Source organism: Pseudomonas sp. FSL L8-0168 (assembly GCF_037976155.1).
In the GTDB taxonomy this organism is placed as follows: domain Bacteria; phylum Pseudomonadota; class Gammaproteobacteria; order Pseudomonadales; family Pseudomonadaceae; genus Aquipseudomonas; species Aquipseudomonas paracarnis.
Window position 1 is genome coordinate 1,977,866 of sequence record NZ_CP150262.1, and the last position, 54,495, is coordinate 2,032,360.

The 54,495-nt window shown below is 59.4% G+C and carries 57 protein-coding genes, 1 tRNA gene and 1 pseudogene (2 of these 59 only partly in view); 24 read left to right on the plus strand and 35 right to left on the minus strand.

The features are described 5' to 3' along the window. Nucleotides 1-736: the 5' portion of a glutamine synthetase family protein gene (locus MHH62_RS08485; protein WP_014717479.1), read on the minus strand. 635 nt of this gene lie to the left of the window's left edge; 736 of the gene's 1,371 nt are visible here — the first part of the coding sequence; its start codon is at nucleotides 734-736; its stop codon lies beyond the left edge, outside the window. A gap of 364 nt (nucleotides 737-1,100) precedes the next feature. Between MHH62_RS08485 and MHH62_RS08490 the strand changes: the two genes are divergently transcribed. Further along, nucleotides 1,101-1,874 (plus strand): transporter substrate-binding domain-containing protein, encoded by a 774-nt coding sequence (locus tag MHH62_RS08490; protein WP_014717478.1) that lies wholly within the window; start codon nucleotides 1,101-1,103, stop codon nucleotides 1,872-1,874. 93 nt (nucleotides 1,875-1,967) lie between these two features. Here MHH62_RS08490 and cynR read toward each other — a convergent pair whose 3' ends face one another. Further along, entirely contained in the window at nucleotides 1,968-2,819 is an 852-nt protein-coding gene (gene cynR, locus MHH62_RS08495; protein WP_339232821.1) for a transcriptional regulator CynR, read from the minus strand. Between the two features lie 113 nt (nucleotides 2,820-2,932). Here cynR and MHH62_RS08500 point away from each other — a divergent pair, with 113 nt between their 5' ends. Genes MHH62_RS08500 through MHH62_RS08510 form a run of 3 tightly spaced genes read left to right on the plus strand, consistent with a single transcriptional unit; the run spans nucleotide 2,933 to nucleotide 4,968 of the window. After that, the gene (locus MHH62_RS08500) at nucleotides 2,933-3,574 is read left to right on the plus strand and encodes a carbonic anhydrase (protein ID WP_019818265.1); all 642 of its coding nucleotides are present in this window, start codon (nucleotides 2,933-2,935) and stop codon (nucleotides 3,572-3,574) included. 28 nt (nucleotides 3,575-3,602) lie between these two features. Further along, nucleotides 3,603-4,073: a cyanase gene (gene cynS / locus MHH62_RS08505; RefSeq protein ID WP_014717475.1), complete on the plus strand. Its 471-nt coding sequence runs from the start codon at nucleotides 3,603-3,605 to the stop codon at nucleotides 4,071-4,073. A gap of 55 nt (nucleotides 4,074-4,128) precedes the next feature. After that, entirely contained in the window at nucleotides 4,129-4,968 is an 840-nt protein-coding gene (locus MHH62_RS08510; RefSeq protein ID WP_014717474.1) for a cache domain-containing protein, read from the plus strand. 56 nt (nucleotides 4,969-5,024) lie between these two features. On the opposite strand, the gene MHH62_RS08515 is transcribed toward MHH62_RS08510, so the two are convergent. Together MHH62_RS08515 and pobA are read right to left on the minus strand one after the other, a co-directional pair. Continuing rightward, a complete protein-coding gene (locus tag MHH62_RS08515) occupies nucleotides 5,025-6,542 on the minus strand; it encodes an MDR family MFS transporter (RefSeq protein WP_032873421.1) in 1,518 nt (505 codons plus the stop codon). 66 nt (nucleotides 6,543-6,608) lie between these two features. Next, the gene (gene pobA / locus MHH62_RS08520) at nucleotides 6,609-7,802 is read right to left on the minus strand and encodes a 4-hydroxybenzoate 3-monooxygenase (protein ID WP_020301051.1); all 1,194 of its coding nucleotides are present in this window, start codon (nucleotides 7,800-7,802) and stop codon (nucleotides 6,609-6,611) included. Between the two features lie 180 nt (nucleotides 7,803-7,982). On the opposite strand from pobA, the gene MHH62_RS08525 reads away from it, so the two are divergent. Continuing rightward, nucleotides 7,983-8,858 (plus strand): helix-turn-helix domain-containing protein, encoded by an 876-nt coding sequence (locus MHH62_RS08525; RefSeq protein WP_014717471.1) that lies wholly within the window; start codon nucleotides 7,983-7,985, stop codon nucleotides 8,856-8,858. On the opposite strand, the gene MHH62_RS08530 is transcribed toward MHH62_RS08525, so the two are convergent. Further along, nucleotides 8,851-9,030 (minus strand): hypothetical protein, encoded by a 180-nt coding sequence (locus MHH62_RS08530; RefSeq protein WP_003189580.1) that lies wholly within the window; start codon nucleotides 9,028-9,030, stop codon nucleotides 8,851-8,853. The genes MHH62_RS08525 and MHH62_RS08530 overlap by 8 nt on opposite strands. Nucleotides 9,031-9,130: 100 nt before the next feature. After that, a complete protein-coding gene (locus tag MHH62_RS08535; protein WP_020301050.1) occupies nucleotides 9,131-10,036 on the minus strand; it encodes a LysR family transcriptional regulator in 906 nt (301 codons plus the stop codon). A gap of 105 nt (nucleotides 10,037-10,141) precedes the next feature. Between MHH62_RS08535 and MHH62_RS08540 the strand changes: the two genes are divergently transcribed. Beyond that, complete coding sequence (locus tag MHH62_RS08540) at nucleotides 10,142-11,008, plus strand: MBL fold metallo-hydrolase (RefSeq protein WP_275968316.1); 867 nt, start codon at nucleotides 10,142-10,144, stop codon at nucleotides 11,006-11,008. A 34-nt stretch (nucleotides 11,009-11,042) separates the two neighbouring features. Beyond that, nucleotides 11,043-11,657, plus strand: coding sequence for an NAD(P)-dependent oxidoreductase (locus MHH62_RS08545; protein ID WP_014717468.1), 615 nt, complete (start codon nucleotides 11,043-11,045; stop codon nucleotides 11,655-11,657). A 595-nt stretch (nucleotides 11,658-12,252) separates the two neighbouring features. On the opposite strand, the gene MHH62_RS08550 is transcribed toward MHH62_RS08545, so the two are convergent. Then, nucleotides 12,253-13,125: a LysR substrate-binding domain-containing protein gene (locus MHH62_RS08550; protein WP_020301049.1), complete on the minus strand. Its 873-nt coding sequence runs from the start codon at nucleotides 13,123-13,125 to the stop codon at nucleotides 12,253-12,255. Nucleotides 13,126-13,236: 111 nt separating this feature from the next. Here MHH62_RS08550 and MHH62_RS08555 point away from each other — a divergent pair, with 111 nt between their 5' ends. The 3 genes from MHH62_RS08555 to MHH62_RS08565 all read left to right on the plus strand — a co-directional run bounded on the left by MHH62_RS08555 (nucleotide 13,237) and on the right by MHH62_RS08565 (nucleotide 17,302). After that, on the plus strand, nucleotides 13,237-14,859 hold the full coding sequence (locus MHH62_RS08555; RefSeq protein ID WP_020301048.1) for a 5-guanidino-2-oxopentanoate decarboxylase: 1,623 nt from the start codon (nucleotides 13,237-13,239) through the stop codon (nucleotides 14,857-14,859). Between the two features lie 182 nt (nucleotides 14,860-15,041). Beyond that, nucleotides 15,042-16,229 carry a cyanate transporter gene (locus tag MHH62_RS08560; protein WP_339232823.1) on the plus strand — a complete coding sequence of 396 codons (1,188 nt, stop codon included), beginning with the start codon at nucleotides 15,042-15,044 and terminating at the stop codon, nucleotides 16,227-16,229. A 137-nt stretch (nucleotides 16,230-16,366) separates the two neighbouring features. Further along, nucleotides 16,367-17,302: a LysR family transcriptional regulator gene (locus tag MHH62_RS08565; RefSeq protein WP_339232824.1), complete on the plus strand. Its 936-nt coding sequence runs from the start codon at nucleotides 16,367-16,369 to the stop codon at nucleotides 17,300-17,302. 20 nt (nucleotides 17,303-17,322) lie between these two features. Here MHH62_RS08565 and MHH62_RS08570 read toward each other — a convergent pair whose 3' ends face one another. From MHH62_RS08570 to MHH62_RS08600, 7 genes are all read right to left on the minus strand, one after another. Next, complete coding sequence (locus MHH62_RS08570; RefSeq protein WP_014717463.1) at nucleotides 17,323-17,685, minus strand: 5-carboxymethyl-2-hydroxymuconate Delta-isomerase; 363 nt, start codon at nucleotides 17,683-17,685, stop codon at nucleotides 17,323-17,325. A 57-nt stretch (nucleotides 17,686-17,742) separates the two neighbouring features. Further along, nucleotides 17,743-18,666 carry a LysR substrate-binding domain-containing protein gene (locus tag MHH62_RS08575; RefSeq protein WP_014717462.1) on the minus strand — a complete coding sequence of 308 codons (924 nt, stop codon included), beginning with the start codon at nucleotides 18,664-18,666 and terminating at the stop codon, nucleotides 17,743-17,745. 260 nt (nucleotides 18,667-18,926) lie between these two features. Next, nucleotides 18,927-20,273 (minus strand): MFS transporter, encoded by a 1,347-nt coding sequence (locus MHH62_RS08580; protein WP_019818444.1) that lies wholly within the window; start codon nucleotides 20,271-20,273, stop codon nucleotides 18,927-18,929. 79 nt (nucleotides 20,274-20,352) lie between these two features. Further along, nucleotides 20,353-21,285, minus strand: a complete 933-nt coding sequence (locus MHH62_RS08585) for a 3-keto-5-aminohexanoate cleavage protein (RefSeq protein ID WP_019818448.1) — start codon at nucleotides 21,283-21,285, stop codon at nucleotides 20,353-20,355. A 67-nt stretch (nucleotides 21,286-21,352) separates the two neighbouring features. Continuing rightward, entirely contained in the window at nucleotides 21,353-22,141 is a 789-nt protein-coding gene (locus tag MHH62_RS08590) for an SDR family oxidoreductase (RefSeq protein ID WP_014717459.1), read from the minus strand. After that, nucleotides 22,138-22,860, minus strand: a complete 723-nt coding sequence (locus MHH62_RS08595; RefSeq protein WP_014717458.1) for a GntR family transcriptional regulator — start codon at nucleotides 22,858-22,860, stop codon at nucleotides 22,138-22,140. Before MHH62_RS08595 ends, MHH62_RS08590 begins: the two co-directional genes overlap by 4 nt. 210 nt (nucleotides 22,861-23,070) lie before the next feature. Further along, complete coding sequence (locus MHH62_RS08600; protein ID WP_014717457.1) at nucleotides 23,071-23,217, minus strand: hypothetical protein; 147 nt, start codon at nucleotides 23,215-23,217, stop codon at nucleotides 23,071-23,073. Between the two features lie 197 nt (nucleotides 23,218-23,414). Between MHH62_RS08600 and MHH62_RS08605 the strand changes: the two genes are divergently transcribed. Together MHH62_RS08605 and MHH62_RS08610 are read left to right on the plus strand one after the other, a co-directional pair. Beyond that, nucleotides 23,415-24,722, plus strand: coding sequence for an MFS transporter (locus MHH62_RS08605; protein WP_014717456.1), 1,308 nt, complete (start codon nucleotides 23,415-23,417; stop codon nucleotides 24,720-24,722). Continuing rightward, nucleotides 24,719-25,477 carry a substrate-binding domain-containing protein gene (locus MHH62_RS08610; protein ID WP_032903168.1) on the plus strand — a complete coding sequence of 253 codons (759 nt, stop codon included), beginning with the start codon at nucleotides 24,719-24,721 and terminating at the stop codon, nucleotides 25,475-25,477. Before MHH62_RS08605 ends, MHH62_RS08610 begins: the two co-directional genes overlap by 4 nt. Here MHH62_RS08610 and MHH62_RS08615 read toward each other — a convergent pair. Then, complete coding sequence (locus MHH62_RS08615; protein ID WP_020301045.1) at nucleotides 25,469-26,371, minus strand: LysR family transcriptional regulator; 903 nt, start codon at nucleotides 26,369-26,371, stop codon at nucleotides 25,469-25,471. The genes MHH62_RS08610 and MHH62_RS08615 overlap by 9 nt on opposite strands. Nucleotides 26,372-26,704: 333 nt before the next feature. On the opposite strand from MHH62_RS08615, the gene MHH62_RS08620 reads away from it, so the two are divergent. Both MHH62_RS08620 and MHH62_RS08625 read left to right on the plus strand, forming a co-directional pair. Beyond that, nucleotides 26,705-26,986 carry a type II toxin-antitoxin system ParD family antitoxin gene (locus MHH62_RS08620; RefSeq protein WP_032873569.1) on the plus strand — a complete coding sequence of 94 codons (282 nt, stop codon included), beginning with the start codon at nucleotides 26,705-26,707 and terminating at the stop codon, nucleotides 26,984-26,986. After that, nucleotides 26,983-27,336 (plus strand): type II toxin-antitoxin system RelE/ParE family toxin, encoded by a 354-nt coding sequence (locus MHH62_RS08625; protein WP_032903169.1) that lies wholly within the window; start codon nucleotides 26,983-26,985, stop codon nucleotides 27,334-27,336. The genes MHH62_RS08620 and MHH62_RS08625 overlap by 4 nt, the downstream gene beginning before the upstream one ends. A gap of 18 nt (nucleotides 27,337-27,354) precedes the next feature. Here MHH62_RS08625 and MHH62_RS08630 read toward each other — a convergent pair whose 3' ends face one another. The 3 genes from MHH62_RS08630 to MHH62_RS08640 all read right to left on the minus strand — a co-directional run bounded on the left by MHH62_RS08630 (nucleotide 27,355) and on the right by MHH62_RS08640 (nucleotide 31,102). Then, nucleotides 27,355-28,407, minus strand: coding sequence for a histone deacetylase family protein (locus tag MHH62_RS08630; protein ID WP_339232826.1), 1,053 nt, complete (start codon nucleotides 28,405-28,407; stop codon nucleotides 27,355-27,357). Between the two features lie 134 nt (nucleotides 28,408-28,541). Next, the gene (locus MHH62_RS08635; protein WP_020301041.1) at nucleotides 28,542-29,774 is read right to left on the minus strand and encodes a Zn-dependent hydrolase; all 1,233 of its coding nucleotides are present in this window, start codon (nucleotides 29,772-29,774) and stop codon (nucleotides 28,542-28,544) included. A gap of 11 nt (nucleotides 29,775-29,785) precedes the next feature. Then, nucleotides 29,786-31,102: an MFS transporter gene (locus MHH62_RS08640; protein ID WP_032903170.1), complete on the minus strand. Its 1,317-nt coding sequence runs from the start codon at nucleotides 31,100-31,102 to the stop codon at nucleotides 29,786-29,788. A 157-nt stretch (nucleotides 31,103-31,259) separates the two neighbouring features. Between MHH62_RS08640 and MHH62_RS08645 the strand changes: the two genes are divergently transcribed. The 4 genes from MHH62_RS08645 (at nucleotide 31,260) to MHH62_RS08660 (ending at nucleotide 34,383) form a co-directional block, all read left to right on the plus strand. Next, entirely contained in the window at nucleotides 31,260-32,201 is a 942-nt protein-coding gene (locus tag MHH62_RS08645) for a LysR family transcriptional regulator (RefSeq protein WP_014717448.1), read from the plus strand. A gap of 106 nt (nucleotides 32,202-32,307) precedes the next feature. Beyond that, a complete protein-coding gene (locus MHH62_RS08650) occupies nucleotides 32,308-32,622 on the plus strand; it encodes a type II toxin-antitoxin system RelE/ParE family toxin (RefSeq protein ID WP_032903171.1) in 315 nt (104 codons plus the stop codon). Between the two features lie 2 nt (nucleotides 32,623-32,624). Beyond that, nucleotides 32,625-32,912: a NadS family protein gene (gene nadS, locus MHH62_RS08655; protein ID WP_014717446.1), complete on the plus strand. Its 288-nt coding sequence runs from the start codon at nucleotides 32,625-32,627 to the stop codon at nucleotides 32,910-32,912. A 244-nt stretch (nucleotides 32,913-33,156) separates the two neighbouring features. Continuing rightward, on the plus strand, nucleotides 33,157-34,383 hold the full coding sequence (locus MHH62_RS08660; RefSeq protein WP_014717445.1) for an MFS transporter: 1,227 nt from the start codon (nucleotides 33,157-33,159) through the stop codon (nucleotides 34,381-34,383). A 72-nt stretch (nucleotides 34,384-34,455) separates the two neighbouring features. On the opposite strand, the gene MHH62_RS08665 is transcribed toward MHH62_RS08660, so the two are convergent. Continuing rightward, nucleotides 34,456-34,710, minus strand: a complete 255-nt coding sequence (locus MHH62_RS08665) for a hypothetical protein (RefSeq protein WP_032903173.1) — start codon at nucleotides 34,708-34,710, stop codon at nucleotides 34,456-34,458. 406 nt (nucleotides 34,711-35,116) lie between these two features. Here MHH62_RS08665 and MHH62_RS08670 point away from each other — a divergent pair, with 406 nt between their 5' ends. Together MHH62_RS08670 and MHH62_RS08675 are read left to right on the plus strand one after the other, a co-directional pair. After that, complete coding sequence (locus MHH62_RS08670) at nucleotides 35,117-35,356, plus strand: type II toxin-antitoxin system RelB/DinJ family antitoxin (protein ID WP_014717442.1); 240 nt, start codon at nucleotides 35,117-35,119, stop codon at nucleotides 35,354-35,356. Then, nucleotides 35,346-35,639: pseudogene (locus MHH62_RS08675) on the plus strand (type II toxin-antitoxin system RelE/ParE family toxin). The gene MHH62_RS08670 and the pseudogene MHH62_RS08675 overlap by 11 nt, the downstream one beginning before the upstream one ends. 95 nt (nucleotides 35,640-35,734) lie before the next feature. On the opposite strand, the gene MHH62_RS08680 reads toward MHH62_RS08675, so the two are convergent. From MHH62_RS08680 to dapA, 5 genes are all read right to left on the minus strand, one after another. After that, a tRNA-Ser gene (locus tag MHH62_RS08680) sits at nucleotides 35,735-35,824 on the minus strand. An 83-nt stretch (nucleotides 35,825-35,907) separates the two neighbouring features. After that, nucleotides 35,908-36,621: a phosphoribosylaminoimidazolesuccinocarboxamide synthase gene (gene purC, locus MHH62_RS08685; protein WP_005786030.1), complete on the minus strand. Its 714-nt coding sequence runs from the start codon at nucleotides 36,619-36,621 to the stop codon at nucleotides 35,908-35,910. A 27-nt stretch (nucleotides 36,622-36,648) separates the two neighbouring features. Then, nucleotides 36,649-37,407 carry an MBL fold metallo-hydrolase gene (locus MHH62_RS08690; protein ID WP_014717370.1) on the minus strand — a complete coding sequence of 253 codons (759 nt, stop codon included), beginning with the start codon at nucleotides 37,405-37,407 and terminating at the stop codon, nucleotides 36,649-36,651. A 4-nt stretch (nucleotides 37,408-37,411) separates the two neighbouring features. Beyond that, nucleotides 37,412-38,527, minus strand: coding sequence for an outer membrane protein assembly factor BamC (gene bamC / locus MHH62_RS08695; protein WP_014717369.1), 1,116 nt, complete (start codon nucleotides 38,525-38,527; stop codon nucleotides 37,412-37,414). 17 nt (nucleotides 38,528-38,544) lie between these two features. After that, entirely contained in the window at nucleotides 38,545-39,423 is an 879-nt protein-coding gene (gene dapA, locus MHH62_RS08700; RefSeq protein ID WP_014717368.1) for a 4-hydroxy-tetrahydrodipicolinate synthase, read from the minus strand. A gap of 262 nt (nucleotides 39,424-39,685) precedes the next feature. Here dapA and MHH62_RS08705 point away from each other — a divergent pair, with 262 nt between their 5' ends. Both MHH62_RS08705 and MHH62_RS08710 read left to right on the plus strand, forming a co-directional pair. Next, a complete protein-coding gene (locus MHH62_RS08705) occupies nucleotides 39,686-40,246 on the plus strand; it encodes a glycine cleavage system protein R (protein ID WP_003189463.1) in 561 nt (186 codons plus the stop codon). Nucleotides 40,247-40,260: 14 nt separating this feature from the next. Then, nucleotides 40,261-40,734: a peroxiredoxin gene (locus MHH62_RS08710; RefSeq protein ID WP_014717367.1), complete on the plus strand. Its 474-nt coding sequence runs from the start codon at nucleotides 40,261-40,263 to the stop codon at nucleotides 40,732-40,734. 19 nt (nucleotides 40,735-40,753) lie between these two features. On the opposite strand, the gene MHH62_RS08715 is transcribed toward MHH62_RS08710, so the two are convergent. Then, on the minus strand, nucleotides 40,754-40,993 hold the full coding sequence (locus MHH62_RS08715) for a sulfurtransferase TusA family protein (RefSeq protein WP_014717366.1): 240 nt from the start codon (nucleotides 40,991-40,993) through the stop codon (nucleotides 40,754-40,756). 95 nt (nucleotides 40,994-41,088) lie between these two features. Here MHH62_RS08715 and MHH62_RS08720 point away from each other — a divergent pair, with 95 nt between their 5' ends. After that, nucleotides 41,089-42,522: a M48 family metalloprotease gene (locus MHH62_RS08720; RefSeq protein ID WP_003189458.1), complete on the plus strand. Its 1,434-nt coding sequence runs from the start codon at nucleotides 41,089-41,091 to the stop codon at nucleotides 42,520-42,522. A gap of 68 nt (nucleotides 42,523-42,590) precedes the next feature. Here MHH62_RS08720 and MHH62_RS08725 read toward each other — a convergent pair whose 3' ends face one another. The 4 genes from MHH62_RS08725 to rpoE all read right to left on the minus strand — a co-directional run bounded on the left by MHH62_RS08725 (nucleotide 42,591) and on the right by rpoE (nucleotide 46,438). Next, nucleotides 42,591-44,027, minus strand: a complete 1,437-nt coding sequence (locus tag MHH62_RS08725) for a DegQ family serine endoprotease (protein ID WP_014717365.1) — start codon at nucleotides 44,025-44,027, stop codon at nucleotides 42,591-42,593. Between the two features lie 233 nt (nucleotides 44,028-44,260). After that, nucleotides 44,261-45,220 carry a MucB/RseB C-terminal domain-containing protein gene (locus MHH62_RS08730; protein WP_014717364.1) on the minus strand — a complete coding sequence of 320 codons (960 nt, stop codon included), beginning with the start codon at nucleotides 45,218-45,220 and terminating at the stop codon, nucleotides 44,261-44,263. 16 nt (nucleotides 45,221-45,236) lie between these two features. Continuing rightward, nucleotides 45,237-45,824 carry an RseA family anti-sigma factor gene (locus MHH62_RS08735; RefSeq protein ID WP_003189451.1) on the minus strand — a complete coding sequence of 196 codons (588 nt, stop codon included), beginning with the start codon at nucleotides 45,822-45,824 and terminating at the stop codon, nucleotides 45,237-45,239. A 32-nt stretch (nucleotides 45,825-45,856) separates the two neighbouring features. Further along, nucleotides 45,857-46,438: an RNA polymerase sigma factor RpoE gene (gene rpoE, locus MHH62_RS08740; RefSeq protein ID WP_003172477.1), complete on the minus strand. Its 582-nt coding sequence runs from the start codon at nucleotides 46,436-46,438 to the stop codon at nucleotides 45,857-45,859. A gap of 460 nt (nucleotides 46,439-46,898) precedes the next feature. On the opposite strand from rpoE, the gene nadB reads away from it, so the two are divergent. Then, nucleotides 46,899-48,506 carry an L-aspartate oxidase gene (gene nadB, locus MHH62_RS08745; RefSeq protein WP_339232830.1) on the plus strand — a complete coding sequence of 536 codons (1,608 nt, stop codon included), beginning with the start codon at nucleotides 46,899-46,901 and terminating at the stop codon, nucleotides 48,504-48,506. A 614-nt stretch (nucleotides 48,507-49,120) separates the two neighbouring features. On the opposite strand, the gene MHH62_RS08750 is transcribed toward nadB, so the two are convergent. The 6 genes from MHH62_RS08750 to MHH62_RS08775 form a co-directional block, all read right to left on the minus strand. Further along, complete coding sequence (locus tag MHH62_RS08750) at nucleotides 49,121-50,176, minus strand: hypothetical protein (RefSeq protein WP_339232831.1); 1,056 nt, start codon at nucleotides 50,174-50,176, stop codon at nucleotides 49,121-49,123. A gap of 105 nt (nucleotides 50,177-50,281) precedes the next feature. Further along, nucleotides 50,282-50,698: a hypothetical protein gene (locus MHH62_RS08755; protein ID WP_020301033.1), complete on the minus strand. Its 417-nt coding sequence runs from the start codon at nucleotides 50,696-50,698 to the stop codon at nucleotides 50,282-50,284. 187 nt (nucleotides 50,699-50,885) lie between these two features. Continuing rightward, the gene (locus MHH62_RS08760) at nucleotides 50,886-51,185 is read right to left on the minus strand and encodes a hypothetical protein (protein WP_020301032.1); all 300 of its coding nucleotides are present in this window, start codon (nucleotides 51,183-51,185) and stop codon (nucleotides 50,886-50,888) included. A gap of 2 nt (nucleotides 51,186-51,187) precedes the next feature. Then, nucleotides 51,188-51,931: a hypothetical protein gene (locus MHH62_RS08765; RefSeq protein WP_046784948.1), complete on the minus strand. Its 744-nt coding sequence runs from the start codon at nucleotides 51,929-51,931 to the stop codon at nucleotides 51,188-51,190. A 749-nt stretch (nucleotides 51,932-52,680) separates the two neighbouring features. Next, nucleotides 52,681-53,295 (minus strand): hypothetical protein, encoded by a 615-nt coding sequence (locus tag MHH62_RS08770; protein WP_046784947.1) that lies wholly within the window; start codon nucleotides 53,293-53,295, stop codon nucleotides 52,681-52,683. Between the two features lie 79 nt (nucleotides 53,296-53,374). Further along, a protein-coding gene (locus MHH62_RS08775; RefSeq protein WP_046784946.1) for a tyrosine-type recombinase/integrase crosses the window boundary here: on the minus strand, nucleotides 53,375-54,495 show its 3' portion. Its footprint extends 322 nt past the window's final position; the window shows 1,121 of its 1,443 coding nt (coding positions 323-1,443); its start codon lies beyond the right edge, outside the window; the stop codon is at nucleotides 53,375-53,377.

Consider the following 54,495-nt stretch of genomic DNA (forward strand, 5'->3'; position numbering starts at 1 on the left):
GTTTGTGCGCCACGCCCTTGACCAAGCGTTTGTAGCGCACGGCTTCGTCCATCGCCTGCAGCGCGTCGGTGCGGTGTTCGAGGGTGATTTCCACTTGGCCCGGCGCGTACTCGGAGATGGCCGTGCGCGCCGGAATCCCTTGCAGTTTGCAGGCGCTGTAGAGGTCGGCAAGAAACGGCTCGATCTGCTCCAGCTCGCGCAGGCCGTACACCTGGGTCGAGCGCGGACGCTTGCCATCCACATCCCGCGCCGGTTGTGGGCGGCCGTTGCTGTCGGGCTTCTGGTCGAGCAGATAGAACTCCAGCTCCGCCGCCATCACCGGGTAATAACCGTCGGCCTTGAGCGCCTCGATAACATTGGCCAGCAGGTGCCTGGGGTCGGCCACGGTGGCGGGCAGGCCTTCGGTGGGGTGCATGCTGACTTGCACCGCCGCGGTGGGGATCAAGCGCCATGGCATGCGCTGCAAGCTGCCGCTGATCGGATAGGCGCGGCAGTCGATATCCCCCACCTCCCAAACCAGCCCGGAGTTTTCTACGTCATCGCCATTGATAGTCAGGCCGAGGATGGTGCTGGGCAGGGGCCGGCCACTTTCGTACACCGCCAGCAGTTCGTCGCGGTGCAGCAGCTTGCCGCGCGGTACGCCGTTGTTATCGAGGATAAACAGCTCGAACATCTCAATGTCGGGGTTCTGTTCAAGGAAGGTCTGGGCTTCATGCAGGCGGGCAAAAACACTCATGGGAATTCTCATACGTTTGCGTCAGGCAAGCGCGCAGGCGCCGCCGGGCAGATGCGCACAGGTGCGCGTCATCCATGGGGTAGATCAACGTAGGAGAGAGGTATCTGGCGGGCGCGCGTGTCGGCAATGGAACAGAGCCCAGAACGCAAGCGCAGACGGCAATGTCGCGGTGTGAATGTCGGGGCAAGCGTGCATGCGCGCTTCACAGTGATAGAAAGACTTGAGCGTCACACGCGGGGATACGCGGGTAAATTCAGGCTTGACGGAGTTTGGTTGCAGTTTGGCTAAACATTCACCGCGCCTTGCCACCCTGCCCTGTGCTGGAAATAATGAGCCCCCGACCGTGCCCCAAGGATTCGACCCCATGAAAGCGCCTCTGGCCCTCTGTGTACTGGCAAGCCTGGCCACTGTCGCCCAGGCCGACACCGCTGCATCTCGCCTTGACGACGTGATTGCGCGCGGCACCCTCACCGTGTGTACCACCGGCGACTACAAGCCTTACACCTCGCTGCGCAGCGACGGCGGCTATGAAGGGATCGACATTGCCATGGCCGAGTCTCTCGCCAAGAGCCTGAACGCCAAAATCACCTGGGTGCCTACCACCTGGAAAACCCTGATGCCGGACTTTCTGGCCCAACGCTGCGACATCGCGGTGGGCGGTATTTCCGTGTCGTTGGAACGTCAGAAAAAAGCCTTCTTCAGCCAATCACTCGGAGTCGACGGCAAGATCCCGCTGGTACGCTGCGCCGACGTGCAGCGTTACCAGACGGTGGAACAGATCAACCAGCCCCAGGTGCGAGTGATCGAACCAGCGGGCGGCACCAACGAAGTGTTTGCCCGTGCGCACTTGGGCCAGACGCAGATTCGCCTGCATGACAACGTGACGATTTTTGATGAGCTGCTGGCGGGCAAAGCCGATGTGATGATTACCGACGCCAGCGAGGCGCGTTATCAGCAGAAGCTCAAGCCTGGGTTGTGCGCGGTCAACCCGGAGCAACCGATGCAGTACAGTGAAAAAGCGTTTTTGTTGCCGCGCGATGATGTGGCCTGGAAGAGTTACGTAGATCAGTGGTTGCATTTAAGTGTAGCGACGGGGGCGTATGCGGGGATTGTGGGGCAGTGGTTGGCTGCGCCTTGAATGCGGGGTGTCGGGTAGATGGGCGTTGATTGTCCGGCCGTCATCGCAGGCAAGCCAGCTCCCACATTTGGATCCTGGGGCGTCAGCCCGGCCCTACGCCTTGATCAACGCTACAAACGCCGCACACGCAGCGCTGCGATATGCGCCCTTGCGGCTCAGCAGTGCAGCGGTGCGCTGCGGCAACGGTGGGGCAATCGCCACGGCATGCAGGCCTGCCTGGGCCTCGGCCAGTGCGCGGGGCAGGACGGTTGCCAGGGGCGTGCTGCGCACGATTTCGATAATCGCGCTGATGGAATTGGCCTCCATGGCAATCTGCGGTTTAACCCCTTGCTGGTGGCAGTAGTCGTCGATGTAGCGGCGGGTGGCGAAGCCTGTGTTCAGTAGCACCAGAGGCTGTTCGAGCCAGGCCGGTTGTGTGCGTTCGGGGTGACTGGCACTGACGACCAGGCTCAGCTCTTCGACAAACAGCGCCTCACAGTCGATCTCCAGCCCATGCTCGCCGGTAAAGCCGATGCCGATATCCAGCAGGTCCTCGCCCAGCGCGGCTTCGATACGGTCTTGGTTCAGTTCCTCGATGCTCAGGGTGATGCCCGGATACAGCTGGTTGAAACGCGCCAGCAATGGCCCGATCAGGTAGGCGGTGAAAGTCGGCGTCATGGCCAGGCGCAAATGCCCTCGGCGCAGGTCCTGCACGTCATGTATGGCGCGGGTGCCGGCTTGTAGATCCTGCAAGGCCAGCCGCGCATAACGCACATAGGCCTGCCCCGCGTCGGTCAGGCTGACACTGCGCCCGGAGCGGTCCAGCAGTGGCGCGCCCAGGCTTTCTTCCAGTTGCTTGATCTGTTGCGACAAGGTCGGCTGCGACACGTGCAGCGCCTCTGCAGCCCGCGTGAAGTTGCGGTGCTCGGCAACGGCCAGCAAGTAACGGATATGACGCAACAGCATGGGCAGCGCTCCAACTATAGGCATGACTTATAGAAAGCATAATAAACCGGTCTTGGACCCTATAGCCAAAAACTCCCATCCTTGCCCCCATCAGCGACGCAAGGAGAACCACCATGCAGCATCTCATCGACGGCTTTCGCAAATTCCAACGTGAAGCCTTTACCCCTCGCAGTGACTTGTTCAAACACCTGGCGACCACGCAAAGCCCCGGCACCTTGTTCGTGTCCTGCTCTGACAGCCGCGTAGTCCCCGAGCTGTTGACCCAGCAGGAACCCGGCGACCTGTTCGTCATCCGTAACGCCGGCAACATAGTGCCGTCCTACGGCCCGGAGCCGGGAGGTGTGTCGGCCACAGTCGAATATGCCGTAGCGGTGCTGGGCGTCAGCGACATCGTGATTTGCGGGCACTCGGACTGCGGCGCGATGACTGCAATTTCTACCTGCAAATGCCTGGACCACCTGCCCGCCGTGGCCAACTGGTTGCGCCATGCCGAGTCGGCCAAGGTGATCAATGCCGCCCGTACGCATGCCTCGGACGCTGCACGCCTGGATTCATTGGTGCGCGAAAACGTGGTCGCCCAACTGGCCAACCTCAAGACTCACCCTTCGGTCGCCCTGGCGCTGGAACAAGGCCGGATGAACCTGCATGGCTGGGTGTACGACATCGAAACCGGCGGCATTGACGCTTTGGACGGGCACACCGGGCGCTTCGTCTCCCTGCTCGACCACCCCAGCACCCGCGCCCACGCCGCCTGAACCCTAATCAACCCAAGAGGACGTCACCATGTTGCAATCCCAATTCGCTCAAACCCCACGCCTGGCCCTGGCCGACACCGTTATCGACCTCAAGGCACGCAAAAACCTGTCGTGGCAGGACCTCACCGACGGCACCGGGCTGAGCCTGGCATTCGTCACCGCAGCCCTGCTCGGCCAGCACCCGCTGCCCAAGGAAGCGGCCGACATCGTGTGCGGCAAACTCGGCCTTGACGAGGACGCCAGCCGCCTGCTGCAAAGCGTCCCACTGCGCGGCAGCTTCCCGAGCGGTGTGCCGACCGACCCAACCATGTACCGTTTCTATGAAATGCTGCAAGTCTACGGCTCTACCTTGAAGGCCCTGGTGCATGAGCAATTCGGCGACGGCATCATCAGCGCCATCAACTTCAAACTGGACATCAAGAAAGTCGAAGACCCGGACGGCGGCTCCCGTGCGGTCATCACCCTGGACGGCAAATACCTGCCGACCAAACCCTTCTGATTCGCCGCCAACCGTCTACGCTCTTGGCACACCAACAAGAACGAGGGACGGGTAAATGAAGAGACTGCTCCGATTCACCTGGCTGCTGCTGTTGTGTTGCAGCCAGGTGCATGCCGCCACGGCACAGGAAGCGGATGCCCAAGCCGCCAAGGCCCTGCTGGAAAAGGCCTTGGCGTACTACCACAAGCAAGGTGACAAGGCGTTCGCCGCCTTCAGCCGTCAGGGCGAGTTCATCGACCAGGACCGTTATGTGTTTGTGGTCGATACAAAAGGCGTACTGCTGGCCAGTGGCGGGCCCTCCTCCGCGCTCATAGGTCGCGATGTGTCCGAGGTACTCGGACCGGATTTGCGCCAATCCTTCAAGGACGCGCTCAAGGTGCCCGAAAACCAGGGTATCCAGCAGGCTGACTACCGCTGGCAGAACTGGAATGACGGCAAGGTCGAACATAAACACGTGTTTTATCAGCGCGTGGGCGAACGCATCCTGGCGGTCGGTTATTACTTGCCGCGCGCCACACCGGAACAGGCACGGGCGCTGCGCAACAAGGCGGTGGAGGCGTTGGTCAAGGATGAAGCCGGCACGCTCAAGGCGATCAACTCCTTGCAAGGCGGCTTCCTGCAAGATGATCTCTACGTATTCGTGGTGGACCTGAACACGCGGCGCTACGTCGCCCATGGCACCAACCTGCGCCTGATCAACACCGATTTTGCCAAGATCAAGGACCCGGATGGCAAACCGGTGGGTGTGCCGATCCTCCAGATGATGGCTGAACAGGACCAGGGCGAATACAAATACCGCTGGAAAAACCCGGTGACCGGCAAGGTCGAGAACAAGCATGCCTATGTGCGCAAGAGCGGGCATTTCATGGTTGCGGTGGGGTATTACAGCCCCTGATCCTGATCATTCCCACGCTCTGCGTGGGAACGCCGCCTGGGACGCTCCGCGTCCGCTTATCTAACTTTGTCTTCACGGCCGCGCAGTACCCGATTCGGCATCGCTATCGCAGCGGCCAACCCCAGCAGCGACACCGCCGCACTCACCATCAGCAAATGCCGGAACGTCACCGCCAGCTCGCCGCGCAACGCATCTTGCGCCGGGCCGGGTGCGGCGTTGAGGCCGTCGAGCAGCACGTTGCCGGAACTACCTTCGGCCACCAGTGCGCCGCTTGCCAGATGGGCGAAACTGGAATCGTGTAACAGCGCCAGCAGCAACGCCGACATGCAGGCCACCCCCACTGCCCCGCCCAGGGAGCGAAACAGGTTGGTGGTGCTGGTGGCCACACCGATATCCCGCTGCTCCACCGAGTTCTGCGTCCCCACCAACGAGGTCGGGAACTGCATGCCCGCGGCGATACCGCACAACAACATGAAGACGCTGGTGAGCGCCACCGCCTGGGGCGCGCTGTAGGCCATGCCGAGAATCGCCAGCGGGCTCAACACTGCGCCGCTGAGGATCATCGGTTTATAGCGGCCCGTCACCGAGGTCATGCGCCCGGCAAAATACGCGCCCATCGGCAAGCCCATCGCCAAGGGCAGCAAGTGCAGGGCCGCGCTGTCGGCACCGGCGCCGGTTACGGTCTGGTAGCGCAGGGGCATCAGCACCGTCAGGGAAATCGCCTGGAAGCTGGTGATGAAAATCGTGCACCAGCACAACACCGCACTGCGGTTGGCAAACAAGTGCATCGGCAACAGCGGTTCCCGTGCGCGGCGTTCGTGCCACACAAACACGCTTAACGCCAGCAGTGCGCAGGCCAGCAACCCCAGCACTTGATCGTCACGCCACGAATGGCCCTGGCCGATTTCGGTGATGCCCAGCAACAAGGCGGTGAGGCCGACGATCATCAGCACCGTGCCGAGGTAATCGATGATCGGCTTGCGCTGCGGCACCGGCAGCCCCACCAGGGTGCGATGGGCCACGTACCAGGCGCCGACGCCCAGTGGCAGGTTGATCAAAAACACCCAGCGCCACGACAGGTACTCGGTCATATAACCGCCCAGCACCGGCCCGGCCACGCTGGCCACCGCGTACATGCTGCTGAAATACCCCTGATAACGTCCCCGTTCGCGGGGAGGAATAATGTCGCCAATGATCGCCTGGCTCACCGAGACCATCCCGCCAGCGCCGATACCCTGCAGCACCCGCGCCAGCACCAGTTGCTCCATGCTTTGCGCCAGGCCGCAAAACAACGACGCCAGGGTGAACAGGCCCATGCCAATGAGCATCATGGGCCGGCGCCCATACAGGTCACCGAGCTTGCCGTAGATCGGCACCGCCACGGTCATCGCCACCATGTAGCCGGAGATCACCCAGGCCAGCAGGTTGACGTCATGGAACTGTGCGGAAATGGCCGGCATGGACACGGCGACAATGGTCTGGTCCAGGGCACCCAGGAAGATCGCCATCATCAGCGCGACCAGGATACTGCGCACGGCGGGAACGGTTGGAGCGGGCTGATTGAGGTGAGTCACGGCAGAACCTTCGAGCAGGGCCCACAGGCAACGGTCACCGGTGGGAATGCTCGATACGATAGCAGGCTATTCGATAGGCTCGTAAGGAAGGCCGACGTAATTTTCTGCGATGGTTTTGCGCCCGGCCTGGGAGTGGATGAAATAGTCCAGCTCGCTCTCGGCAATGCGCTGGCTGAAGGCGTCCGCCTGGGGAAACTGATGCAGCATCGAGGTCATCCACCAGGAAAACCGCTCGGCTTTCCACACTCGGCGCAGACAGATTGCCGAGTATTTTTCCAGCAAGTCCAGGCGCCCTTCGTGGTACACCTTGAGCAAGATGCGAAACAAGGTGCTCACATCACTGGCCGCCAGGTTCAAGCCCTTGGCACCGGTGGGCGGCACAATGTGCGCGGCATCGCCGAGCAGGAACAGGCGCCCGTACTGCATGGGTTCCACCACAAAGCTGCGCAGCGGCGCGATGCTTTTCTCGATCGACGGGCCGGTCACCAATTGTTCGGCCAATGAGCCGGGCAGGCGGCTCTTGAGTTCATCCCAGAAACGTTCATCCGCCCAGTCTTCCAGCTTCTCTTCGACCGGCACTTGCAGGTAGTAACGGCTGCGGGTCGGCGACCGCATGCTGCACAGCGCAAAACCCCGCGCATGTTTGGCGTACACCAGTTCGGCATGTACCGGCGGCGTGTCGGCCAGCACGCCCAGCCAGCCGAAGGGGTAGACGCGTTCGAACACCTTCAGCGCTTGCGCCGGTATCGACTGGCGGGCCACACCATGGAAACCGTCGCAGCCGGCAATGTAGTCGCACTCCAGGCGAAAGGCTTGGCCTTCATGCTCGAAGGTCAGCCAGGGCTGTTCACTTTTCAGGTCATGGGGTTGAACATTGGAGACTTCGTACAGGGTGATGGCACCGGCGGCTGCGCGGGCGGCCATCAGGTCGCGGGTGACCTCGGTCTGGCCGTAGATCATCACCGACTGGCCGCCGGTCAAGGCCTTGAGGTCGATGGAAGTGAGTTGGCCATTGAGGGCAATGTCAAACCCGTCGTGCACCAGACCCTCGGCGTCCATGCGTTGGCTGACCCCGGCTTCGCGCAGCAGGTCGACCATGCCCTGTTCCAACACACCGGCGCGGATACGGCCTTGTACGTAATCGGCGCTCTGACGCTCTAGAACGAGGGTCTGGATGCCAGCATTGTGCAGCAGTTGGCCGAGCAGCAATCCGGAAGGACCGGCACCGATAATGGCGACTTGGGTTTTCAGGGTTTTCATTATTTTTATGACCTTCAAGCTTCACGCGAACGTATGGAGTGAAAGAGTTGTCATTGCTCTTGTGGCTGACATTTTTCACTTGAGTGAGGCTCATAAGAAGGTGAAAACTGCGTCAAAACCTGTGCTTTTCGCCAATCGGGGCGATTACCGAACCACTATCCTGAGTATCGGATTGAAACCATGACCAAAACCGCGATTCCGGTCTTCAAGCTTTACGGGGAAAGCCAGCAGTGGCCGACTCCCGATTTGTTGCACTGCGAAACCATTTCCCGGCGCAGTCGGGAATACCAGTGGGAAATCCAGCCCCACCGGCACGCGGACCTGTGCCAGTTGCTGTATGTGCACAAAGGCCAGGCACAACTGGAAATCGAAGGCCAGCGCACCACGCTCAATGAGTCGAGCCTACAAGTGCTGCCACCGCTTTGCGTGCACGGCTTTCGTTTTTCCGAGGATGTGGAAGGGTTTGTGGTAACGCTGTCGGCACCGCTGGTCAGCCACTTGCAGGCGCAACTGGGCTCTACCGTCGATGGCCTGCACACACTCGGCAGCTACCCGGCGGGCAAGGACAGCGATTACTTGAACAGCCTGTTCGTACGTTTGCAGGACGAATACGCCGATGACCAACCGGCACGGGACATGATGCTGCACGCCCTGGTCAGCGTGTTATTGGTGTGGGTCAGCCGCCAGGCGATCCAGCGCCGCCACCCACGGGCGCCACGGGGTCGTGAGTACTTTCGGCGGTTTACGCAACTGGTCGAACAGCATTACCGCGAACACCCCAAGATTGAAGACCTGGCCCACAAGCTGGGTATCTCGGTCTCACACTTGAACGGGACGTGTCGGGAGTTGGGTGGGCAACCGGCGTTGCAGATCATGCATGACCGCCAGTTGCTGGAAGCCAAGCGCCTGCTGACCTACACCAGCATGACCATCAACGAGATGTCCGAGGTGCTGGGCTTTTCCGACCCGACCAATTTCTCACGGCTGTTTCGCCGCAGGGTCGGTTTTTCACCCAAGGCGTTTCGTGAACAACTGAAGGCAGAGCAGCCTACCTGAGCGCACTGAAACTGCCGGTGCGGGGAACGCATTGGTCCTGATGGCAGCTGATGGCGAATGCCGCCGGCTGCATGCGTGTTTGCTCGACGCGGTAGGCGGCAGTCCCATACAGCGCTGTCGCCAATGCGCAGAGGGTGAAAATCGTCAGGTACTTTCTGGTTTTGATGCTCATGGCACAGACCTCTGAACGGATCTACAGGGTGCTGTTTAAAGCATAGGTCAGTCAGGGCAACTTGCCATGATGCGCTGCCATTCAGCGCGCTTATTTCACCTCAGAGCCCTATGTCCCAAACCGGCTCTTCGGGAAACCGCAGCACCAGGAAATCCAGGAGGCTACGCAGCGCCGAAGGCATGTGTTTGCGTGAGGCGTACACCGCATAGATATTCATCTGTCGCGGCTCGGCGTGCGGCAGCAAGCGCACCAACTCCCCACTGCGAATCAGCTCGCCGGCCTGATAACTGGGCAGCATCGCCACCCCTGCCCCGGCCAGCGTCACGCGCATTAACGTGCTGGCTTCGTTGGCCGTGATATTGCCGTGGACCGGCACCGACACGTGCTCTCCGTTTTCTTCGAAATGCCACAGACTCTTGCCGAAGTAAGAGTGGGTCAGGCAGTTGTGCCGGGCCAGGTCTTCGACCTTCTGCGGCGCCGGATGCTCGCGCAGATAAGCCGGTGTGGCGCACACCACCGAGCGACATACGGTCAGGCGCCGGGCGATCAGGTTGGGGTCCAGATCGTTGCTGGTGCGGATCGCCAGGTCGATGCGCTCGTCCACCAGGTTCACCGTGCGATCAAGCATCTGCAAATCCACCGTCACCATGGGGTAAAGCTTGACGTATTCGGCAATCGCCGCGCCCAGCTGCGCCTGGCCGAACGAAGTGCTGACGCTCAGGCGCAACAGGCCTCGGGGCGCATCATCGGGCTCGCTGACGGCGGCCTGCATATCACCGCACAGTTCCAACAATTGCCGGCAACGCGGCAGCGTTTCTCCGCCGGCGGCGGTGAGGCTGAGCTTGCGCGTGGTGCGGTGCAGCAGGCGTGCGCCCACCCAGTCTTCCAGCTCGGCCAGGTAGCGCGAGACCACCGGGCGCGACAGGTCAAGGTGGTCGGCAGCGGCGGATTGGCTGCCCAGGTCCACCACGGTGACAAACACGCGCATTGCTTGAAGACGATCCATGATTTGCCCGATTTTAGAAACAAACTATGTCCCAGCATCGCATTTTTTGTCGTGTTTTATGCAACTAAGCTCTGTGCATCCCTTACCGATGGCAGGAGCTGCCCGATGTTCTCGACCTTCAAACGCTTGACCCTGGCCACCGCCGCCCTGGCCTTCGCTGCCCACGCAGCAGCGGCAGAGCTGAAACTCGACGTGTACAACCCAGGCGAAGCCGCGATCTTCCCGGTCAGCTCGGTGCTGGTGAGCGGCGAGAAAGACGCGATCCTGGTGGATGCGCAATTCGGCAAAGGCCAAGCCGAGCAGCTGGTGCAGAAGATCCGCGCCAGCAGCAAGCACCTGACCACCATCTACATCAGCCATGGCGACCCGGACTACTACTTCGGCCTCGACACCCTGACCGCCGCCTTCCCCGACGCCAAAGTGCTGGCGCCACAGCCAGTGGTGGACCATATCAACGCCACCGTCGCCGACAAGCTGGCCTTCTGGGGCCCGAAAATGGGCGCCGACAAGCCGGCCAAGACCCTTGTGCCGCAAGTGCTTAAAGGCCACAGCCTGACCCTGGAAGGGCAACAGCTTGAAGTGGTTGGCCTTGACGGCCCGCAGCCAGATCGCAGCTTTGTGTGGATCCCGTCGATCAAGGCCGTGGTCGGTGGTGTGGTGGTCGCTGAAAACATCCACGTCTGGATGGCCGATACCCAGAGCGCGCAATCCCATAAAGACTGGCTCGCTACCCTCACGCGCATTGAAGACCTGAAGCCGAACACCGTGGTGCCGGGCCATTACCTGGGCACGCCATCGCTGGCCTCGGTCACCTTCACCGCCGATTACATCAAGGCCTTCGACCTCGAAACCGCCAAGGCCAAGGACTCCGCCGCCCTGATTGCGGCCATGAAAAAACGCTACCCCACCCTCGCCGACGAAAGCTCGCTGGAACTGAGCGCCAAAGTCGCCAAGGGCGAAATGAAGTGGTAACTGGCTTTAAACCTTAACCCTGTTGGAGAACATCATGAGCAAGATCGCAATCATTGGTGCCACTGGCCGCGCCGGTAGCCAACTGCTGGAAGAAGCGCTGCGCCGCGGGCATACCGTCATCGCCATCGCCCGCAATACCGACAAGCTGGCTGTGCGTCCTGGCGTTACGGTCAAACAGGTTGATGCCCTGGATGCCGAAGCCTTGCAACACGCCATCAGCGGCAGCGACGTGGTGATCAGCGCGGCGCACTTCGCCACGCTTCCCGCCAGCGCCGTGATCGGCCCGGTGAAAAAGGCTGGTGTGAAACGTTTGTTGGTGGTCGGCGGCGCCGGTTCACTGCTGTTGCCCGGTGGCGGGCGCGTGATCGACAGCGAAGGGTTCCCGGCTGAATATAAAGCTGAAGCCAGTGCCGGGGCGCAATTCCTGGAAACGCTGCGCCAGGAAAAGGAACTGGACTGGACCTTCCTGTCGCCATCGGCCCTGTTCGACGGCACCGAGCGCACCGGCAAATTCCGCCTGGGCACGGATGATCTGCTGGTGGACAGTGACGGCAACAGCTCGATCAGTTTTGCCGACTTCGCCATCGCCATGCTGGATGAAGTGGAAACACCGAAGCACTCGCGCCAGCGCTTTACGGTCGGTTACTGACCCAACGCCGTCAACGCTAACCACGATGCGAAGCGAGCCGCTCTTGATCTGCTTTTGATCTGCTTTTGATCTTGATCTTAGGCGCCCCGTTAAACCACGCTGGCCGGAATTCGACAGTGATTTGGGGGGTAAACCGGCAGGGATGCCGGTTTAACCGCCCCGCGCCATGAATGGCGCGTGGCGGCGGCCCCCCAAATCACTGGCGGATTACGGGCACACCGAGCCTAGGCGAGGTGCCGAGTGGTGGGGCAAGAGCCCTTTGGTTACTTTGGGCTGGGCCGGCATTCCGGCTCTTTTCCAAAGTGACCCGCTGTCAGAGCGGAACCCTAGGCGGCCGTTACCGCAGCAATGGATATGTACACAATCCAACTGTGTTGACTGTCAGTCCGCCTTCGCGAGCAAGCCCGCTCCCACAGTTGGATCGTGGGGTGTCTGGTAGATAGGCGTTGGCTTTCAGGCCCTCATCGCAGGCAAGCCAGCTCCCACATCTGGATCGTCGGGGTGTCAGGTAGATAGGTGTCGGCTTTCAGGCCGTCATCGCAGGCAAGCCAGCCACAGTTGGATCGCGGCGAGTCAGGTAGATAGGCGTAGGCTGTCATCCCACACTGGCCTCACTCACCAACCAATCCATCAGCGCGACCAACCCAACCGACGGTTCCTTCCCCGGCGGATACACCAGGAAATACCCCATCCCCGTCGACACCCGCAGTTCAAACGGCATCGCCAACCGCCCCGCCCTCAGATCCTCGCCAATCAACGCACTGTCGCCCATCGCCACCCCGGAGCCCTGGGACGCTACGGTCATTGCCAAGTCCAAGGTTTCGAAGTGGTGCCGTTGGATGGGGTCGCTCAAGCAGGCATTGGCAGCCTTGAGCCACAACGTCCAATCGCGCTCGTCTCGGGTCGGGTGCAACAGTACCTGATGCTGCAAATCCTGCGGCGTACGCAAACTGCCCAGCAACCCAGGCACGCAGACCGGCGTGAGACGCTCGTCGAACAGATGCCGCGCCTCGGCCGACTGCTCGGCGATGGGCCCGTAGATCACCGCCGCGTCAAACGGCTCACGACGAAAGTCGACGTTATAGGCCACCGTCGTGGTGAGCTCCACCGGCACATCCGGGCGTTCTTTTTGCCATTGCAGCAAGCGCGGCAACAACCAGCGCATCACGCAGGTGGACGCTTTGAGCTGCAAGGTGCGGCGCCGGTCACCGATGTGCTCCACCGCGTCAGCGAGCAAGCCAAACACCTGTTGCGCGCATGCCAGCCATTCGCGCCCCTCCTCCGTCAGGCTCAAGCCACGCGCCTGGCGCTGAAACAAGGCATAGCCCAACTGGCTTTCCAACCCGGCCACCTGTCGACTCACCGCGCCCTGGGTAATGTGCAGGTGTTCGGCGGCACGGGTGAAGTTGCAGCACTGGGCTGTGACCCAGAAGGTGTGCAACGCAGGTAACGGTGGGAGGCGTTTCATCGGGGCGCAGCCATGACGGGAGGACATGGCGAGTATGACTTTTTATCGATTGTTGCCGCCACCGGCCAACCGCTCCAATAGCGCTTCGACCCCATCACAAGAGCGACCTGTATGGCGACCTGCGGCGAAGTATTGGTGCACCTCCTGGAACGCTACGGCGTGGACCACGTATTCGGCATTCCCGGCGTACATACCGTGGAGCTGTACCGGGGCTTGGCGCGCTCCAGCATTCGACATGTCACCCCGCGCCACGAACAGGGCGCCGGCTTCATGGCCGACGGTTATGCGCGCACCTCTGGCAAGCCCGGCGTGTGCTTTATCATCACCGGCCCCGGCATGACCAATATCACCACGGCCATGGGCCAGGCCTATGCCGACTCGATCCCGATGCTGGTGATATCCAGCGTGCAGTCACGCAGCCAACTGGGCGGTGGGCGCGGCAAGTTGCATGAGCTGCCGAACCAGAGCGCGCTGGTGGCCGGGGTGGCGGCGTTCTCCCACACCTTGATGTCGGCGGCTGAACTGCCCGCCGTGCTGGCGCGGGCGTTTGCGTTGTTCCAGGCCGGTCGGCCGCGCCCGGTGCATATCGAGATCCCCCTGGATGTGTTGGTGGAAAATGCCGACGCGTTGCTGGGTAGCACGCCTGTCAGCGTCACCCGCGCTGGCGCGGCACCGGCGGCCGTGCAGCAGATGAGCCAGAGGCTGGCTGCGGCCAAGCGCCCGCTGATCCTGGCCGGTGGCGGCGCCATTGACGCAGCCGCCGAACTGACCCGCCTCGCAGAAGCCCTCGGCGCGCCCGTGGCCCTGACCATCAACGCCAAGGGTATGTTGCCGGCCGCGCACCCGCTGCTGATCGGCTCCACGCAAACACTGCCCGCCACCCGTGCCCTGGTGGCTGAGGCTGACGTGGTATTGGCGATCGGCACCGAGTTGGCAGAGACCGACTACGACGTCACCTTCGCCGGTGGTTTCAACATTCCCGGTGCGCTGTTGCGCATCGATATTGACCCGGACCAGACCGTACGCAACTACCCGCCCCAAGTGGCACTAGTGGCCGACGCACGCATCGCCGCCCAGGCCCTGCTCACCGAAATCAACCGCCAGCCGCTGACGCCGCGCACTACCGACTGGGGCACAGCACGCGTCGCCCGTTTATGGGCCGAGCTGGAACCTACGTGGGACGCTGCGACGCGCGTGCAAACCCGGTTTCTCAACGCCGTTCTGGAGGAACTGCCGGGCGTAGTGTTCGTGGGCGACTCCACTCAACCGGTGTACAGCGGCAACCTGACCCTGAACCTCGACCACCCACGCTGCTGGTTCAACGCCTCTACCGGTTACGGTACCCTGGGTTATGCCCTGCCCGCCGCCATGGGGGCCTGGCTCGGGCGCGGCGATGGCCAACCGGTGGTGTGCCTGATCGGCGACGGCGGTTTGCAATTCACCCTGCCGGAACTGGCCAGCGCGGTGGAGGCCCGTACACCGGTGATCGTGCTGTTGTGGAATAACCAGGGTTATGAAGAGATCAAGAAGTACATGGTCAACCGTGACATCGAGCCGGTGGGTGTGGACATCTACACGCCGGACTTTATCGGTGTGGCCAAGGCTCTGGGCTGCGCGGCACAAAGCGTCCATGGCATTGAAGGGTTGCGCACGGCTTTACGTGCCGCCGCTGATCGCCAGGGGCCCACATTGCTTGAAATCGACCAGGCGCGGTGGGAGTTGCCGAGTCTGTAATCCCGCTAAGTTGGGCCTGTGGCGAGGGAGCTTGCTCCCGTGACGGCCTGACAGCCGACGCCCAATGCGCTTTTACCTCACCACTTCGCATCCGCATTTTTTCAATAGCCCCTGCGACTTTCTGATTTGCCCCGCTACACACTCCATGGCCTGATTCGCCCTTGTGCATTCAAGGCAGGCCCATGGAAAACGTTCAGGCAAAATCCACCTGCGCACTATGGCTGATGATCAGCGTGGTGCTCGTAGCCCTCAATTTGCGTCCGTCGATGGCGGCCGTGGGGCCGTTATTGGCGTCGATTCGTGCGGATGTGCCGCTAAATTTCAGCAGCGCCGCCTTACTGACCATGTTGCCAGTCATGGCCATGGGCCTGGCGATGTTCTTTGGCATGGGCGTGGCCAAGCGCGTGGGCGAGCATCGCAGCATTGTGGTGTCGTTGCTGGTGATCGGGCTGGCGACTGTGTCGCGGTTGTTCCTGGATTCGGCACTGGAGCTGATCGCGAGTGCCATTGCGGCGGGTGTCGGCATTGCGCTGATCCAGGCGTTGATGCCGGCGCTGATCAAGTCGCGTTTCAGCGCCAATGTTTCGTTATTCATGGGCCTGTATGTCACCGCGATCATGGGCGGCGCGGCCCTGGCTGCTTCGTTCTCGCCGTTGGTGCAAACCCAGACCGGCAGCTGGCGTATCGGCCTGGCGATCTGGGCACTGCTGGCGTTGTTGGCCCTGGTGTTCTGGTATGCGCAGCGTTCGGCCCTGCCGCCCTTACCCCACGCCGGTTCGGGCCCCCAGGAGGCTTTTTTCAGCAATCGCCGCGCCTGGTTGCTGGCGATCTTTTTTGGCCTCGGCACCGCGTCCTACACCTGTGTGCTGGCATGGCTGGCGCCGTACTACGTCGAGCAGGGTTGGAGTGAACAAAATGCCGGTTTGCTGCTGGGTTTCTTGACTGCCATGGAAGTGATCTCCGGCCTGGTCACACCGGCCATCGCCAACCGCCGCCAGGATAAACGCGGCGTGGTGGCGGTGCTGCTGGTGCTGATCATCCTGGGTTTCTGCGGCCTAATCCTCAGCCCGCAACATTGGAGCCTGTTGTGGCCCTGCCTGCTAGGCCTGGGGATTGGCGGCCTGTTCCCGATGAGCCTGATCCTGTCCCTGGACCACCTCGACAACCCGCGCCGTGCCGGTGGCCTTACCGCGTTTGTGCAGGGCATCGGTTATCTGATCGCCGGCCTGTCGCCGCTGATCGCCGGCATGATCCGCGACCAGTTGGGCAGCTTCGAATGGGCCTGGTGGTCATTGATGGCAGTGAGCGGGCTGATGCTGCTGATCGTCATGCGTTTCAACCCGGCGCATTACGCACGCCATATCCGCTGACGTCGTATTAAAAACATTTTTTGTCCCACCCAAAACATTGAAAGGTCCTACAGTGCTTTCTATTGGCACGAGCGTTCCGTTAACATTTTGCTCAGTCTTGTACTGAGTTCGGTACAAAGGGTTTACGGACGAAACCGATGCTAAACAATAACTTGCTCAGAAAGCTCGATATGCAGGATTTGATGGTGTTTATCGCCGTCTACGACCAGAGCAGCGTTACCGAGGTGTCTGAAACGCTGTTCGTCAGCCAGTCCACCGTGAGCTATAGCCTGAAGAAGCTGCGCACCAGCTTTGAAGATGAGCTGTTTATCAACACCCGCGCAGGCATGCGTCCTACGTACAAGGCCACCACCATGTACGAGCATGTGCAGAAGATTCTGGAAAGCATCAACCTGTGCCATGCCGGTGGCCAGGCTTTTGATCCGACCCAACAGGCCGTGACCTTCAATGTGTGTGCGCCGGAATATTTCGAGCAGCTGATTCTGCCGCGCCTGTTGAAGCGTTTCGACCATGCCGACCTGCCGGTGATCGTCAACGTGCAGAAGCTGGAAACCGACATCCCCGCCGACGACCTGCGTGAGGGTCGCCTGGACCTGGTGATCTGTTTCGGCCCGCACTTTCACCGCGCTCACAAAGACTTCAAGACCCAGATGCTGTTGGAGGACGACTTGGTCTGCGTGTGCGACCAACGCTCAGCGCCGAGGGAACAGGCGTTCAGCCTGCAGTCCTTCGTTGAGCGGCGCCACGTATTCCCCACACCCTGGACCTCCGATACCAACATGATCGACGGCTGGCTTGCGCGCCAGGCGCGCAAGCGTCAGGTGATTGCACGGGCCAACAGCTACAGCGCGGCATTGAAGATGATTGCCGGCACCGACTTCATCGTCACCCTGCCCCGCCGCGTGCAAAAGTTACTGGCACCGGCGCCGGCATTCGGTGTTTGCGAAGCACCTAACGGTTTGCCGGGGTTCACCCTGGATATGCAGTGGAACGAAACCAGTGGGCAGGACAGCGCCAATACCTGGTTTCGGGAGCAAGTGGTGAAGGTGTGTGCGGATCAGGGCCTTTTGTAATTGGATGGCGATGGTGGAAGTCAGCCGATGGCGATTTTGCTGTAGGAATCGCGATCAATATCCAGCAGCTCGACACTCAGTTGTACCTGCACACCTTCGGGCCACGGGCCCAGGTCCTGAAGCACCGCCAGCAGGCTTTCTGATAGCTGCTTCTTGATCTGCGGTGAACGCCCGCTCAATAACGCCAGACGCACCGCGACAAAACCGCGCTCACCCAGGCCAGTGCCGACCCGAAATCGCTCGACCGCCACCGCACGGCTCTTGATGTCGAACTCGGCGCCGAACTGACCGGAGGCCACCAACGCATGGTTAAGGCGCAACAGGGCCTTGTCGATGTCCAGTTGCGTCAGGTTGGCGGTGTGTTCCAAGTGCAGGTGCGGCATGCTTTTCTCCGAGTTTTTTGTAGGAAGATGCCAAGCTATATACCACGGAAAAACACCTCAAGCCTTGGCCACCAGCCCTCTATCACTCATGAATGCCTCCAGCCGCGAGCGCATCCAGCGCTCCGCCGGGTCGGTGTCGACATGGCTGAGCCACACCATCGACAAATCCAGAGTCGGGGTTTCGAACGGGAACGGCTCGCAGAACAGGTTCCCGCTGGCAGCCATGGCCTGGGCGGTGTAATCGGGCAGGCTGGCGATCATGTCGGTGCCGGCAAGCAAGGCCGGCAACGAGCTGTATTGCGGCACCGAGAGCACTACATGGCGTTTGCGGCCCACCTCGGCCAGCCACTCATCGGCAAACCCGGCGACGTTGGCGGTGTGGGACACCAGCACATGGGGCCGTGCGCAATATTCGTCGAGGGTCAGCGGTGTGTCCGAGGCATCGGCGCGCAGCAGGCACGGGCGGATGTGCCGCAACAGCTTACGCTTGGCATTGGCCGGCAGCCCGCGGGTCTGGGTGATGCCGACGGTAATATCGCCGGAAGCCAACAGGTCCGGAATGCGCCAGTAATCCACATGCTGCACCACAAACACCACCTGCGGCGCCTCCTGGCGCAAGGCGCGCAGCAAGGGTGGCAGCAGGCCGAACTCCACGTCATCGGACAGGCCGATGCGGAAAGTCATGGTGCTGATGGACGGGTCGAAATCATGGGTCAGGCTCAGGGCCGAAGACAGCGAGTCCAGGGCTGGCGACAGGTGCTGGATGATCTCCTCGGCGCGCGCCGTAGGCTCCATGCGATGGCCGACACGAATAAACAGTGGGTCGTTGAACAGGGTACGCAGGCGGTTGAGGGCCGAGCTGATGGTCGGTTGGCCGAGAAACAGCTTCTCCGCCACCCGCGTCACATTGCGCTCGAGCATCAGTGCTTCGAAGACCACCATCAAGTTGATGTCGGCCTTGCGTAATTCATTGCGATTCATCGGCGCCTGCCCCTTTGCCCAAGACAAGCGGCAGTTTAGGAAGGCTGCGGGGCTGCGTCTATGTGCGCACTGTTCAATAAACGGGTTTGGGACTATAAATCAGGTCTTGAAGGTTGCAGGTACCCCCTTGTGCTGGTCATTTTCGCCTTAAGCGTCCTGCTCAGCGGGGCTTTGCTCTGGGCCATCAAATTCATTGTGCACCCCACCGCCAGGACACTGCTGCGCGCATTTGTCGGCTTGTGCCTGGCGGCGGTGCTGGTTTACCTGGTGCTGGCTTCCGGATTCCCCACTTCGTTGCTGGTGTGAGACGCTTCCTGGCCCTGGCGCAGGCGTAAAGCCGACAACGCAGCCACCACCAACACCACGGTAATGACTTTCAAGCCGTTCATGGCATTGCCCGTGCTCATCTCAATGGCGCCCATCACCGACGGCCCGACAAAGCCGCCCAACAACCCGCACGCATTCACAAACCCCAGCCCTCCCGCCAAGGCCACGCCTTTGAGGCGCGAGGCCGGGTAGAGAAACACGATCGACTGCACCACAAAAAACATCACTGCAGACAGGCAAAAACCCAACAGGCTGAACACCGGCCCCGACACCGACGCAATGCCCAGCCCCAATGCCATGGTCAGCAACCCAGTGACCAGCAGCCGGCGGCAACGCCCGGGCGTGGTCGCAAAACGCGGGATCAATACCGCACCCAGTGCCGCCGCGATCCACGGCAACGAGGTCAGCAGGCCGACACTCATGGTGCTCAACTCGCCGTATTTGCTGATGATGCTCGGCAAGAAAAAGATCACGGTGTAGAGGGTGATCTGATGGCAAAAATACACAAAGATCGCCAGCAGGATTTGCGGCGTCAGCCAGTTTTTCAACGCATGGCCGCCCGCCCCCGCACCTTCCTCGGTTTCCTGGGCGATACGCTGTTCAATACCGCGTGCTTCTTCGGCCGACAGCCACGGCGCCTTGCTCGGACGGTCCGGCAACTTGCGCCACACCACCCAGGCAAACGCCACGGCGGGCAGGCCTTCGAGTAGGAACATCCACTGCCAGCCGTGCCAGCCGAGCATACCGTCCATACGCATCAAAGCCGCGCCCACAGGGCCACCGATGATGTTGGCAAAGCACACGCCCAGCAGGAAATACCCGGTGGCGCGCGCCCGCTGTTCGCGGTTGAACCAGTAGGTCAGGTACAGCATGACACCGGGAAATAAACCGGCTTCGGCAATACCCAGCAGCAGGCGCAATACGTAGAACGACGTTTCGCCCTGCACAAACGCCATCGCCGCAGAGATCAGGCCCCAGGTCACCATGATGCGGGCGATCCAGAACCGCGCTCCAACCTTGTGCATGATCAGGTTGCTGGGGATTTCTGACAGTGCATAGGTCAGGAAAAACAGTCCGGCGCCCAACCCGTAGGCGGCGGCAGAAATACCCAGGTCGACGTCCAGGTGATGCTTGGCCAGGGCGATGTTGGTGCGATCCAGAAAGCTCAGAATGTAGGCAATGATCAACAGTGGCATCAACTTGGCAAACATCAGTCTGTTGAGGGCCTGCGGTTCACGGGGTGAACCGGTCTTGACGTGCTTGGGCACTTCGATACGCATGGTGTGATCCCCTTATTGTTGTTGTGCGGGAATGTCGGCCACGTCATGACGCGGCCTTTTTGTCGATAAATAAACGGGATCAGAAATTGACCTGGTCACGCCCCTTGAGCCCGAGGATTTCCCGCGCCTCATCGGGCGTGGCGACGCGGTGGCCGAGAGCCTCGATCACCGTGCGAATGCGCCGTACCTGGTCGGCATTCGAAGCCGCCAGCTTGCCCGGCCCGTCCCACAACGAATCCTCCAGGCCCACCCGTGCGTTGCTGCCCATGGACAGGCCCATGGTCGCCAGCGGGATCTGCCCACGCCCGGCACCGAGGATCGACCACACGTAGTCATCGCCAAACAGGCGGTCGGCAGTGCGCCGCATGTGCGCCAGGTCTTCCGGGTGCCCACCGATGCCGCCACGCAGACCAAACACCGACTGGATAAACAGTGGTGGTTTGAGCAGGCCGCGTTCCAGGAAATGCGCGGCGGTGTAGAGGTGGCCGATGTCGTAGCACTCGATTTCAAAGCGGGTGCGGTTATCGGCACAGGCATTAAGGATGTGGGCAATGTCGCGGAAGGTGTTGCGAAAGATCCGGTCGTCGCTCTCTTCCAGATACGGGCGTTCCCAATCGTGCTGGAACTCGGTAAAGCGGTTGAGCATTTCGTACAGCCCGAAATTCATCGACCCCATGTTCAACGAGGCCAATTCCGGCTTGAACTGCATCACCGGTTGCAGGCGCTCCTCCACGCCCATAGTCGGCGCGCCGCCGGTGGTGATGTTGATCACCACGTCACTGGCCGCCTTGATCTGCGGCAAAAATTCGGCGAACAGCGCCGGGTCCTGGCTAGGGCGCCCATCAATCGGGTCACGGGCATGCAAGTGCACAATGGCCGCGCCAGCTTGGGCGGCGCCGATGGCTGCGTCGGCGATTTGCTGCGCGGTGATGGGCAAATGCGGTGACATCGACGGCGTATGAATGGCGCCGGTAACAGCACAGGTAATGATGACAGGGCGATTTTTGGGCATGACGATTCTCCGACTTTTATTCTTATGAAAAAAATCCTGGGTGCAGCGCGATATGTGCTTGCGTGGCTTACAGGTACTCGACGTTACCGTCGACGCTGATCGCCTGGCCGGTCACGTTGCGTGCGGCGGGCGAACAGAGGAACAAGGCCATGGCAGCCACGTCTTCGGCGGTGACCATGCGCTTGAGGGAGATCTTGTTGAGGTATTCCTGGCGCATCTGAGCTTCGGGCACGCCGAGTTGCTCAGCGCGGGCGCGGATCACACCGTCCATGCGCGGGCCTTCGACAATGCCGGGCAGCAAGGCGTTGACGCGGATGTCGCTCTCGCCCAACTCCGACGCCAAGGATTTCATCAGGCCGACAATGGCCCATTTGGTCGCCGCATAGGGCGTACGCCACGCGTAGCCTAGCCGCCCCGCCACCGAGGCGATATGCAGCAAATGGCCGTGGGACGATTCCTTGAGCAGCGGTACTGCGTGGTGGGCAAAGCGGTATTGGGCCGTGAGATTGATGTTGATGGTGGCTTGCCACTCGGCGTCGCTGATGGTGTCGATACCTCCCGTAGGCCCCGCAATTCCGGCATTGTTGACCAACACGTCCAAACCGCCGAACTGCTCGCGCTGCACCTTGAATACCGCCTCGACCTGCGCGGCATCGCTGACATCGGCGCGGGTCGCGACGCTGCCAGGGTATTTATCCCGAAACGCCGCCAGCGCCGGCTCGCTCACATCACACACATGCACTTGGGCGCCGGCTTCCATATAGGCCGCGGCCAACACTTCACCAATGCCGGCAGCCCCGCCGGAAATCAACACACGTAACCCAGGATAAGGCTGTAGCCGTTGTAGGACACTCATGCACGTTTACCTCCTGATACAGACGACCGCGCACGGTCGTTTTTGACGAGCAAGCGCGCCAGGGAATCGGCGGCCTGCATGATGTCGTCGGTCACCGCTGCCCGCGCGCCGGCGCCATCGCGGGCAGCCAGGGCTTCAACGATGCGCGTATGCGCTTCCATCGAACGTTGCAGGTGGGCTTTATCGGGGGCGACCAGGGCAAAACACGGCCCCATGTGCAGCCAGAAATTCTCCACCGCTGCCATGGTCAATTCGGCCTGGGCCACTGCATAAATGCGACGGTGAAAGGCGAAGTTGGTCCACAAGTAGCGGGATACGTCGACCTCATCGGCGGCGTGTTGCATCTGGTTGCACAGATCGGTGATTTCGTCGAGGTCGTGTTTTTGCAGGAGCAGCACGGCTTTTTCCGCCAGCAAGCCTTCAAGGGCTACCCGCGTGTCGCGAATTTCACGCAAGCGTTCGGCGGTCATCAAACGCACTCGCAGGCGGGAAGTTTCGGTGACTTCAAAGGCGTTTTCGGCGCTCAGGCGTTGCAACGCTTCACGTACCGGCATGGGGCTGGAGCCGAGCGCTTCGGCGAGGCCACGGATGGTGAGTTTCTGGCCAGGCTGGAAACGGCCACTCATCAGCGCTTCGCGGATCTGGCGGTAGACCTGGTCTTGCAGGGTATCGCGGGACACCTGACGCAAGGTGGGCAGGAGGAGCGGACCATCGGTCATGAGGCAAAACCTGTGTTGTGGTTGTTATGGCCTCAATATGTGATCACAAATCAAATATGTCAAATGATTTCCCGCCAATGAGCGTGAGCACATAGACATGTGGGAGCGGGCCTGGCCGCGATGCAGTGGGTCAGTCACACATTGGTTGACTGACACACCGCCATCGCGGGCAAGCCCGCTCCCACAATTTGACCGCGTTTGACCTGTTACTCAGGGTTTGAGCGGACGCTCCTGGTCACGCTCGGAAAGCTCGGTGCCGTCGTCCGGATGCTTCCAGGTTTGCGGCTTTTCTTCTTCAGGCTTCTGCCGATGCTCTTCACGCTCCGGCTCGTGGTGCTGCTTCTGTTCGTTCCCCATAAAGGTCTGCGCCCATAAGAATTGGATACAGCTTCAAGCATAGAACACAACAGGCTGTTTTGAAGCCGGCCCAGATTGATAGCAAATACGCATCAATTCATCCAAATTAGTCACTTATCATTTCTAAATGTGTCAGCCACTATCCCAAGTCTTAAGCGAAACAAGCACTTTAAAAAGAACGCTGGAGACACAAAACCATGACGACCCCTTCCCGGCCTGCGGCTGCCCCCTCCAAAGTAGGCGCTGTATTGCGCGTTACTTCGGGCAACTTCCTCGAACAGTTCGACTTCTTTCTGTTCGGTTTCTATGCCACCTATATCGCTGCCGCGTTCTTCCCGGCCGCTAATGAGTTTGCGTCATTAATGATGACCTTCGCCGTGTTCGGCGCTGGCTTCCTGATGCGTCCATTGGGCGCGATCATTCTGGGTGCCTACATCGACGACGTGGGCCGTCGCAAAGGCTTGATCGTGACCTTGTCGATCATGGCCAGCGGTACGCTGCTGATCGTACTGGTGCCCAGTTATCAGACCATCGGCCTATGGGCACCGTTTCTGGTGCTGTTGGGGCGCCTCCTGCAAGGCTTCTCGGCCGGCGCGGAGCTGGGTGGCGTGTCGGTGTACCTGTCCGAAATGGCTACGCCGGGCCGTAAAGGCTTCTACACCAGCTGGCAGTCGGGCAGCCAACAGATCTCCATCGTCGTCGCCGCGGCCCTGGGTTATGGCCTGAACGTGTGGATGGAACCTGCGGTGGTGGCCGATTGGGGCTGGCGTATTCCGTTTGCCGTCGGTTGCGTGATCATTCCGTTTATCTTCGTGTTGCGTCGCAACCTGCAGGAAACCGAAGAGTTCGCCAACCGCAAGCATCGCCCGACCATGCGTGAAGTGATGGCGACCCTGGTGAAGAACTGGACCGTGGTCATCGGCGGCATGCTGATGGTGGCCATGACCACCACCGCGTTCTACCTGATCACTGTGTACGCACCGACCTTCGGCAAAACCGTGTTGCACCTGAGCACCTCGGACGCCCTGCTGGTGACCTTGCTGGTCGCGATTTCGAACTTCTTCTGGCTGCCAATCGGCGGCACGTTAAGCGACCGCTTCGGCCGCAAACCGGTGCTGATTGCCATGACAGTGCTGACTGTCCTTACGGCTTATCCGGCATTGTCCTACGTGGTCAACGCACCAAGCTTTGCGCACATGCTGGAAACCCTGCTGTGGTTCTCGTTCCTGTATGGCATGTATAACGGCGCGATGATCCCGGCGTTGACTGAAATCATGCCGGTGGAAGTGCGTGTGGCGGGTTTTTCCCTGGCCTACAGCCTGGCGACAGCAGTGTTCGGTGGCTTTACCCCGGCGATCTCCACCTGGTTCATTCACATCACTGAAGACAAGGCTTCACCTGCGTATTGGATGATCTTTGCCGCGCTGTGTGCATTGTGTTCGACCCTGGCGTTGTATCGCCGCGCCAATACCCGTGGCCAAGTCCTGCAGGAGGCCGCGCAATGAAGCCGCTGTTCAAGACCCTCACCGCTGTCGTCCTCGGCACCCTGGCGCTGGCCGCCCAGGCTGAGCAACTCAAAGTCATGACCTCGGGCGGCTTCACCGCCGCGTATAAGTTGCTCGGCCCGCAATACGCCAAGCAAAGTGGTGACACCCTCGAGACCATTCTTGGCCCGTCCATGGGCAAGGCGCCGGAAGCGATTCCCAACCGCCTGGCCCGTGGCGAGCACGCCGATGTGGTGATCATGGTCGGCTATGCCCTGGACGAATTGATCAAACAAGGCAAAGTCGACCCCGCCTCCCGCGTGGAATTGGCGGACTCGCGGATCGGCCTGGTGGTGAAGGAAGGTGCGGCCAAACCTTCGATCAATACCGACGCCGAGCTCAAGGCTGTGCTGAGCCAAGCCAAGTCGGTGGCCTATTCGGATAGCGCCAGCGGCGTGTATGTCGAGAAGCAATTGTTCAAGAAACTCGGCATGCCGGCCAAGGGCACCATGATCGAACGCGTGCCGGTGGGCGAGCAGGTGGCCAAGGGCGATTACGAGGTCGGCTTGCAACAAGTGGCGGAGCTGTTGCCAGTCAAGGGTGTAACGTTTGTGGGCAAGATCCCGGAAGACGTGCAGTCGGTGACGCGCTTTGCCGCGGGCATTCCGGTGAACGCCGAACACCCGGAGCAGGCCAAGGCGCTGTTGCAGTTCATGGCATCGCCCGAGGCCCAGCCAGAGGTGCAATCCACCGGCCTGGACTCGGTGTCACGCTGACCGGAACGGCATCTCCCGCACCAACCGCTCCAACTCCAGCGCCGCCGGTGGCAATGTCCGCCCGCGGCGCTTGATCAAGCCCACATTGCGCAGCACCTGGGGCTCCACCAGCGGCACACTGACCAGAATCGGGTGAGTGTGCGCCGGCATCGCAATCGACGGCACCATCGCTACGCCCAACCCTGCCTCCACCAGCCCGATCATCGTGGTCACGTGGTGCGTCTCGCAGATACTCGGCTTTTTCACTCGCACCCCTCGCAGGGCCTGGTCGAGCAGGAAGCGGTTGCCCGACGTCTTATCCACCTCGATGTAGTCATGCTCATAGGCCTCGGTCCAGCTCACGCTGTCACGCTCAGCCAACGGGTGGTCACGCCGACAGGCCAACACATAGCGCTCCTGCAACAGCAACTCGAATTCCACCTCATCGGCCAGGCTGCCGCTGAAACTCACACCAAAGTCCGCCTCGCCGCTGGCCACCGCATTGCACACCTCGCCGGCACTGGCATCCAACACCCGCAGGCGAATCTTCGGGTACAGCTTATGGAATTCGGAGATCACGTGGGGCATGAAGTAGTACGCGGTAGACGGCACGCAGGCGATGGTGACGTTGCCCATGCGTGTGGACGCGACGTTGCTGATGCCCATCAAGGCGATGTCCAGATCATCGAGCATTCGCTCCACCTGGGGCAAAAACGCACGCCCGACCATGGTCAGGCTGACCCGCCGCGTGGTGCGTTCGAACAGCTTTACATCCAGCGCGGATTCGAGCTTTTCGATACGCCGGCTGAGGGCCGGTTGCGAGATACGGATGGCCTCGGCAGCGCCACGAAAACTGCCCTTGTCCACCACGGCGCGGAAGGCTTGGAGGTCGTTGAGGTCGAAGTTGATGATCACGGGAGGCTGGCCAAAGGTGGTCGAGGTGACAAGCATTATCGTATGGGAGCCGGTGGGACGCCATGTATGCCGAGACGGTTTGCCGAGATCATCCTGTTACACATATGAAGTCATACATATCAGCAAGTTATCGGCCGCCTGCGGCCACGCGATCGCCAAAACGGGTCAATACTTGGGGCCTGACCTACACAACTGGAGACGTAGCAACTCATGGAAACCTACCCCTTCTGGATGGACGACGAGTCGCCGGGCATCGGCATCGATCAGTTGCTTCTTGCATCGCGCCAATGGTCGAGTAGGATTGAATCCTACTCAACCCTGGCGGATAACCCCATGCGCTCAACCCAGCAAATGAGCATCACCTTGCCCCTTGAAATGGCTGCCATGGTCAAAGCCAAGGTGGCTGCTGGCGAATATGCCAGCGAAAGTGAAGTGATTCGCGATGGCCTGCGGGCGTTGCTGGCGCGTGATCGTGCCATGGAAGATTGGCTCAGAGACGAAGTCATCCCAGCAGCGACCGCCCTTGAGGCGAAGCCTGAGCTTGGGTTATCGCCAGAACAGGTCCGCGAACATATGGCCGCCAGACGACGGGGCAAAGGCACAGGGCAAGCGTGAGCTACTCGGTAGTTTTTTCGCCCGAGGTCTTGGCGCAGCTCTATGCCCTCGAAGACTACATCAGCGATGTGGGCTCCCCTCTTGTAGCGGTGCGTTTTATCGACAATCTTGTCAGCTACTGCGAAAGCCTTGCCCTGTTTCCCTTGCGCGGCATGCACCGTGACAACCTGCTGAAAGACTTGCGCATCACTCACTATCGTCGCAGCACCATTATTGCGTTCAGGGTGAAGCCTGACTTCAAAACGGTATCGATAGTGGGGGTGTTTTACGGCGGGCAAGACTACACGGCGTTGTTGCATGCAGATGAGAACGAACACCCGACAAGGGCTGAAAAGCCTGCTGAAAACTGATCAGCAGGCTTTTAGCGTTCAATCACCCTTTAGCGAAGAGCCTGATAGCGCGTTCCACGCCGTTGGTGCACCGAAAAACGCCTGGGCATTACTGTCCAACGTTTCCAAGTGATACCCGCCTTCCTGCACGATCACGCAGGGTAACCCCAGCGCGCGGATGCGGGCTCCCAACCGCGCAAAGCCTTCCCGCGTCACCGCGACTTTGCTTTGTGGGTCCAGCTCGTAGATATCGAAGCCCAGTGACAACACCAGCACATCCGCCGAAAAGTCCTTCACCGCTGCCAGGGCCTGCTCCAGCTTTTCGAAGAACACCGCTTCGCTGGCACCATGGGGCATCGGCAGGTTGAGGTTATACCCCTCGCCGGCGCCACCGCCTTTTTCCTCGGCAAAGCCTGCCACGCCAGGATAGAAGTTGGTCGGGTCGCCGTGGATCGACACATACAGCACGTCGTCGCGGTCGTAGAAAATTTCCTGGATGCCTTGGCCGTGATGCATATCGGCATCGAGCACGGCGACACGCTGGAAACCTTGGCGCAGTGCTTGCGCAGCCACGGCCGCATTGTTGATGTAACAGAAGCCACCGGCCGCGTCGAAGCGGGCGTGATGGCCCGGGGGCCGGCACAAGGCGTAGGCGGCAGGGGCGCCATCGAGGATGTCTCCCGCTGCGGCGATGGCGCTTTGGGCTGACCAATAAGCCGAGCGCCAAGTCAACTCACCGATGGGGCAACTGCCATCGGCCAGGTAGCGTGCCGCCTGGGCCAGGATGCCGCGCAAGGCATTGGGTTCACGCACGAAGATGTTGGACATGACTTCGTCGCCCCAGTCTTCGGGGATTTCTTTCCAGCGCTGGTGAGCTTCTTGAAGAAAAGCCAGGTAGTCGCCGCCGTGCACGGCGAGCAACGGATCCAGACCGTAGTCGGCCGGTTGCTGGATATCGAAGCCCAGGGTTTGCGCAGCCAGCAACAGGTTGCGCGCGCGCTCGGGAACCTCCTGGGGCGTGCGCATCTGGCCGCGGGAGTAGTAACTACGTGGGTGATGCAGGAGTTGTTCGGGGTGAAAAAACGTCTTCATGAGTTGCTCCTGGATAAACACAGAACCTGTGGGAGCTGGCTTGCCTGCGATAGCGGTGAATCAGGCAGTACATTGTTCTCTGACAGTCCGCTATCGCAGGCAAGCCAGCTCCCACAGGGGTGCGGCGTCGGCCTTTAGAAATGAACATGCCCGGCGCGTTTCAAGACGGCGTTAAGCAATACATCGGTGCCCTGGCGCACATCGTCGGGCAAGACATCTTCGGCTTCGTTGTGGCTGAGGCCGCCAACGCAGGGGATGAAGATCATGGCGGTGGGACAATAGCGCGCCAGGTGAATCGCATCGTGGCCGGCACCGCTGACGATGGTCTGCTGGCTGTAGCCCAAGCCGTCCACCGCAGCCTGCACGCAAGCCACGCATTCGGCGTCGAACGGCGTGGCCGGGCTGATCCAGTGAGGCGTGATGGTGACGCTCAGGCCACGGTGGTCAGCGATAGCCTGCAGGCGTGCACGCACTTGCTGCTCCATGGCGTCGATGTCGGCGTCGCGGTGATGGCGCAGGTCGACGGTAAAATTGAGCAAGCCAGGAATGGTGTTGCGCGACGACTTGGCGATGCTCAGTTCACCCACAGTGGTGAGACCCTGCGGGGCAAAATCGGCAGCGAGGTTTTCCAGGGCCTGGATCATTTTCGCCGCGCCGTACAGCGCATCTTTGCGCAACGGCATCGGCGTGGTGCCAGCGTGCGCGGCCATGCCTTCGACCCGCACATCGAGCCAGCGAATCGCTTGACCACCGGTGACTACGCCGATGCTGTTGGCGTTGTCTTCCAGGATCGGGCCTTGCTCGATATGCGCCTCGAAATACGCATCTACTGCGCCACCCAACGGGCGCTCACCGTTGTAGCCGGTGGTGCGCAACGCCTCGTTCACGCTGATACCGTCTACATCGGCGGTTGCCAGTGCCTTGTCCAGGGCGAGCGTGCCGGTGAACACCGCCGAGCCCAGCATGGCCGGGGTGAAACGGGCGCCCTCCTCGTTGGTCCACACTGCAATTTCCAATGGCTTGCGTGTCTGGATGCCGTGGTCGTCAAGGCTGCGGATCACCTCCAGGCCAGCCAACACGCCGTACACCCCATCGAAGCGTCCACCTTCGGGCTGGGTATCCAGGTGGCTGCCCATCATCACAGGGGCTGCGTCCTTATCGGTGCCGCCGCGGCGGGCGAACAGGTTGCCAATAGCGTCCACGCTCAACGTCAGGCCAGCGGCTGTACACCAGTGGCTGAACAGCTCACGACCGGCCTTGTCTTCAGCGCTCAATGCCAGACGGCAGCTGCCACCGCGTGCCGTCGCGCCGATCTCGGCCATGTCCATCAGGCTATGCCACAGGCGCTCGCCATTAATCTTCAACATTACTGACTCCCTCAACTGTGTGCCATTTCCAGACGGTGAGCCGTGGCGTGGCGGCGGGACAAGGCCAGCACGCACACCAACGAGACCGCCGCGATCACGCTGTAAAACACTGCCATCGGCCACCATTGGCCAAGGTATTGATGAGCCAGCCAGGTGCCGATCAGCGGCGTCAAACCACCGGCCAACGCGCCGCATACCTGGTAGGCGAGGGAAATCGCGGTGTAGCGCACACGGGTTTCAAACAGGCCGCTGACAAAACCTGCGATGACGGCGTAGAACGACGCCATGCACACCACCGCCAAGGCAATGCCGAGGATGATCAAGGGCGCCTGGCCGCTGCTGACCAAGACGAACATCGGATACGGCGAAGCCATTGCCAGTACACACATGGCGCACAGGAACCGCGTAGCGCCGACCTTCTCCGCCACCCAGGCGGCCAATGGCTGAACGCAGAACTGGATAATGGCAACGAAGAACAGGCATTCCAGGATCAGCGATCGCGGTAGGTCCAATTGCTGAGTGCTGTAGGCAATCATGAAGGTGTTAGTGAAATACACGCCGGCAATCCCCAACGTATTGGCGCCAATGCACAGCAATAGCGGGCGCCAAGCGGTCTTCAGCACTTCGAGGACGGGGGCTTGGTCCTTTTTAATAGCACGGGCCTTTTCCGCCAGGGCCTTGTCTTCAAGGAACTCCGGCGACTCGTTCACACCCAGGCGAATCGCCAGGCCGACCACTAGCAGTAAGGCGCTGGCCAGGAACGGCAGGCGCCAGCCCCAACTGAGCAGGTCTTCTTCCGGCAGACGAGTGACGGCGCTGAACGCCAGCAAGGACAGAATCAAACCGGCCGGGCTGCCCAACTGCGCGAAAGATGCAAAGAAGTTACGTCGCCCCTTTGGCGCATGTTCCCCGGCCATCAACACCGCCCCACCCCACTCGCCGCCGACCGCAATGCCCTGCACCACTCGCAACAGTATCAGCAGCACTGGCGCGGCAGCGCCGATCTGCGCATAGGTCGGTAACAGGCCGATGCACACCGTCACCACGCCCATCATCACGAGGGTAATCACCAGGGACTTCTTGCGCCCGATGCGGTCGCCGATATGGCCAAACACGATGCCGCCCAACGGCCGTGCGAAAAAGCCCACGGCGAAGGTGCCGAAGGCGGCCATGGTGCTGAACAGTCTATCGTCGGAAGGGAAGAACAGCTGACCGAACACCAGCGCGGCGGCGGTGGCATAGATGTAAAAGTCGTACCACTCGATCATGGTGCCGATAAAGGCGGCGGCCGCGGCACGGCGAGGCTGCGGCGAAGCGGAAGGCTTCATGGGGCTGGCTCCTTTGGTTATTTTTTTGGCAGGAGAAGATCAAACCAGTGCGCTCTGGTGGCGCTCGTTAAGCCCGATTTTTCGGCCTGGGGCTATGATTAGTCAATTTTCTATTTATTATCTTAATTATAAAAACTGCTTATTATCGAGCGATGCCATGCCCGAATCCCGCCGCGATATTCACCCCCTGCTCAACGACCGCCTGGACTGGAACCTGCTGCGCACCTTCCGCGTGATCGGCCAGGAACTGAGCATCAGCCGCGCTGCTGCCCGCCTGCATCTGACGCAACCGGCGATCAGCCAGGCGCTCAAGCGCCTGGAAGAACAGCTGGATTGCCAGCTCATCCTGCGCCGTGGCCCGCGCTTCGTACTCACCGAGGCGGGTGAACAGATCTTCGCCATTGCCGGGGAGATGTACGGCCAGGTTTCGCAGATGAGCAACGCCCTGCAAAAGCCGGGTGATGAAGTGATCGGCAAAGTGCGCTTGCTGATGATCAGCCGGATTAATTCCGACACTTTCGATGACTTTCTCGCAGGCTTTCATCGCGAGCACCCACGGGTAGACCTGGAGGTCGAAGTGATGCGCAGCTCCGACATTGTTGCCGCGCTGCTGGAAAAAACCGCGACCCTGGGGCTCAGCCTCAACCGCCGGCCACAACCGCGCCTGGAACAGCATCTGTTTCTGCGTCAGCGTTATGCGTTTTTTTGTGGGAAACACCACCCATTGTTCGGACGCACAGGGTTGGTCGAAGGGGATCTGCAATCGGAAAATTTCGTGAGCTTTACCAGCGACCAGATTGGCGGGATGCTCTCGCCGCTGACTATTTTCCGTGATCAGCAAGGGTTCGGCGGGCGGATTGTGGCGTCGTCATCCAGCCTGGAAGAAGTGCGGCGCCTGGTGATTGCCGGGTATGGCCTGGGATGCCTGCCGGTGCATGTAGTGGCCGAAGATGTGCAGAACGGGCTGCTCTGGCGGCTGCCGCCGGATGAGGGCATTGCGGATGTGGATATTCACGTGCTTTGGAACCGGGAGCAGAAGATGAGTCGGGCGGAGGGGGTGTTTATTGAGTGCCTTTTGGAGCGGTTGGCCAGAACATAATTGGCCGCATCCGAGTGCGCCAAAAAGCAGTTACAACTCACCGGATGCGCACCGAAGCGCGCACGGCTAGGATTGCAGCGAACTAAGCCAATGGCGTACATTAGCGATGATTTTCATTGAGACATCGGTCTTCACACGTCGCGTTAAAGAATTGATCGACGAAGATGCCTACACGGCCTTTCAGAACGTGCTTGTAGTGAATCCCGCTGCAGGCGATGTGATTGAGGGTACGGGCGGTATCCGCAAAATACGAGTAGCAGCCAAGAGCCATGGTAAACGAGGCGGGGCACGTGTGATCTATTACCACTTCGCCTCGGCATCACAGATTGTTTTACTGATGATCTATCCCAAAAATGAACAGCAGGACTTGAGCGCCGACGAACGCAAGTCACTGAAGGCTGCGATTGAGCACTGGAGATAGCTATGAGCCGACTTTTTGATGAATTGATGGAAAGCGTTCAAGAGATGAACGAGATCCTGCGCGGAGAACGGGAGCCATCCCGTGAATTTCATGTCGACTCAATGCGAGTTAAAGAGATCCGTAAGGCAACAGGGCTGACCCAGGCTAAATTCGCAGCGCTGATTGACGTTCAGCTCGGTACGTTGCGCAACTGGGAGCAGGGTCGTCGCGAACCTACTGGGCCGGCAAAGGCGTTGTTGAAAGCTATCCATAACGACCCGGTACATGTACTGAACGCGCTGGCTAGCTAAAATAAAACTCCCCCCCTGCACCTTAAACATCGTCATAACCGGAAAAGCTCGGAGCTGACTCAACTTCGGGCTTTTTCGTTTGTGATGCTGAGTGAGGACTCTTCAAAAACCTCACATCGATAGCACTGATGATTACTATCGAAACGAGCGCCTGCTCGATTGCCAACACTGATTCCTATAATCGCCCCCAGCTTCCCTCTCCTGCGTCTGACCTCAGGCGACTTTCACCTTGGAATCCCACACCATGCCAAGCGCGAGCCAGGCCTCTAACGGCCTTCCCGAACATAATCAACAAAGCGTCAAACAGCAGTGGCTGGCGATTCTTTCGGTCGCCGTGGGTGCCTTTGCCCTGGTGACCAGTGAATTCCTGCCGGTGGGCGTACTCAACGACGTCGCCAGCGACCTGGGTATCAGTGCCGGTCACGCCGGATTGATGGTCACATTACCCGGCATCATGGCCGCCCTCGCCGCGCCGTTTCTGTCGGTCAGCATTGGCGCCATGGACCGTCGCTACCTGCTGATTGGCCTGACACTGGTGATGATCATCGCCAACTCGGTGGTGGCCTTTGCCACCGATTTCAGCCTGCTGCTGTTCGGCCGCGTATTGCTCGGCATCAGCATCGGCGGCTTCTGGGCCACCGCCATTGCCCTCAGCGGGCGGCTGGCGCCCAAAGGCGTGGGGGTTGCGAAAGCCACCTCGATCATCATGATGGGCGTAACCCTGGCCACCGTGTTGGGCGTGCCGGTAGGTACATGGCTCAGCGGCCTGATGGGCTGGCGCATGACCTTCCTGGTCACGGCGTTGGTGGGCATTCCGGTACTGCTGGCGCAGATCTTCCTGCTGCCGCGACTCACCCCGGAGAAAGCCATTCAGATCCGTGACCTGCCGGCTTTGTTTATCAACCCACAAGCACGGGTCGGGTTGATCGCCGTGCTGCTGATCGGTCTCGCACACTTTGCCGCATACACCTATGTCGCACCGTTCTTTAAACACAGCTCCGGCTTCGACGGACCGACGATTGGCTCGCTGTTGTTGCTGTATGGCGTGGCTGGGGTGCTGGGCAATATCTTCGCCGGCTTTGCCGCCAACCGCAGCGTACGCAACACCCTGTTGCTGGTCGCACTGATGATCGGCACCAGCACCGCGCTGTTCCCCTACTTCGCCACCGGCATGACCGGCGCGGCGATGCTGATCGCCCTGTGGGGCTTCGCCTTCGGGGCTTTCCCGGCCTGCGCGAGCATCTGGATGTTCGTCGTGGCGCCCAAGGATGTAGAACGCGGCATGCCGCTGTTTGTGGCGCTGTTTCAGGTGATCATTGCCCTGGGCTCGTTCTTTGGCGGGCGGATCGTCGACCAGATGGGCAGCTCGGTGTTGTTGAGCCTGGCCACGGTGTTGGTGGGTTTCGGATTTGCGACCGTGCTGGTGTTGGGACGCAAGGTGAGTAATAGCCTGGTGGCGCAGCCAGCCTGACCGGGTTGTAGGCGCAAAAAGCCTGCTGAGCATTGAGCTCAGCAGGCTTTTTTCGTTTCAGGGAGCAGGTATTTATTTGGCCGCGGGGAAATCACGCTCGAGGACAGCATCCACCAAGGCTTGCGCGTTCTCGATCAATTGAGCCAGGGCCATGATCACGGGCGACTGCGTGCTGACTGGATCTTCGGCGCATTGGTAGGCGGATTGAAGGGCGGATGAGAGGGTTTCGGTGGCGTTTATAAGGGTTTCTTCGGTGCCGACATCATCGGCTACGCAAAAGATTTTGCGTGCATGCCCTTCGGTAGAATCAGCGGTGATCTTATTCATGATGTAACCCCAGCCAACGCAACCCTGCACGAAAACTGCCGAACCTGCACAACGTAAGCACCTGTTTCGGCAAAGCTTGGTAACCAGAATCTCCACCGGGAACCTTGTGTGCATAAGCCTGCGAGCTAGTCTCAAAAAGTCGCCGCCGTGGCGACATACTGTCAAGGGTGCTGATATGCCAACGAGATATCGCGATGCGGTCACAGGTGAATACGTAACCGAGCAAGAGGCGAAGAAAAGACCAAGGGAAACGGTGAAAGAAACCGATAAAAAGCGCCCGGCAAAGCCGACGGCCAAAAAGTAGGATCAACAGATGAGAGCGACTGCCGTATGTCCAGACAAACTTGCCAATGAAACCCGATTGCTCCAATGTAATGACCAACGTCATTACACAAGGAGCTATCCCTTGGCATCTATCAACATTCGTATCGATGACGACCTGAAAGCTCGCGCCTACCTGGAGCTGGAGAAACTTGGTGTCACCCCTTCCGAACTGATACGCCAGGCGTTGCAATATGTTGCCGAGCGCGGCCAGTTGCCATTTAAGCCTGTGCTGATGACTGAAGAGGATGAAGCCTTGATGGCGACCGTACGTGAGCGTCTTGCATCGCCTCAACGCGTAAGGGTTTCTTTGGATGACCTATAGCCTTGATTTTGATGCGCGTGCATTGAAAGAATGACAAAAGCTCGGTGACACCCTCCGTCAGCAACTCAAAAAGAAGCTGGTCGAAATCCTGAACAACCCACGTATTGAGGCTAATCGCCTACATCGCCTGCCTGACTGCTACAAGATCAAACTGCGTAGTAGCGGGTACAGGCTGGTGTATCAAGTGATCGATCAGGAAATTGCGGTGTTCGTGGTCGCCGTTGATAAACGTGAGCGTGATCAGGCTTATCGCAAAGCGTCTGAGCGCCTTGATCAGCGTTAGGCAGGACTGGAAAATATCCCTGAAGCAGTCGCTGATAAAGACTGGAAATGAAAAAGCCCCGCAGCTTATTCAGCTGCGGGGCTTTTTCTATGTAATGGCGGAGAGATAGGGATTCGAACCCTAGGTACCGGTGAAGGTACAACGGATTTCGAATCCGTCCCATTCGGCCACTCTGGCATCTCTCCAACGGCGCGCATCATAACAGTGTGTTTCGCGGAAGCAAACCCCAAAGGTGATTTTTTTCCGTGCTATCAGATGCTTGCGTCGATTACAGCGGTACGCCGAGACGATTGGCGACTTCTTCGTAGGCTTCGATCACGTCACCGAGGCCCTGGCGGAAGCGGTCTTTGTCCATCTTCTTCTTGGTGTCCTTGTCCCACAGGCGGCAGCCGTCCGGGCTGAATTCGTCGCCCAGGACGATGGAGCCGTCGTGGAATACGCCGAATTCGAGCTTGAAGTCCACCAGCAACAGGCCGGCGTCGTCGAACAGCTTGGTCAGCACGTCGTTGACCTTGAGGGACAACTCCTTCATGCGCGCCAGTTGCTCAGCGGTGCCCCAGCCGAACGCCACGACGTGGGATTCGTTGATGAACGGGTCGCCCTTGGCGTCGTCCTTCAAGAACAGTTCGAACGTGTAAGGGTTGAGCTTGAGGCCCTCTTCCACGCCCAAGCGCTTGACCAGGCTGCCGGCGGCGTAGTTGCGCACGACGCATTCCACCGGGATCATGTCGAGCTTCTTGACCAGGCACTCGTTGTCGCCCAGCAGTTTGTCGAATTGGGTCGGGATACCGGCCGCTTCGAGCTTCTGCATGATGAAGGCGTTGAACTTGTTGTTCACCATGCCTTTGCGATCCAGTTGTTCGATGCGCTTGCCGTCGAACGCCGAGGTGTCGTTGCGAAACAGCAGGATCAGGCGGTTGGCGTCGTCGGTCTTGTACACCGACTTGGCTTTACCGCGGTAGAGTTCTTCACGTTTTTCCATGATGGGCTCCGCTTTGAGTAAGGTGGGCTAGGCGATGTGTCGCCAGTCGAGCCCTGAATCTTGATCGGCCAGTTGCAGCCAGTCCGGGTCGCACCCTAGGGTGTCGACAAAACATTGCCGGGCAAGCGTCGGCAGGTTGTTCTTGCTGCTGAGGTGAGCCAGGACCAGATGTTGCAGGTCTTGCCAGCCCAACTCGTACACCAGGTATGCGGCCTGGTGGTTGTTCAAATGTCCCAGCTCGCCGCCCACCCGTTGCTTGAGAAAGTAAGGGTAATGACCGCGTGCCAGCAGGTCTCGGCAGTGGTTGGACTCGATCATCAAGGCATCGAGGTCCCGGTAACCCTCCAGCACCTTGGCGCAATAAGAACCCAGGTCGGTGAGCACACCGAAGCGCCGCTCACCGTCACTGAATACGTATTGCGTCGGCTCCTGGGCATCGTGGGCAACCGCGACGACATTGATGCTCAGGGCACCGATTTGCAGTTGCTCGCCACCAGCCAGAAAACCTGCCGGCTCGATGGGTTTGCGCATCCCGCGCAACGTGCCGCGGCTCATGTACACCGGCAGATTGTAGCGCCGAGACAGTAAACCCACGCCATGCACGTGGTCGGCATGTTCGTGGGTCACTAGAATCGCGCTCAACTGCGCCGGGTGAACACCGAGGCGCAGCAGGCGTCGCTCGGTTTCTCTTAACGAGAAACCACAATCGACCAGCACATACGTGTCATCGTGGGCGACCAGCGTACCGTTCCCTTGGCTACCGCTGCCGAGAACGGCAAAACGCATCGGATCAGCCCAGGTTGTCTTGAATCACCCCCAACACTTTGCGCGCTGTTTCAGCTGGCGCGACGGTGTTGATGTTCTTCTCGACGGTGACTTGCACGCTTTCGCCCACCTTGCTCAAACGAACCTGATAACGCTCGGCACGGGTTTCGATCTCTTCCTTGGTCGGCGCGCTGCCGAACAATTTGCCGAAGAAACCTGGCTCGTCGTCCTTCTTCTCAGCCTTTTCAGCCACGTTGATGTAGTACAGGCCCAGGCTGCGGTTGATGTCTTCAACGCGCCAAGGGCCCTGCTCCAACGCGCGGCCAACACTGGCCCAGGCACGGTCGAGGTCTTCACCCAGGTTCAGCACGACGTTGCCACTGCCGTCTTCGGTGAGGCTGACGCGGCTAGGGGTGTCGTAATCACGGGCGGCGAGCAAGGATACGGAACCGCCCTTCTCGGAAATACGGCTCATGCTGGCGAGCATTTCGTCGACCAGCGCGGCGTCAACACCCGTGTTGACCGAACGTGGAGTGAAATCGACGTTGGCTGTGCTGCCTGCAGGACGCTCGGCGCTGACCACATAGACTTCGCTGGTGTTGCGCTGCACGCCTGGCTCGATGCGCACACGCACACGAGCTTCGCTGTCGGCGGCAACACCGCCCGCCAGCAGGCGCTGGGCCATGTTGGCGGACAGCTCGCGACCTTGCTGCCACGCGGTGGTGAACTCACCGGTCTGCGGGCGTTGCTGGTCGATGCTAAAACCGTTGTCCTGGAAGAACTGCACCGCCACCGGCCAGACCTCGGCAGGCGGACGCTGAGCCACGATCCAACGATTGTCGCCGCTTTTTTGCAGGCTGTAGTCGCTGGCATCGGCCACGGACATAATCGGCTGTGGGCGTGGCACTACGTACTCACCCTTGACCGTGTCGTCGGCAACGTTGCGTGGAATCGGCAGCAGCGGGTCAAGGCGCTTGGCGACATTGACATCAGGCGGCAGTTGCATCGGTTTGGTTGCTTGCGCTTCCAGGTAATCGCTGCCGCGGTCACGGAAGTAGCCTTCCGGGCCCCATACCCAACCGCAGCCACTGGTGCTGGAGATAATCAAGGCAAGTGCGGAAAGTCCGGCCAATCGCTTCATGCGTAGTGCTTCCTCAATTAAACCAGGACGCCGGACTGGCGCAGGGCCTGTCGCAGCGGTTCGTGACAGGCTTCGCTGAGGCGGGTGAGCGGCAGACGGATACCGTCCGGCATCAGGCCCATCTCAAACAGCGCCCACTTCACGGGAATAGGATTGGATTCGATAAACAGTGTCTTGTTGAGCGGCATCAGCTTCTCGTGGATCGCACGCGCGGTGGCTGCATCGCCCGCGATGGCGGCGGCACACATATCGCTCATGGCGCGCGGGGCCACGTTGGCGGTCACGGAGATGTTGCCCTTGCCACCCAGCAGGATCAGCTCGACAGCGGTGGCGTCGTCACCGGAATACACCAGGAAGTCGCTGCTCACGCCGGCCAGGATGTCCTTGGCGCGCTGCAGGTCGCCGGTGGCTTCCTTGATGCCGATGATGTTCGGCACGGTGGACAGGCGGATCACGGTCTCGGCCTTCATGTCGCACGCGGTGCGACCCGGTACGTTGTAGAGGATCTGCGGGATCTGCACGGCTTCGGCGATGGCTTTGAAGTGCTGGTACAAGCCTTCCTGGGTCGGCTTGTTGTAGTACGGAGTCACCAGCAGGCAAGCGTCGGCGCCGGCCTTCTTGGCGTTCTTGGTCAGCTCGATCGCTTCACGCGTCGAGTTGGCGCCCGTACCGGCAATCACGGCAATGCGGCCCGCTACGCGCTTGACCACGAATTCGATCACCTGGATGTGTTCTTCCACATCAAGGGTGGCCGATTCACCTGTGGTGCCGACCGCCACAATGGCGTTGGTGCCCTCTTGCAGGTGGAAGTCCACCAGTTTGCCCAGGCTGTCCCAGTCGAGACGACCTTGTGCATCCATGGGTGTGACCAGTGCCACCATACTGCCCGCAATCATGCAACCGCTCCTGCCGGAAAAAGAGAGCCGTAATGGTACTGGCGCCAAGATGCTTGTACAAGCGAAGTACCGCGTGAGGATGCGTTCTGGCGCAACTAAACGACGGGCAATGCCATCATTAGGCCAAAGCACCGCCCGAAGCGGGCTGATCACGCAATGAAAACGCCACCTCCTAGCCCTTGGCGACGCTTTTCGCTACCCTTGATCCTTTGATCGATACCGCCCACACGGTATCGACCGCTCATCGCTTTAGGAAGGCTGCATGTCCACCCCCACAGTTCGCGAACAATTCCTTGTTATCAGTGCCCTCGGCGCCAACCCCATGGAGCTGACCAACGTCCTGTGCCGCGCCAGCCATGAGAACCGCTGCGCCGTCGTGACCTCCCGCCTGACCCGCCATGGCGAGTGCAGTGCGCTGGTCCTGCAGATTTCTGGCTCCTGGGATGCCTTGGCGCGTCTGGAAACCGGCCTGCCAGGCCTGGCCAAGAAGCATGATTTCACCGTCAACGTGGTACGCAGCGCTGCCCTGGAAAACCGTCCCCAGGCCCTGCCTTACGTAGCCTATGTCAGCTCGGCCTACCGTTCGGACATCGTCAACGAGTTGTGCCAGTTCTTTATCGACCACAACGTCGAGCTGGAAAACCTGACCTGTGACACCTACCAGGCGCCACAAACCGGCGGCACCATGCTCAATGCCACCTTTACCGTGACCTTGCCGGCCGGTGTACAGATCAGTTGGTTGCGCGACCAGTTCCTGGATTTCGCCGATGCCCTGAACCTCGACGCCTTGATTGAGCCATGGCGCCCACAGAACCCAATGTAAGGAAGTACTTCTCTATGCCGGTAGCCATCGACACACCCGTGGCCGATTTCGAGGCCCAGGCCACCAGCGGCCAGACCTTCAGCCTTGCAGCCTTCAAGGGCAAGCAAGTGGTGATCTACTTTTACCCGAAGGACAGCACCCCTGGCTGCACCACCGAAGGCCAGGGTTTTCGTGACCAGTACGCCGCGTTCAAGGCCGCCAACACCGAAGTGTTCGGCGTGTCGCGTGACAGCGTGAAGTCCCACGAGAACTTCAAGGGCAAACAGGAATTTCCGTTCGAGCTGATCAGCGATAAGGACGAAGCGGTCTGCCAGCTGTTTGATGTAATCAAGTTGAAGAAGCTGTATGGCAAGGAATACCTGGGCGTGGATCGCAGCACCTTCCTGATCGACAGCCAAGGCGTCCTGCGTCAGGAATGGCGCGGCGTGAAAGTGCCGGGCCATGTTGATGCGGTTCTGGCGGCAGCGCAGGCGCTGAACAAGGCTTGATCTTGCCTCGATAAGGCCTTCAGGCCTTGCGCAACCAATAACGGTACACACCCTCGGCGGCGTCTTCATGCTCCAGGGTGTGGCCGGCCAGCTTGGCAAAGGTGCGAAAATCACGCTGGGAGCCGGCGTCGGTGGCAGTCACCTTGAGCACGGCACCACTGGCCATTTTATTGAGCTCCAGCTTGGCCTTGAGCAATGGTAAAGGGCAGTTCAGACCGCTGGCGTCGAGTTCGGCGTCACAGGCTACAGCGTCGGTCATGGTGTTACTCCAGGCAAACATTCGGGCTGCTTAGAATATCTGGTCCCAAGCTCAGTGTCCGGCTACAGTAAGCTCTTTGTCGAAAGGCTTTGTGCATGACTTTTTTGCGCCCTACCCTGCTGACGCTGGCCTGCCTGCTGGCCTCCCCGGCCTTCGCTGACGACCTGCCGTCACTTGGTGATGCCAGTTCTGCCATTGTCTCGCCGCAACAGGAATACCAACTGGGCCGCGCCTGGCTGGCCTACCTGCGCGGCCAGGTTTCGCAACTCAACGACCCGCAACTCAAGGATTACGTTGAAACCAGCGTGTACAAGCTGGTGGAGACCAGCCAGGTCAATGACCGGCGCCTGGAATTCATCCTGATCAACAGCCCACAGCTCAACGCCTTTGCGGCTCCCGGTGGGATCGTCGGGGTCAACGGCGGCCTGTTTCTCAATGCACAGACCGAAGGTGAATACGCGTCGGTACTGGCCCACGAACTGGCACACTTGTCCCAGCGCCACTTCGCCCGAGGCGTGGAAGCGCAATCACGCATGCAACTGCCGATGATGGCCGCCCTGCTTGGGGGCATTATCGCCGCTGCTGCGGGTGCCGGTGATGCCGGTATCGCCGCGATTGCCGGCTCACAAGCCGCCGCGATCCAGGAACAGCGCCGCTTCTCCCGCCAGAACGAGCAAGAGGCCGACCGCATCGGTATTCTCAACCTGGAGAAAGCCGGCTACGACCCGCGCTCCATGCCCACCATGTTCGAACGGCTGATGCGCCAATACCGCTTCGACGCCAAGCCGCCGGAATTCCTGCTGACTCACCCGGTAACCGAATCGCGTATCGCCGACACCCGCAACCGCGCCGAACAAGCCAAACCTGGCGGCAAGGAAGACAGCCTGCGCTATCAATTGATTCGCGCACGGGTGCAGCTCAAATACGAAGACACGCCAGGTCTGGCCGCCAAGCGCTTCCAGGCACAGCTGGATGAAAACCCTAAAAATGATGTAGCGCGTTATGGCCTGGCCATCGCCCAGATCAAGGGTACTCAACTCAAGGAAGCGCGGGAAAGCCTGGCGCCGTTGCTGGCCAAGGCGCCTAACGACATCACCTACAACCTGGCCCAAATCGAACTGGACATCACCAGCAACCGCATGCCGGATGCGCAACAACGTACCGACCGCATGCTCACCCAGTACCCCAGCAACTATCCATTGAACCAGGTGCGGGTAGATCTGTTGCTTAAACAGAACCGTACCGCCGATGCAGAAAAGGCGCTGGACGGGCTACTCAAGTCGCGGCCGGACGATCCGGACGTGTGGTATCAGGTTGCTGAAACCCGCGGTTTGTCCGGCAACATTATTGGCCTGCATCAGGCTCGCGCTGAATATTTCGCATTGGTGGGGGATTTCCAGCAAGCCATCCAGCAGTTGGACTTTGCCAAGCGGCGTGCTGGCAATAACTTCCCGCTGTCCTCGCGCATCGACGCCCGTCAGCGTGAGCTGATCGAACAGGAGCGCCTGGTGAAAGGCATGATGAGCTGAACCCGCCGCCCACAAAAAAGCCCCGCTGCCGTTAACCGGCAGCGGGGCTTTTTTATAGGTCTAGCGGATTACTCAGCCAGCTTGAAGGTGATGAAGCTGGCACGGCCTTGACGCAGGACGCGCATCGACACCGAGCGATTCTTCGGCAACGCCTTGGCGATGTCGGCGAACTCCTTGGTGGTATCGATTGCCTGGTTGTTCAAGTGGGTGATCACGTCACCCGGTTGCAGGCCGATCAAGGCGGCTGGGCCGTCCTGAACTTCCTTGATCACGACACCGCTTTGCAGGTCGAAGGTTTTCTTCTGTTCGGCGGTCAGTTCAACCACGGCGATACCCAGGCGGTTGCTGCTGCGCTCGGCACCTGGCTTGGCGTTGCCCAGGGCGTCCAGGGTCGCGCCTTCTTCCGGAATTGCCCCAACGGTCAGTTCGACGTTCTGGCGCTTGCCGTCACGAATCACTTCCAGCTTGGCTTTGCCGCCGGCCTTGAGCGCGCCGACCAAATGAGGCAAGTCTGCCGACATGATGATCGGCTGGCCGTTCATGCTCAGGATTACATCGCCCACTTTCAGGCCGCCTTTGGCCGCAGGGCCATTGTCCTGAATCTGCGCAACCAGGGCACCGGCCGGCTTGTCGAGACCGAAGGACTCAGCCAGGTCCTTGTTCACTTCCTGGATTACCACGCCCAACCAGCCGCGGCTGACCTTGCCGCCGCTTTTGAGCTGATTGGAGACATCCATGGCCACATCGATCGGGATCGCGAAGGACACGCCCATGAAGCCACCGGAGCGGGTGTAGATCTGCGAGTTGATCCCCACCACTTCGCCGGCCAGGTTGAACAGCGGGCCACCGGAGTTACCCGGGTTGATCGGCACGTCGGTCTGGATGAACGGTACGTAGTTCTCGTTTGGCAGGCTGCGACCGATGGCACTGACGATGCCTTGGGTAACGGTGTGGTCAAAGCCGAACGGTGAACCGATCGCGACCACCCACTGACCGGCTTTCAGGTCCTGAGACTTGCCCAGCTTAAGCACCGGCAAATCCTTGCCATCGATTTTGAGCAAAGCCACGTCGGAACGTGGATCGGTGCCAATCAGCTTGGCCTTGAGTTCACTGCGGTCGGCCAGGCGCACGAGAATCTCGTCGGCATCGGCAATCACATGGTTGTTAGTGAGGATGTAGCCGTCAGGCGAAATGATGAAGCCGGAGCCCAGGGACTGGGCTTCGCGCTGACCACCGCCACCACGGGGAGAGCGAGGTTGGGGCATCCCGCGTTCGAAGAACTCGCGCAACATGGGCGGCAAGCCTTCCAGGTCGGGCATCTGCTGGTTCGAGACTTTGCGATCCGGCAGCTTCTGCGTGGTACTGATGTTCACCACGGCAGGCGAGGCCTGCTCCACCAGCTGGGTGAAATCAGGCAGCTCGACCGCTTGCGCAGGTAAGGCCTGACCCAGCACCAGCACTGTGGCGACTATGGATAAGTAAGACTTCAAACGTGGTATCGACATACAGCTCCCGTTACGACGAGCAGGGTTAAGCGACAGGGTTCAATAAACGCCGGATACTGCGAGTGGCATTTTTGCTCCGCGAACAAACAAGGCCAGAGCCATCAAACCCTGACCTATAAAAAACATGGGAAGTTTTTGCAAGTGAAAATGCTGTCCAGAGATTTCATACGCCCAGCACCCAACGAAATTCGGGCCCAGATTGATAGACCAGGATGAACATAAGATTAACAATCTCAGGGCTTGGCGGCGGCTTTTTCACCACGCACCGACAACGCGATACGTTCAGCTGTGCCGATGGGAATTTCGCCCACCACCGTAACCATCATTTCGCCATCCACCGTATTCAATCGCCGGGATACTGCCACGGTCGGCCCAAGCTGAGCGCGGGTTTCATTTACATCAGCGCCGTTGGCTGACTCAAGAAACACCGAAAAACGCGCGAGCCCATCGTCATACATCAGGCTGTCGACGGTAGATTTCGTTTGGGGATCTTTGCGCGTAGCGCTGCTGATCTGTTGGAAACCAGGCGGTAGCCAGTCCAGATGCCACTTTTGCGTGGCAGACATGTCAGGAGATTTAGCGGCGGACATTGTTACCGGCGAACAGTCGCTGCCGGGCTGCAAGCTCTGCTCAGAAGGAGTGGCCGAAGTATCCAGGCGGGTGAACTGAAAACGCTCCAGCAACTGCCCCTGGTCATTTAGCAGCAAGGACTTGAGCGGCAGCGCAGTTTCACGGTCCAAGTGTAATTCAAACCCATAACGGTAGGGGTCACGCGGGCTGATCGACACAATCACCGCATTACGACCGGCCACACGGGATTTGCCAATGACGGCCAGATCGTAGAATGAAGTGAGTTTTTTTGGATCAAGAATACGCGAGGGTGCCTCAGGCGAATGACCGAGACCGGCAACCAACGTGCCACTGACACATTGTGCCCGACCATCAACCCTGACCGCTTCTTGGGCGGAGCCGTCAAGTTGCAACAATCGTTCACGGACATGACCATCCTGGACGCGGTGCCAGATGTCATGGGTTGAAAAACTGCCGTTACGTTCGTAGACAAACGTACCTTCGAAGCTTTGCTGCTGCTCTGCACGCCCAAGTCGAGTCAGCCAGTCTTGGGCTTCATCGGCATGGGCGGATAGTGCAAACCAACTACTGAGCAAAAGCGCAAGGAGCGGTATGGCGCGCATAGGGCTCCTTAGCGAATCAGCGGTTTTCCTGGCTTGCTGCGCGAGCGTATGGCAGAGCGCTTTCAGTGCCTTTGGCGGCCGATTCCTGCGCATGTTGACGCAGGTAGCCTGGAAGGCGCTGATCTTGCCAGCCGGATTGCCCCTGAAGTACACCATTGGCCATAGGGCCGGTGGTATCGGTGCTTTCCTTGTAGCCAGCCAGCACGGCCGGGCCTTTGACTTGCGGACCGGCCATGACCGGCTGCTGAGTCTGCTGGGCCAGCTCGTTGCCTGCGATCTCGTCCTGGTTGTACAGGCGAACGCCTGCCAACACAGCAACGGTCACCGAGGCGGCCACTGCCAGACGACCCAGGCTACGCCATGGACCACGCGAGGCTTTTGCCGGAACGGCTTCATCCGCCAGTGCAGCAGAAACGGCCGCAGCAATATCCAGACGAGGGATTAGGAGATCCTTGTGCATCACCGCCCGAGCGACTTGGTAACGAGACCAGGTATCACGGGTTTCGGCGTCATCAAATGCGTTGAGCACTCGACGAAGTTCCAGTTCATCCGCTTCGTTATCCATCACTGCGGACAGCGATTCCTGCAGGGCATCACGACTCATGGCGGTTCCTCTCTTGGCTGTCGCCGCTGTCTTTAGTTTTCCTGCAACAACGGTTGCAAGGCTTTGTCGATGGCTTCTCGGGCCCGGAAAATCCGTGACCTCACAGTCCCCACCGGACATTGCATGACGCTCGCAATGTCTTCGTAACTCAGACCATCGAATTCACGTAAAGTTAACGCCGTACGCAAATCTTCTGGCAGTTGCTGAATAGTGCGATGAACGGTGCCTTCGATCTCGTCGCGCAGCAATGCACGCTCCGGCGACTCGAGATCTTTGAGGCCGTGATCACCATCGTAAAATTCTGCATCTTCTGAACTGACATCACTGTCTGGTGGGCGGCGACCGCGTGACACCAGATAGTTTTTCGCCGTGTTAATGGCGATGCGGTACAGCCACGTATAAAACGCACTGTCACCGCGGAAATTTCCAAGTGCACGGTAAGCCTTGATAAAGGCTTCCTGTGCAACGTCCTGCGCTTCATGGGTGTCGTGCACAAACCGCACGATCAACCCGAGAATTTTGTGCTGGTATTTCAGCACTAGCAGATCAAATGCTCGCTTATCACCGCGCTGTACGCGCTCGACCAGCTGCTGATCCTCTTCCTGGGTTAGCATGAACACTCCTCGTTGTACTTGAAGGAGGCTTGCATAACTAAACGATCAGGCTTGCAAACATAGACTCGGGCTTTTCGCAAAAGTTCTCCCCCTTCAAGCAAGTTTCCGGCATGCACTGATTTGGCACACACGAAAAACGCAGCACGGTCGGTGCCGGCTGCGCGAATAATCTTGTCGCCGGTTTCGTGACGCGTCCAATGCTCCCGACGGGCCAATAAACTCAACGTTTTCCCAGCTTTCGGGCAACCTGCTATTGAGTCGGGGCTTATGCAAAAAGTTCCCGTCCCGCCAACCGGCCGTTTCCCAACGCTGCGCAGCATAATCTCACAATGCCACGAAGGCGTGGCTATTGTGCCGCTCCACCCCTCTATATACTAGTGGCCCGTGTGACCCTTTGATTCGCCGATCCAGGCGTCCTGTTTGCGCCCCCCTTTGGATCGCTTTTTGCGGAATCCGTCAAATGAGCCAACAGTTTCAACACGATGTCCTCGTCATCGGCAGCGGCGCCGCCGGCTTGAGCCTGGCCCTGACCCTGCCCAGCCATTTGCGTATAGCGGTTTTGAGCAAAGGCGACCTGGCCAACGGCTCGACCTTCTGGGCCCAGGGCGGCGTGGCTGCGGTGCTGGACGACACAGACACCGTGCAATCCCACGTCGAAGACACCCTTAACGCCGGCGGTGGCCTGTGCAACGAAGACGCCGTGCGCTTCACCGTCGAGCACAGCCGGGAAGCCATCCAATGGTTGATCGACCAAGGTGTGCCCTTCACCCGCGATGAACATGCCGGCAGCGACGACGGTGGCTTTGAGTTCCACCTGACCCGCGAAGGCGGCCACAGCCATCGCCGAATCATTCACGCTGCCGATGCCACCGGGGCCGCGATTTTCAAGACCCTGCTCGATCAGGCCCGCCAACGCCCCAACATCCAATTGCTGGAGCAGCGCGTCGCCGTCGACCTGATCACCGAAAAACGCCTGGGCCTGCCGGGCGAACGCTGCCTGGGCGCCTACGTACTGAACCGCACCAGCGGTGAAGTCGATACCTATGGCGCACGCTTCACCATTCTCGCCTCGGGCGGCGCCGCCAAGGTCTACCTCTATACCAGCAACCCCGACGGTGCGTGCGGCGACGGCATTGCGATGGCCTGGCGCTCGGGCTGCCGGGTCGCCAACCTGGAGTTCAACCAATTCCACCCCACGTGCCTGTATCACCCGCAGGCCAAGAGCTTTTTGATCACCGAAGCCCTGCGCGGCGAAGGCGCACATTTGAAGCTGCCCAATGGCGAACGCTTCATGCAGCGCTTCGACCCACGCGCCGAGCTGGCACCACGCGATATCGTCGCCCGCGCCATCGACCACGAAATGAAGCGCCTGGGTATCGACTGCGTGTATCTGGACATCAGCCACAAGCCCGAAGCCTTCATCAAGACCCACTTCCCGACCGTCTACGAACGCTGCCTGACCTTCAATATCGACATCACCAAGGGCCCGATCCCCGTGGTGCCGGCCGCGCACTACACCTGCGGTGGCGTGATGGTCGATCAGCATGGCCGCACCGACGTGCCGGGCCTGTATGCCATCGGCGAAACCAGCTTCACTGGCCTGCACGGCGCCAACCGCATGGCCAGCAATTCATTGCTCGAATGCTTCGTGTATGCCCGCTCGGCGGCAGCGGACATTCTTGAGCAACTGCCGCACATCCCGGTACCAGCCGCCCTGCCCCGCTGGGATGCGAGCCAGGTCACTGATTCGGACGAAGACGTGATCATCGCTCACAACTGGGACGAGCTGCGACGCTTCATGTGGGACTATGTGGGCATCGTGCGCACCAACAAGCGCCTGCAAAGGGCGCAACATCGGGTGCGCTTGCTGCTGGATGAGATCGACGAGTTCTACAGCAACTATCGCGTAAGCAGAGACCTGATTGAATTGAGGAACCTTGCTCAAGTAGCGGAACTGATGATCAGGTCTGCCATGAAACGTAAGGAATCTCGGGGTCTGCACTACACGTTGGACTATCCAGAGCTGCTGCCAGAGGCGAAGGATACGATCCTTACACCCGACAAATGAGGCACGTTAGGAGCCATAGCGTAGCACCATGGGGCCCCAGTTTGTAACAGCTTTGGCGCACATTTGTCCCAACGCTGAGGTCCTTATCACCTGCCCGCAAGGGTCCTTATCGTGCGCCTGAGCGAGCATGCGAGGGCCTATGGGGGTAAGCGCGCAGGTTAGTAGTTACAGGTGGTCACTCAGATTTTTGTGCCAGATCCTCATGAGGTGCCCTTGAGGCACCCATACAGCCAGAAGGCCACATGAACACCAACGCAGGCCCGTAGGCCGCGCTAAACGTGTCCATGAAGTTGTCCTAAGAGTTAAGGGATCGGTGAACCGTCAGGTTTGTGAGACCGTATTGAGTGGCAATCTCAAGGATGCCCTCATAGGATTTAGGCCAGCCTCCACCACTTGAGTCGTTGGTGGCCCCTGACTGGAGCAGGGCAAAGCAAACGGCTGCATATGGGGTCAGGTGATCGACTTGTATCTTCGTAACCACCCGTTTGTCCTTGTAGGTATAACAGAGAGTAAAACTCATGGCTGGCCTTGCCGTAACATGGTCGATGCCCAAGCATAGCAACTAAACAGCTCGCCCATGAGGCCCATTACGGACCTCATGGATACAGCGGGTGTTACGGCTTGACGACCACACGGGTGATCAGCGGAAAGTCTACGGTCTCGACCTGAAGTTTCTCAGTAGGGTCCGCTGGGTTTGCCAGCTTCAGCTTGACCTTGGCCTGAGCCATTACGTCAGCGATACCGGTGATTTCGATGTCCCAGCCCTGTACCGAGGCGTTACGGCTGGCGAGGATTGACCACACATCACCGTCGTTACCTTCACGGAACGACAGGGAGGCGAAGCCTTTAGGGAGCATGAAGACGCCACGGTTGCCATCCGAATAGAACTGGGTACGGCAGCCCAACAGGTCCTCAATATCATCTACGCCTGCACGCTGGGCAGCACGCTCAAGGATTGCCTGTTCGGTCATGTGCATCAGCAGCACGAAGTCACTCAGGGAGTTGCCCACTGAGTGGTTGATGCTCAGTGTTAGTTGGTCAATCCAATCCTCAGCACGATCACGTGGTCCAGTGCCAGCAATGGTGACATCCTTGACCTCGACACTTGGGGACTTCAGGAGAATGTCCACGATGGTAGAGCCGCACGCTTTCTCAAAGTCCTGCATGGCCTTATCCAGCATTTGGCCGATGGAGTTGCTGGTGAAACCTGCCACCACATGAGCATCTAACAGAGTCATACGGTGCGAGAAGAACGCGGCGGTATCAGTGGGCTCCGTAAAGATCACGTCACCGGCAACAGCTTCACCCTTTGTAATGGTCGAGGTGTCGTAGATCGACTTACGTGGGTCGAACTCGACGTTGCGGTCGACCATGTTGACCAGTTGCACAGGGGTCGGCTCAGTGCCCTTAGGTCGAAACTCACACGGGATAGCATCAACGGCGTTCTGGTGCCATTCGCCACCATTAAAGAAGTCGTCAAGGACCGCAACGATACCTTCAGCGGCGACGCTGCCGTCACTGCATGGGGCGCTTGTGGATGCCTGGGTGTTGAACTGAAGGTTACCACCATTGCCCCACACGGCCTGCTCATAGGCAGTCGGTGCGCTGTAACGGTCAGTGTTCTCGCGGTGGTCGGCGGATTTGAAAGCGTTCTGTTTACGAGTAGGCATGATTGAGTATCTCCTGAAAGTTTACTTGAAGGGGTTCAACGGGACGCCAACAAGAGCCAGCGCCACCGGAGGCAAGACGGTGTGAGTCAGTAGGTTGCCCGTGAGTCATTCCCACGAGGACCATGAGGACCGGCCATTAGCGGCACGGATAGCAGCACCACGTGCACGGTATTCAGCTTCGCGGGCCTCACGCTTGGCACGGCGACGGGCGACCTCAAGGGCCGTAGGGGTCGCATAGGAAGCAACGCGCTCAGCATGGGCACGAGACTCAGCTAACTGGCGCTCACGCTCGGCTGCTGAATGGGCCTCACGAGCACGAACTGCTCGGACCACAGCGGGGAACGCATCAGCGATCAGACCAGCGTCAAGGTATTGCTTAACGATGGCCTCACGGGCCGAATCATTCTTACCTGCACCAGCGATCAGCCCAGACAGCATCACGCCTTCAGCGAAGGTACGGGTCACGCTCTGGCCTTGGACTTCAACAGTTTCGGGCGTTACGTTTTGAATGTTCAATTGCATGGTAGGTGTCTCCTAAATTCGAGACATTGATTCATGGCCCTGCCGCATAGAGGCAACGTGACCAGATGGCAAGGAGTAGCCGCACGGACCTCTCAAGGACATGATCAATATCTTCTGGGTTTGGGTTGGTGCGATCACGGGTCTGTAACTTGGCGGGGTGTGATCTTGGTGCCGATGGCGGACGGCGTTACAGTAGATGGATGATGCGTTGAGCTTTCCCTAAAGGGACCTTTAAGCGTGCACGGAGTACCGCGTCGATGTGGAGCGATGGTGACCCGATGATCGACTTAACGAAGGCGCTCAGACCGGGGTGATTGGCTTCGAGGTGGGCCAGTAGGGAATCCAAATGGACCCCGCATGATGACTCGCAATAGAAGCTGTTACGGGCACGTCGATCACGCCAGATGCCTCGGAGGGTCAGCAACTTCACGCGGGACGCGGGGGTGACGCACAGGGCATTGAGCTGGTCGAGGAAGGAACTGCTCATAGCTATGCCTCCTTGCATGCACGGCCCCAGCGATCCACACGGGATGCCTGAGTGGCCTTCTTAGCTTTGGCCTGAGCGGCCTTGGCTTCAGCTACGCCGACGTTGATGGTCTCAGTATTTGCACGCAACCAGTCAAGGCCACGGGGTTTGACCCTCCAGCCTTCACGGTTGCCGAAGTCCGATGAGATCGCCACAAAGGCGCCTGATGAGAAACCTTGCTGCTTTGGTCGGATCTGACCAGTACGGCTACCAAAATCGTCACAGACGTGAACGAACATCGCCCCCTTTGCGAGAAATTCAAGAGCAAGTCGAGGCTGTTGAATACCAGCCACACGGCAAGCCTCGGTCCATGTCAGACCCGCGCCGCGAGCCTTCATGTCGAGAGTCGTAGCCTTGGGCATGTTTGCGTCCAGAAGGGCATCTTTATGGCGCAGCTCACGGACGGCACTGTTACGCATGGCGATGAACGCACGAATGACCATCAGGTAAAAGTCGGTTGAAACCCACATGGCGTATGCAATTGCGCCCTCTTCTGTTGCAAGGGTCCCGTTACCGTGGGAGACATGCAAATTTGCATCTTTGATCAGGGCAGCTTGAACAGCATTACGCCACTGACCCGGTTCCCGAACATTCAGAGTCTTGGCGATCTCGTTGAGATTCCACATTCCATCTTCGTTCGGCTTGAAGGTCTGCCCCTCAATCACGATAGGCAGCAGATCAGTTTGGTTATTGGTGTTGGCCAGCATAGTAGTGGACTCCTTTTGAATGCCCCCTGAGTTCGCTCCCACAGGCCGACCGTCAAGGCCCCACTACGGGCATCGACTATGGCTCAAGAAGCATTCAGAAAGACTTGACGTTGATAAAAGCCCAGCGACGGGCGTAGAGGAATTCAGAGCGACCGATTAGCTTAGCGGTCTGTCCCTGTTCTTGTGAGGGTTTTTAATCTGGTCATACTGGAGCACCAACGAGCCGCTACGGTCACACTTCTACAACCACGACATCGAAGGTAGACCCAAGATCTTAATGATCGACCTTAAGGTAACTCTAAGAGCATTCTCTTTAAGTTTTTATTATTTATAGAACTAAACTAATAAAACTTAATCTTAGAGTCATCTTGTAGAGATCTTTAAGTTAAAAGGCCCCTTTATACTGTGCGATCAGAGATAGGAGGCCCAAACCTATCAAGGGTCTATTCACACGAAGTGCGCAGACAGAATCGCTACAGTGGACCTGATGCTGGCCCCGCAGATCCCGTTAGGGCTGCGCTTGGTGGTCGTGGTGTCTTGGACATTGGTCTACCTGAAAGAGGTAACGTTGATCACTGGACGTACACGCCTTGCCCGCAGAGGGCCACCTTTGAGGTGACCTTGCGGCATCTTGAAAGGAAAGCAACGCTGATTTAGCCTGTCCCTCTTTGGGTGAGGGTTTTTAAATCTTCGACGAACGTGTAGCTAACACGTCAGGACTCACAACCGCTCGCATGTCCTTATCGAACCTAACGGCTGGTCTTCCCTGAAGTGACATCAAGGTAGACCTTATTGTTGACTTTCATACCGCCGCAATAAGTGAAGTACACACCTTCGCCACGATTCGTTGAGGCCATCCAGCCACCAATTTCCTTGAAGTCATCCTCAGTACAAGTGCCGTCATCTATCAATGCCCGCGCTGCTTTAGCAAATGGGTCCTTATAAATCCTATAATCGTCTGAACCTTTTACGAGAGAGTAATCTCCACTTGCATCCTCTGAAGGGTCCTTAGGGCGATCTCGGCTAAAATCTTTGCTCTGAACCCATTCAGCAAACTTCCCGTCCTTGATGCCATTAACGGCCGTACAGGCTTTATTTCCAGACTTAATGTACTCGCTGACGCCGCCAGTACAGGATGCAGAATAGGTTTTAGTAATACGCACCCACTGACCTTTACGCTCTAAGATGTCAACGCCTTCCCTGAACATAAGACGGCCTGCGACCCCACACTCTGTAGATGGGCAAGTGTGTCGATCAGTACGATCTGTGGTGACCCATAGTTTTTCCTGCCCCAGCGCATGAGCCGCAAAGACTTGAAGCACTGCACAAAGAGCGAGGCCACTGAAGAAACGTCCATTGTTCAATTGACAGCTCCGTTACTTAGTTAATGTTCCATGATGTCCGCATACTAAGCGCTCGTTGGCGACCAGCATAGATGCAGCCTTAGCTTACCAGCTTCAAAGCTTTCACCAGAGCGTCCGCCATACGGCCCACCTCAACGGCACTCCCAGCCCCGTACAGGTCATAACTGATAGACCCTGAAGCGTGACCCAAGATGGACTCAGCGGTTCCCACAGGCACCTCAGCGGCCTTCAAGGCACCGGCCAGTGAGTGACGCAATGAGTGGAAAGTCTGGGTCCGATCAGCGTTCAAGCTCAAGACATCCCGTAACGCACCATTAAGCAGGTTCGAGAACTGACCAGCGCCCAAGGTGAACAGCCGAGAGTCGGCCTTCCTGACAAACTCAAGGAACGCCTTAAGGTCGAAGCCATAGGCCCCGTCAGTCAGCGGTACGACACGTAGAGCATTCTTGGTCTTGGCTGTCTTGCCATCGTTCCTATTGATGTCGATGACCCACACAGTCCCGACCTGCTTAACGTCAGCCTTGGTCAACTGCCTGAGTTCCTCAATACGGGTCCCAGTGATCACTCCAAGGGACAACGCCCAGCGCTGCCAAGCGTCCACTGGAAGCGACTTAGCGTGAGCCATCAGGGCCTTTACCTGATCCTGAGAGAGCGCCTCACGGGAGCTGTCAGCTCCTTTAGTTGGCTTCAGGCCCTTATCGAAACTCTTATCGAGGTAGCCATTGTTCACAGCCCAATCCATGACCGTTGATAGCCGGGTCAGCAGCTTCTTAACTGTCGAAGGCTTACGGGCCTCAAGGAGCTTTTCCCTGAGGCCCTTCATGTCCTCCCGTGTGTGGCTCTTCATGTCCAAGTCACCAAGGACCGCACCGATGGCCTCACACGATGACTTCACGTCCCGCATGGTGCTGGCCTGAATGCTGTCCTTGCGTTCCTCCATGTAGAGCGCAGAGAGAGACTTAAAGGTCAGACCCGGAGAAGCATTTACAGATTGGGAGAGAAAGAGGGCTTCAGGCGTGCCACAAGGTTCATCGTTGAGGTCCTTAACGATCTCGACCAGCTTCCCTGAACGGCCCCGCATACGCTCCTGAGAGGCCTCAAGGATCTCAAGGGCCTTACTGACTGCCCGCTGCTGATTCACACTCAGAGGCAACGTTGCGGACGCCTTACGCAACGCCAAGTGATGCTCATCGTTGATCA

What these genes read in the sequence shown, in the direction of transcription:
- MHH62_RS08525 (WP_014717471.1), top strand. Translation starts at nt 7,983, where the DNA reads ATGACCAAAACCGCGATTCCGGTCTTCAAGCTTTACGGGGAAAGCCAG.
- MHH62_RS08595 (WP_014717458.1), bottom strand. Translation starts at nt 22,860, where the DNA reads ATGACCGATGGTCCGCTCCTCCTGCCCACCTTGCGTCAGGTGTCCCGC.
- MHH62_RS08725 (WP_014717365.1), bottom strand. Translation starts at nt 44,027, where the DNA reads ATGTCGATACCACGTTTGAAGTCTTACTTATCCATAGTCGCCACAGTG.
- MHH62_RS08630 (WP_339232826.1), bottom strand. Translation starts at nt 28,407, where the DNA reads ATGAAGACGTTTTTTCACCCCGAACAACTCCTGCATCACCCACGTAGT.
- cynS (WP_014717475.1), top strand. Translation starts at nt 3,603, where the DNA reads ATGTTGCAATCCCAATTCGCTCAAACCCCACGCCTGGCCCTGGCCGAC.
- cynR (WP_339232821.1), bottom strand. Translation starts at nt 2,819, where the DNA reads ATGCTGTTGCGTCATATCCGTTACTTGCTGGCCGTTGCCGAGCACCGC.
- MHH62_RS08660 (WP_014717445.1), top strand. Translation starts at nt 33,157, where the DNA reads ATGCCAAGCGCGAGCCAGGCCTCTAACGGCCTTCCCGAACATAATCAA.
- MHH62_RS08590 (WP_014717459.1), bottom strand. Translation starts at nt 22,141, where the DNA reads ATGAGTGTCCTACAACGGCTACAGCCTTATCCTGGGTTACGTGTGTTG.
- MHH62_RS08735 (WP_003189451.1), bottom strand. Translation starts at nt 45,824, where the DNA reads ATGAGTCGTGATGCCCTGCAGGAATCGCTGTCCGCAGTGATGGATAAC.
- nadS (WP_014717446.1), top strand. Translation starts at nt 32,625, where the DNA reads ATGAGCCGACTTTTTGATGAATTGATGGAAAGCGTTCAAGAGATGAAC.
- MHH62_RS08650 (WP_032903171.1), top strand. Translation starts at nt 32,308, where the DNA reads ATGATTTTCATTGAGACATCGGTCTTCACACGTCGCGTTAAAGAATTG.
- MHH62_RS08640 (WP_032903170.1), bottom strand. Translation starts at nt 31,102, where the DNA reads ATGAAGCCTTCCGCTTCGCCGCAGCCTCGCCGTGCCGCGGCCGCCGCC.
- MHH62_RS08750 (WP_339232831.1), bottom strand. Translation starts at nt 50,176, where the DNA reads ATGCCTACTCGTAAACAGAACGCTTTCAAATCCGCCGACCACCGCGAG.
- MHH62_RS08600 (WP_014717457.1), bottom strand. Translation starts at nt 23,217, where the DNA reads ATGGGGAACGAACAGAAGCAGCACCACGAGCCGGAGCGTGAAGAGCAT.
- MHH62_RS08560 (WP_339232823.1), top strand. Translation starts at nt 15,042, where the DNA reads ATGGAAAACGTTCAGGCAAAATCCACCTGCGCACTATGGCTGATGATC.
- MHH62_RS08580 (WP_019818444.1), bottom strand. Translation starts at nt 20,273, where the DNA reads ATGCGTATCGAAGTGCCCAAGCACGTCAAGACCGGTTCACCCCGTGAA.
- bamC (WP_014717369.1), bottom strand. Translation starts at nt 38,527, where the DNA reads ATGAAGCGATTGGCCGGACTTTCCGCACTTGCCTTGATTATCTCCAGC.
- MHH62_RS08555 (WP_020301048.1), top strand. Translation starts at nt 13,237, where the DNA reads ATGGCGACCTGCGGCGAAGTATTGGTGCACCTCCTGGAACGCTACGGC.
- MHH62_RS08535 (WP_020301050.1), bottom strand. Translation starts at nt 10,036, where the DNA reads ATGGATCGTCTTCAAGCAATGCGCGTGTTTGTCACCGTGGTGGACCTG.
- MHH62_RS08710 (WP_014717367.1), top strand. Translation starts at nt 40,261, where the DNA reads ATGCCGGTAGCCATCGACACACCCGTGGCCGATTTCGAGGCCCAGGCC.
- dapA (WP_014717368.1), bottom strand. Translation starts at nt 39,423, where the DNA reads ATGATTGCGGGCAGTATGGTGGCACTGGTCACACCCATGGATGCACAA.
- nadB (WP_339232830.1), top strand. Translation starts at nt 46,899, where the DNA reads ATGAGCCAACAGTTTCAACACGATGTCCTCGTCATCGGCAGCGGCGCC.
- MHH62_RS08510 (WP_014717474.1), top strand. Translation starts at nt 4,129, where the DNA reads ATGAAGAGACTGCTCCGATTCACCTGGCTGCTGCTGTTGTGTTGCAGC.
- MHH62_RS08720 (WP_003189458.1), top strand. Translation starts at nt 41,089, where the DNA reads ATGACTTTTTTGCGCCCTACCCTGCTGACGCTGGCCTGCCTGCTGGCC.
- MHH62_RS08550 (WP_020301049.1), bottom strand. Translation starts at nt 13,125, where the DNA reads ATGAAACGCCTCCCACCGTTACCTGCGTTGCACACCTTCTGGGTCACA.
- MHH62_RS08760 (WP_020301032.1), bottom strand. Translation starts at nt 51,185, where the DNA reads ATGAGCAGTTCCTTCCTCGACCAGCTCAATGCCCTGTGCGTCACCCCC.
- MHH62_RS08545 (WP_014717468.1), top strand. Translation starts at nt 11,043, where the DNA reads ATGAGCAAGATCGCAATCATTGGTGCCACTGGCCGCGCCGGTAGCCAA.
- MHH62_RS08585 (WP_019818448.1), bottom strand. Translation starts at nt 21,285, where the DNA reads ATGCCCAAAAATCGCCCTGTCATCATTACCTGTGCTGTTACCGGCGCC.
- MHH62_RS08610 (WP_032903168.1), top strand. Translation starts at nt 24,719, where the DNA reads ATGAAGCCGCTGTTCAAGACCCTCACCGCTGTCGTCCTCGGCACCCTG.
- MHH62_RS08730 (WP_014717364.1), bottom strand. Translation starts at nt 45,220, where the DNA reads ATGCGCGCCATACCGCTCCTTGCGCTTTTGCTCAGTAGTTGGTTTGCA.
- MHH62_RS08635 (WP_020301041.1), bottom strand. Translation starts at nt 29,774, where the DNA reads ATGTTGAAGATTAATGGCGAGCGCCTGTGGCATAGCCTGATGGACATG.
- MHH62_RS08570 (WP_014717463.1), bottom strand. Translation starts at nt 17,685, where the DNA reads ATGCCGCACCTGCACTTGGAACACACCGCCAACCTGACGCAACTGGAC.
- MHH62_RS08755 (WP_020301033.1), bottom strand. Translation starts at nt 50,698, where the DNA reads ATGCAATTGAACATTCAAAACGTAACGCCCGAAACTGTTGAAGTCCAA.
- MHH62_RS08645 (WP_014717448.1), top strand. Translation starts at nt 31,260, where the DNA reads ATGCCCGAATCCCGCCGCGATATTCACCCCCTGCTCAACGACCGCCTG.
- purC (WP_005786030.1), bottom strand. Translation starts at nt 36,621, where the DNA reads ATGGAAAAACGTGAAGAACTCTACCGCGGTAAAGCCAAGTCGGTGTAC.
- MHH62_RS08765 (WP_046784948.1), bottom strand. Translation starts at nt 51,931, where the DNA reads ATGCTGGCCAACACCAATAACCAAACTGATCTGCTGCCTATCGTGATT.
- MHH62_RS08705 (WP_003189463.1), top strand. Translation starts at nt 39,686, where the DNA reads ATGTCCACCCCCACAGTTCGCGAACAATTCCTTGTTATCAGTGCCCTC.
- MHH62_RS08540 (WP_275968316.1), top strand. Translation starts at nt 10,142, where the DNA reads ATGTTCTCGACCTTCAAACGCTTGACCCTGGCCACCGCCGCCCTGGCC.
- rpoE (WP_003172477.1), bottom strand. Translation starts at nt 46,438, where the DNA reads ATGCTAACCCAGGAAGAGGATCAGCAGCTGGTCGAGCGCGTACAGCGC.
- MHH62_RS08665 (WP_032903173.1), bottom strand. Translation starts at nt 34,710, where the DNA reads ATGAATAAGATCACCGCTGATTCTACCGAAGGGCATGCACGCAAAATC.
- MHH62_RS08500 (WP_019818265.1), top strand. Translation starts at nt 2,933, where the DNA reads ATGCAGCATCTCATCGACGGCTTTCGCAAATTCCAACGTGAAGCCTTT.
- MHH62_RS08490 (WP_014717478.1), top strand. Translation starts at nt 1,101, where the DNA reads ATGAAAGCGCCTCTGGCCCTCTGTGTACTGGCAAGCCTGGCCACTGTC.
- pobA (WP_020301051.1), bottom strand. Translation starts at nt 7,802, where the DNA reads ATGAAAACCCTGAAAACCCAAGTCGCCATTATCGGTGCCGGTCCTTCC.
- MHH62_RS08530 (WP_003189580.1), bottom strand. Translation starts at nt 9,030, where the DNA reads ATGAGCATCAAAACCAGAAAGTACCTGACGATTTTCACCCTCTGCGCA.
- MHH62_RS08690 (WP_014717370.1), bottom strand. Translation starts at nt 37,407, where the DNA reads ATGCGTTTTGCCGTTCTCGGCAGCGGTAGCCAAGGGAACGGTACGCTG.
- MHH62_RS08565 (WP_339232824.1), top strand. Translation starts at nt 16,367, where the DNA reads ATGCTAAACAATAACTTGCTCAGAAAGCTCGATATGCAGGATTTGATG.
- MHH62_RS08575 (WP_014717462.1), bottom strand. Translation starts at nt 18,666, where the DNA reads ATGAATCGCAATGAATTACGCAAGGCCGACATCAACTTGATGGTGGTC.
- MHH62_RS08715 (WP_014717366.1), bottom strand. Translation starts at nt 40,993, where the DNA reads ATGACCGACGCTGTAGCCTGTGACGCCGAACTCGACGCCAGCGGTCTG.
- MHH62_RS08620 (WP_032873569.1), top strand. Translation starts at nt 26,705, where the DNA reads ATGCGCTCAACCCAGCAAATGAGCATCACCTTGCCCCTTGAAATGGCT.
- MHH62_RS08605 (WP_014717456.1), top strand. Translation starts at nt 23,415, where the DNA reads ATGACGACCCCTTCCCGGCCTGCGGCTGCCCCCTCCAAAGTAGGCGCT.